The organism is Duganella sp. S19_KUP01_CR8 (genome assembly GCF_036688705.1).
Classification (GTDB): Bacteria; Pseudomonadota; Gammaproteobacteria; order Burkholderiales; family Burkholderiaceae_D; genus Rugamonas.
On the sequence record NZ_JAQQPR010000010.1, the window covers coordinates 56,806 to 112,296 of the forward strand.

56 protein-coding genes and 1 tRNA gene (2 of these 57 cut by a window edge) are annotated in these 55,491 nt (G+C 62.7%); 28 read left to right on the top strand and 29 right to left on the bottom strand.

What is annotated here, in order from left to right; genetic code table 11:
* Positions 1–708, bottom strand: the 5' portion of a protein-coding gene (locus V6M89_RS12150; RefSeq protein WP_332853412.1) for a LysR family transcriptional regulator. The gene continues 195 nt to the left of window position 1, outside the view; 708 of the gene's 903 nt are visible here — the first part of the coding sequence; its start codon is at positions 706–708; its stop codon lies beyond the left edge, outside the window.
* Positions 709–880: 172 nt separating this feature from the next.
* Between V6M89_RS12150 and V6M89_RS12155 the strand changes: the two genes are divergently transcribed.
* Positions 881–1,744, top strand: a complete 864-nt coding sequence (locus tag V6M89_RS12155) for an alpha/beta fold hydrolase (protein WP_332853413.1) — start codon at positions 881–883, stop codon at positions 1,742–1,744.
* A 44-nt stretch (positions 1,745–1,788) separates the two neighbouring features.
* Here V6M89_RS12155 and V6M89_RS12160 read toward each other — a convergent pair whose 3' ends face one another.
* A complete protein-coding gene (locus tag V6M89_RS12160; protein ID WP_332853414.1) occupies positions 1,789–1,920 on the bottom strand; it encodes a hypothetical protein in 132 nt (43 codons plus the stop codon).
* Positions 1,921–1,974: 54 nt separating this feature from the next.
* Positions 1,975–2,241: a hypothetical protein gene (locus V6M89_RS12165; RefSeq protein ID WP_332853415.1), complete on the bottom strand. Its 267-nt coding sequence runs from the start codon at positions 2,239–2,241 to the stop codon at positions 1,975–1,977.
* 73 nt (positions 2,242–2,314) lie between these two features.
* Between V6M89_RS12165 and V6M89_RS12170 the strand changes: the two genes are divergently transcribed.
* Positions 2,315–3,058 carry a substrate-binding periplasmic protein gene (locus V6M89_RS12170; protein ID WP_332853416.1) on the top strand — a complete coding sequence of 248 codons (744 nt, stop codon included), beginning with the start codon at positions 2,315–2,317 and terminating at the stop codon, positions 3,056–3,058.
* Positions 3,059–3,067: 9 nt separating this feature from the next.
* On the opposite strand, the gene V6M89_RS12175 is transcribed toward V6M89_RS12170, so the two are convergent.
* Together V6M89_RS12175 and V6M89_RS12180 are read right to left on the bottom strand one after the other, a co-directional pair.
* Complete coding sequence (locus V6M89_RS12175; protein ID WP_332853417.1) at positions 3,068–3,952, bottom strand: dienelactone hydrolase family protein; 885 nt, start codon at positions 3,950–3,952, stop codon at positions 3,068–3,070.
* A 124-nt stretch (positions 3,953–4,076) separates the two neighbouring features.
* Positions 4,077–4,715 carry a TetR/AcrR family transcriptional regulator gene (locus tag V6M89_RS12180; protein WP_332853418.1) on the bottom strand — a complete coding sequence of 213 codons (639 nt, stop codon included), beginning with the start codon at positions 4,713–4,715 and terminating at the stop codon, positions 4,077–4,079.
* A gap of 54 nt (positions 4,716–4,769) precedes the next feature.
* On the opposite strand from V6M89_RS12180, the gene V6M89_RS12185 reads away from it, so the two are divergent.
* The 4 genes from V6M89_RS12185 (at position 4,770) to V6M89_RS12200 (ending at position 11,578) form a co-directional block, all read left to right on the top strand.
* Positions 4,770–6,254: an FAD-dependent monooxygenase gene (locus V6M89_RS12185; protein ID WP_332853419.1), complete on the top strand. Its 1,485-nt coding sequence runs from the start codon at positions 4,770–4,772 to the stop codon at positions 6,252–6,254.
* A 137-nt stretch (positions 6,255–6,391) separates the two neighbouring features.
* A complete protein-coding gene (locus V6M89_RS12190) occupies positions 6,392–8,278 on the top strand; it encodes a serine hydrolase domain-containing protein (RefSeq protein ID WP_332853420.1) in 1,887 nt (628 codons plus the stop codon).
* 476 nt (positions 8,279–8,754) lie between these two features.
* Entirely contained in the window at positions 8,755–10,548 is a 1,794-nt protein-coding gene (locus V6M89_RS12195) for an ATP-dependent nuclease (RefSeq protein ID WP_332853421.1), read from the top strand.
* 10 nt (positions 10,549–10,558) lie between these two features.
* Entirely contained in the window at positions 10,559–11,578 is a 1,020-nt protein-coding gene (locus tag V6M89_RS12200) for a DNA cytosine methyltransferase (RefSeq protein WP_332853422.1), read from the top strand.
* 140 nt (positions 11,579–11,718) lie between these two features.
* Here V6M89_RS12200 and V6M89_RS12205 read toward each other — a convergent pair whose 3' ends face one another.
* The 7 genes from V6M89_RS12205 to petA all read right to left on the bottom strand — a co-directional run bounded on the left by V6M89_RS12205 (position 11,719) and on the right by petA (position 16,834).
* On the bottom strand, positions 11,719–12,378 hold the full coding sequence (locus V6M89_RS12205) for a hypothetical protein (RefSeq protein ID WP_332853423.1): 660 nt from the start codon (positions 12,376–12,378) through the stop codon (positions 11,719–11,721).
* Between the two features lie 233 nt (positions 12,379–12,611).
* Positions 12,612–12,687 (bottom strand) — tRNA-Thr (locus tag V6M89_RS12210).
* 26 nt (positions 12,688–12,713) lie between these two features.
* Positions 12,714–13,193 carry a ClpXP protease specificity-enhancing factor gene (locus V6M89_RS12215; protein ID WP_116993701.1) on the bottom strand — a complete coding sequence of 160 codons (480 nt, stop codon included), beginning with the start codon at positions 13,191–13,193 and terminating at the stop codon, positions 12,714–12,716.
* Positions 13,194–13,284: 91 nt separating this feature from the next.
* A complete protein-coding gene (locus tag V6M89_RS12220) occupies positions 13,285–13,896 on the bottom strand; it encodes a glutathione S-transferase N-terminal domain-containing protein (RefSeq protein WP_008443913.1) in 612 nt (203 codons plus the stop codon).
* Positions 13,897–14,008: 112 nt separating this feature from the next.
* Positions 14,009–14,773 carry a cytochrome c1 gene (locus V6M89_RS12225; RefSeq protein ID WP_332853424.1) on the bottom strand — a complete coding sequence of 255 codons (765 nt, stop codon included), beginning with the start codon at positions 14,771–14,773 and terminating at the stop codon, positions 14,009–14,011.
* A gap of 36 nt (positions 14,774–14,809) precedes the next feature.
* Entirely contained in the window at positions 14,810–16,222 is a 1,413-nt protein-coding gene (locus V6M89_RS12230) for a cytochrome b (protein ID WP_332853425.1), read from the bottom strand.
* Positions 16,223–16,225: 3 nt separating this feature from the next.
* A complete protein-coding gene (gene petA / locus V6M89_RS12235) occupies positions 16,226–16,834 on the bottom strand; it encodes a ubiquinol-cytochrome c reductase iron-sulfur subunit (protein WP_332853426.1) in 609 nt (202 codons plus the stop codon).
* 360 nt (positions 16,835–17,194) lie between these two features.
* On the opposite strand from petA, the gene mscL reads away from it, so the two are divergent.
* Genes mscL through V6M89_RS12250 form a run of 3 tightly spaced genes read left to right on the top strand, consistent with a single transcriptional unit; the run spans position 17,195 to position 19,536 of the window.
* Positions 17,195–17,629 carry a large conductance mechanosensitive channel protein MscL gene (gene mscL / locus V6M89_RS12240; protein WP_332853427.1) on the top strand — a complete coding sequence of 145 codons (435 nt, stop codon included), beginning with the start codon at positions 17,195–17,197 and terminating at the stop codon, positions 17,627–17,629.
* 32 nt (positions 17,630–17,661) lie between these two features.
* Positions 17,662–18,837: a Do family serine endopeptidase gene (locus tag V6M89_RS12245; protein ID WP_332853428.1), complete on the top strand. Its 1,176-nt coding sequence runs from the start codon at positions 17,662–17,664 to the stop codon at positions 18,835–18,837.
* Positions 18,838–18,846: 9 nt separating this feature from the next.
* Positions 18,847–19,536 carry a DUF2461 domain-containing protein gene (locus V6M89_RS12250; protein WP_332853429.1) on the top strand — a complete coding sequence of 230 codons (690 nt, stop codon included), beginning with the start codon at positions 18,847–18,849 and terminating at the stop codon, positions 19,534–19,536.
* 106 nt (positions 19,537–19,642) lie between these two features.
* On the opposite strand, the gene V6M89_RS12255 is transcribed toward V6M89_RS12250, so the two are convergent.
* From V6M89_RS12255 to V6M89_RS12275, 5 genes are all read right to left on the bottom strand, one after another.
* Positions 19,643–20,683, bottom strand: coding sequence for an NAD(P)H-dependent glycerol-3-phosphate dehydrogenase (locus V6M89_RS12255; protein ID WP_332853430.1), 1,041 nt, complete (start codon positions 20,681–20,683; stop codon positions 19,643–19,645).
* A 39-nt stretch (positions 20,684–20,722) separates the two neighbouring features.
* Positions 20,723–21,166 (bottom strand): SH3 domain-containing protein, encoded by a 444-nt coding sequence (locus V6M89_RS12260; protein ID WP_332853431.1) that lies wholly within the window; start codon positions 21,164–21,166, stop codon positions 20,723–20,725.
* Between the two features lie 97 nt (positions 21,167–21,263).
* The gene (secB, locus tag V6M89_RS12265; RefSeq protein WP_332853432.1) at positions 21,264–21,749 is read right to left on the bottom strand and encodes a protein-export chaperone SecB; all 486 of its coding nucleotides are present in this window, start codon (positions 21,747–21,749) and stop codon (positions 21,264–21,266) included.
* A 152-nt stretch (positions 21,750–21,901) separates the two neighbouring features.
* Positions 21,902–22,162, bottom strand: coding sequence for a glutaredoxin 3 (gene grxC / locus V6M89_RS12270; protein ID WP_008443950.1), 261 nt, complete (start codon positions 22,160–22,162; stop codon positions 21,902–21,904).
* Positions 22,163–22,172: 10 nt separating this feature from the next.
* Positions 22,173–22,574 carry a rhodanese-like domain-containing protein gene (locus V6M89_RS12275; protein WP_332853433.1) on the bottom strand — a complete coding sequence of 134 codons (402 nt, stop codon included), beginning with the start codon at positions 22,572–22,574 and terminating at the stop codon, positions 22,173–22,175.
* A 107-nt stretch (positions 22,575–22,681) separates the two neighbouring features.
* On the opposite strand from V6M89_RS12275, the gene gpmA reads away from it, so the two are divergent.
* The 18 genes from gpmA (at position 22,682) to V6M89_RS12365 (ending at position 42,981) form a co-directional block, all read left to right on the top strand.
* The gene (gpmA, locus tag V6M89_RS12280) at positions 22,682–23,428 is read left to right on the top strand and encodes a 2,3-diphosphoglycerate-dependent phosphoglycerate mutase (RefSeq protein WP_332853434.1); all 747 of its coding nucleotides are present in this window, start codon (positions 22,682–22,684) and stop codon (positions 23,426–23,428) included.
* 61 nt (positions 23,429–23,489) lie between these two features.
* Positions 23,490–24,959 carry a murein hydrolase activator EnvC family protein gene (locus V6M89_RS12285; RefSeq protein WP_332853511.1) on the top strand — a complete coding sequence of 490 codons (1,470 nt, stop codon included), beginning with the start codon at positions 23,490–23,492 and terminating at the stop codon, positions 24,957–24,959.
* Positions 24,960–24,973: 14 nt separating this feature from the next.
* Positions 24,974–26,545 carry a S41 family peptidase gene (locus V6M89_RS12290; RefSeq protein ID WP_332853435.1) on the top strand — a complete coding sequence of 524 codons (1,572 nt, stop codon included), beginning with the start codon at positions 24,974–24,976 and terminating at the stop codon, positions 26,543–26,545.
* A 27-nt stretch (positions 26,546–26,572) separates the two neighbouring features.
* Complete coding sequence (locus tag V6M89_RS12295; RefSeq protein WP_332853436.1) at positions 26,573–27,322, top strand: HesA/MoeB/ThiF family protein; 750 nt, start codon at positions 26,573–26,575, stop codon at positions 27,320–27,322.
* 28 nt (positions 27,323–27,350) lie between these two features.
* Positions 27,351–29,465: an amidohydrolase family protein gene (locus V6M89_RS12300; RefSeq protein ID WP_332853437.1), complete on the top strand. Its 2,115-nt coding sequence runs from the start codon at positions 27,351–27,353 to the stop codon at positions 29,463–29,465.
* Between the two features lie 217 nt (positions 29,466–29,682).
* Positions 29,683–30,129 carry a type II secretion system major pseudopilin GspG gene (gspG, locus tag V6M89_RS12305; protein WP_332853438.1) on the top strand — a complete coding sequence of 149 codons (447 nt, stop codon included), beginning with the start codon at positions 29,683–29,685 and terminating at the stop codon, positions 30,127–30,129.
* Positions 30,130–30,149: 20 nt separating this feature from the next.
* Positions 30,150–30,617: a GspH/FimT family pseudopilin gene (locus V6M89_RS12310; RefSeq protein ID WP_332853439.1), complete on the top strand. Its 468-nt coding sequence runs from the start codon at positions 30,150–30,152 to the stop codon at positions 30,615–30,617.
* A complete protein-coding gene (gspI, locus tag V6M89_RS12315; protein WP_332853440.1) occupies positions 30,618–30,989 on the top strand; it encodes a type II secretion system minor pseudopilin GspI in 372 nt (123 codons plus the stop codon).
* Positions 30,986–31,600, top strand: coding sequence for a PulJ/GspJ family protein (locus V6M89_RS12320; RefSeq protein ID WP_332853441.1), 615 nt, complete (start codon positions 30,986–30,988; stop codon positions 31,598–31,600). The genes gspI and V6M89_RS12320 overlap by 4 nt, the downstream gene beginning before the upstream one ends.
* Positions 31,597–32,571, top strand: coding sequence for a type II secretion system minor pseudopilin GspK (gspK, locus tag V6M89_RS12325; RefSeq protein WP_332853442.1), 975 nt, complete (start codon positions 31,597–31,599; stop codon positions 32,569–32,571). Before V6M89_RS12320 ends, gspK begins: the two co-directional genes overlap by 4 nt.
* A 39-nt stretch (positions 32,572–32,610) precedes the next feature.
* Positions 32,611–33,885 (top strand): type II secretion system protein GspL, encoded by a 1,275-nt coding sequence (gene gspL / locus V6M89_RS12330; RefSeq protein WP_332853443.1) that lies wholly within the window; start codon positions 32,611–32,613, stop codon positions 33,883–33,885.
* Entirely contained in the window at positions 33,882–34,400 is a 519-nt protein-coding gene (gspM, locus tag V6M89_RS12335) for a type II secretion system protein GspM (protein ID WP_332853444.1), read from the top strand. The genes gspL and gspM overlap by 4 nt, the downstream gene beginning before the upstream one ends.
* A 16-nt stretch (positions 34,401–34,416) precedes the next feature.
* On the top strand, positions 34,417–35,190 hold the full coding sequence (locus tag V6M89_RS12340; RefSeq protein WP_332853445.1) for a type II secretion system protein N: 774 nt from the start codon (positions 34,417–34,419) through the stop codon (positions 35,188–35,190).
* A 21-nt stretch (positions 35,191–35,211) separates the two neighbouring features.
* Entirely contained in the window at positions 35,212–37,458 is a 2,247-nt protein-coding gene (gene gspD, locus V6M89_RS12345; protein WP_332853446.1) for a type II secretion system secretin GspD, read from the top strand.
* A gap of 1 nt (position 37,459) precedes the next feature.
* The gene (gspE, locus tag V6M89_RS12350) at positions 37,460–38,881 is read left to right on the top strand and encodes a type II secretion system ATPase GspE (RefSeq protein ID WP_332853447.1); all 1,422 of its coding nucleotides are present in this window, start codon (positions 37,460–37,462) and stop codon (positions 38,879–38,881) included.
* 10 nt (positions 38,882–38,891) lie between these two features.
* Positions 38,892–40,112 carry a type II secretion system inner membrane protein GspF gene (gspF, locus tag V6M89_RS12355; RefSeq protein WP_332853448.1) on the top strand — a complete coding sequence of 407 codons (1,221 nt, stop codon included), beginning with the start codon at positions 38,892–38,894 and terminating at the stop codon, positions 40,110–40,112.
* 16 nt (positions 40,113–40,128) lie between these two features.
* Complete coding sequence (locus V6M89_RS12360) at positions 40,129–40,722, top strand: type II secretion system protein N (RefSeq protein ID WP_332853449.1); 594 nt, start codon at positions 40,129–40,131, stop codon at positions 40,720–40,722.
* Between the two features lie 9 nt (positions 40,723–40,731).
* A complete protein-coding gene (locus tag V6M89_RS12365; RefSeq protein WP_332853450.1) occupies positions 40,732–42,981 on the top strand; it encodes a patatin-like phospholipase family protein in 2,250 nt (749 codons plus the stop codon).
* Here V6M89_RS12365 and V6M89_RS12370 read toward each other — a convergent pair.
* The 10 genes from V6M89_RS12370 to V6M89_RS12415 form a co-directional block, all read right to left on the bottom strand.
* Entirely contained in the window at positions 42,954–43,730 is a 777-nt protein-coding gene (locus V6M89_RS12370; protein WP_332853451.1) for a helix-turn-helix domain-containing protein, read from the bottom strand. The two genes, V6M89_RS12365 and V6M89_RS12370, sit on opposite strands and share 28 nt — an antisense overlap.
* A 185-nt stretch (positions 43,731–43,915) precedes the next feature.
* The gene (locus tag V6M89_RS12375; RefSeq protein WP_116993728.1) at positions 43,916–44,122 is read right to left on the bottom strand and encodes a hypothetical protein; all 207 of its coding nucleotides are present in this window, start codon (positions 44,120–44,122) and stop codon (positions 43,916–43,918) included.
* Between the two features lie 25 nt (positions 44,123–44,147).
* Entirely contained in the window at positions 44,148–45,488 is a 1,341-nt protein-coding gene (gene hslU, locus V6M89_RS12380) for an ATP-dependent protease ATPase subunit HslU (RefSeq protein WP_332853452.1), read from the bottom strand.
* Positions 45,485–46,027 carry an ATP-dependent protease subunit HslV gene (gene hslV / locus V6M89_RS12385; RefSeq protein ID WP_332853453.1) on the bottom strand — a complete coding sequence of 181 codons (543 nt, stop codon included), beginning with the start codon at positions 46,025–46,027 and terminating at the stop codon, positions 45,485–45,487. Before hslV ends, hslU begins: the two co-directional genes overlap by 4 nt.
* Before the next feature lie 123 nt (positions 46,028–46,150).
* Positions 46,151–47,473, bottom strand: coding sequence for an STAS domain-containing protein (locus V6M89_RS12390; RefSeq protein WP_332853454.1), 1,323 nt, complete (start codon positions 47,471–47,473; stop codon positions 46,151–46,153).
* Positions 47,474–47,539: 66 nt separating this feature from the next.
* Positions 47,540–47,989 carry an RNA polymerase-binding protein DksA gene (gene dksA / locus V6M89_RS12395; RefSeq protein WP_217943515.1) on the bottom strand — a complete coding sequence of 150 codons (450 nt, stop codon included), beginning with the start codon at positions 47,987–47,989 and terminating at the stop codon, positions 47,540–47,542.
* An 89-nt stretch (positions 47,990–48,078) separates the two neighbouring features.
* Positions 48,079–49,158 (bottom strand): CobW family GTP-binding protein, encoded by a 1,080-nt coding sequence (locus V6M89_RS12400; RefSeq protein ID WP_332853455.1) that lies wholly within the window; start codon positions 49,156–49,158, stop codon positions 48,079–48,081.
* A 132-nt stretch (positions 49,159–49,290) separates the two neighbouring features.
* On the bottom strand, positions 49,291–50,226 hold the full coding sequence (locus V6M89_RS12405) for a tyrosine recombinase XerC (protein WP_332853456.1): 936 nt from the start codon (positions 50,224–50,226) through the stop codon (positions 49,291–49,293).
* An 8-nt stretch (positions 50,227–50,234) separates the two neighbouring features.
* Complete coding sequence (locus V6M89_RS12410; protein ID WP_332853457.1) at positions 50,235–50,903, bottom strand: DUF484 family protein; 669 nt, start codon at positions 50,901–50,903, stop codon at positions 50,235–50,237.
* Between the two features lie 121 nt (positions 50,904–51,024).
* Entirely contained in the window at positions 51,025–52,080 is a 1,056-nt protein-coding gene (locus V6M89_RS12415; protein ID WP_332853458.1) for a porin, read from the bottom strand.
* 413 nt (positions 52,081–52,493) lie between these two features.
* Here V6M89_RS12415 and V6M89_RS12420 point away from each other — a divergent pair, with 413 nt between their 5' ends.
* Positions 52,494–54,059, top strand: coding sequence for a tetratricopeptide repeat protein (locus V6M89_RS12420; RefSeq protein ID WP_332853459.1), 1,566 nt, complete (start codon positions 52,494–52,496; stop codon positions 54,057–54,059).
* Between the two features lie 10 nt (positions 54,060–54,069).
* On the opposite strand, the gene dapF is transcribed toward V6M89_RS12420, so the two are convergent.
* A complete protein-coding gene (gene dapF / locus V6M89_RS12425; protein WP_332853460.1) occupies positions 54,070–54,933 on the bottom strand; it encodes a diaminopimelate epimerase in 864 nt (287 codons plus the stop codon).
* 16 nt (positions 54,934–54,949) lie between these two features.
* Positions 54,950–55,491, bottom strand: partial view of an LpxL/LpxP family acyltransferase gene (locus V6M89_RS12430; protein WP_332853461.1) — the 3' portion only. 337 nt of this gene lie beyond the right edge of the window; only the last 542 of its 879 coding nucleotides appear in the window; the start codon falls outside the window, past its right edge — the gene reads right to left on this strand; its stop codon occupies positions 54,950–54,952.

Below are 55,491 nucleotides of genomic sequence, written 5' to 3' on the forward strand. Positions count from 1 at the left end.
CGCCATGCCGACGCCGGCGCGGCAGGCGCGCACCATCGTGCTCAGGCTGTTCACCTTGAGCGCGATGCGCGGCTGCGGCTCCATCTGCGCCAGCCAGCGCATCTCGCCGGTGCCGGCCAGCGCGTCGTCGTAGGCGATCCACGGCTGGGTGCCCCAGCAGGCGCGTGGCGTGTCGGCGAAACGGGCGTGGCCGTAGACGGCGAAGCCCAGGTCGCCCAGCTTGCGCATCACCAGCGCCGCATCCTCGCCCGGCTTGCCCATGCGCAGGGCGAAATCGGCCTCGCGGCGGGTGAAGGACAGGTTCTGGTTTTCCGCCTGCAGCGTTAGTTGCAGTTGCGGATGCTCGGCGTGCAGCGCGGGAACGTGTTCCAGCAGCCAGTAGTCGAACAGGAAGTCGATGGAGGTGATGTTGACCGGACCGGCGGTGGCGTCGGCCTCCTGCGACGAGGCTTGCAACATGCTCTGGACGTTGCCGTACACCGCTTCGCCGTGCTGGACGAAGACCTGGCCGGCGTCGGTCAGCTGGTAGCCGGTGTTATCGCGGATGAACAGGCGCAGCTTCAGCGACTTTTCGGCGGCGGCGATGCGGCGGCTGATGGTCGAGGCGTCCACGCCCAGCTGGCGGCCGGTGGCGCTCATGCTGCCGCTGCGGGCCAGCGCCAGGATCAGCGGGATGTCGTTCCAGTCGAAGTCGGTACTTGAGGGCATGGGTGGTGTCGGGTCGGGGTGGGCGCCTGCGTTTTTGCAAAGTGACCTTGCAAGCTTGTCTGTTCCGCAAACGTTCTGGCAGGCCTAAGATTCATCCCATCGCAAGGCCAAACTTGCCGGGAACTGTAGCACAACACTTGTTATCCACACATCGACTAAAAGGAAGAAGATCATGACCAACGCTATTCAAACCACCAGCACCAGTACCAGCACCATCACCACCCGCGACGGCGTCGAGATCTACTACAAGGATTGGGGCCCACGCACTGGCCAGCCGGTGGTGCTGAGCCATGGCTGGCCGCTGAATGCGGATAGCTGGGAGTCGGCGGCCTTCCATCTGGCCAACAACGGTTTCCGCGTCATCACCCACGACCGCCGCGGCCACGGACGTTCGAGCCAGCCTTGGGACGGCAATGACATGGACCACTACGCCGATGACCTGGCGCAGCTGATCGAAGCGCTGGATTTGAAGAACATCATCCTGGCCGGCTTCTCCACCGGCGGCGGCGAAGTGGCGCGCTACGTGGGCCGCCACGGCACCCAGCGCATCGCCAAACTGGGCCTGATCTCGGCGGTGCCGCCGCTGATGCTGAAAACCGAGACCAATCCGGGCGGCCTGCCGATGGAAGTGTTCGACGGCCTCCGCGCCGGCTCGGTCGCCAACCGTGCGCAGCTGTACCTGGATATCGCCTCGGGTCCGTTCTACGGCTACAACCGTCCGGGCGCCAAGCCCTCGCAGGGCATCATCCAGGCCTGGTATGCGCAAGGCATGCAGGCCGGCCACAAGAACACCTATGACTCGATCAAGGCCTTCTCGGAAACCGACTTCCGCGACGATCTGAAGAAATTCGACAAGCCGACGCTGATCATCCACGGCGACGACGACCAGATCGTGCCGATAGACGCCGCCGGCAAGGCCTCGGCCGCCATCGTCCAGCATGCCAAGCTGATCGTCTACGCCGGCGCGCCGCACGGCCTGACCGATACCCACAAGGATCAGTTCAACGCCGACTTCCTGGCGTTCGCGAAGTCCTAAAACAAAGAAAGGGCCCCGCAGGGCCCTTTCTTATGGTCTAGCGCTTAGAAGCAGCAGGCCAGCATCTTGACGCAGCATTCCAGGCCGCCGCAGCAATCCATGGTGCTGGCGTAGGCGCCGGCGGATGCCAGCAGGACGGCGGTAACGGCGGATGCTTTGATGATGATCGATTTCATGGTGTTTCCTTATAAAAGTAAAAGTGGTGTATTTGATTTAAAACACTTTTACCGTCAGTCGGGAGGGCACCATACTTTGGTCGGTGGGGTAGGCAGGATGGCCGGGGCCGGGCATTGCGCCGCCACGCTGGCGGGCGGCGCGGCCGGCTGCACGATATCGCCCAAGGCGGCCGGCATCGCCGACGGCAGGCAATCGGCCGCCACGCACTGGGTGACCGGGCAATCGGCGTCCTTGCAGCAGGCATGCGTAGGCGCGGCCGCCAGCAGGGAGCTGTACAGCACGAAAACCAGGGCAACAAAGAGGGCCAGGACATTACGCATCCAACCATTGTAGCAAGCGAACGGCTTGCAAGGTTAGGATGGGCTTAAATCAGTGACATGCTATATTTCAAGTATGAAAAAGTTCCTGACGGCACTGGCGATGCTGTGCTTGGGCGTGCTCCATGGAGCGGCGCAGGGCGAGGTCGTCAACGTCTACACCAGCGCCCGTGTCGCGCCTCTGATGATAGGCGACCGCGGCGGCATCTATCCCGACCTGGTGGATTACCTGAACCGCAAAAAACTCGGCCAGCTGAGTTTCAAGTTGATTTATCTGCCGCGCAAGCGCTTGCAGCTGCAAGTCGAGCGGGGCGAGCTGGACGGCATCGTCATCGGCATGATGCCGCACTGGTTCAACGACGTCGGCCAGAAAAAATACCTGTGGACAGTGCCGTTCGATATCGACCGCTACGTGATCGTGCTGCCTGCCGGGCGGGCTTTCAGCGTGTCCAAGCCTGGCGCGCTGAGCGGCCACACGGTCGGCATGGTGCTCGGCTACAGCTATCCCGACCTGGAAGCATGGATGAACCAGCAGGGACTGGTTCGCAGCGACGCCATCAGCGACGACAACAACCTGGAGAAACTGCGCTTTGGACGGGTGGACAGCGTGACCGCCGCCGAGTCGGTCGTGCGCTACTACCTGAAGGTGCACGCGGTGGAGGCGGACAAATTCCAGCTGCACGAGCTGCCATCGCACCCCACCGAGCGACGCTTTCTGGTGCCGCGCGCCAAGGGGGCGATCTATGAAAAGATCGCCCCGGTGATCCGCCAGCTCAAGGATGATCCCGAGTGGCAGCGGCTGGCGGCCAAGTACCAATAACTGAGGGCGTCAGGCTAGCCGTGCGCGGAAGAAGTCGGTCGTGCGCTGCCAGGCCAGCTTGGCGGCGGCGGCGTCGTAGCGCGGCGTGGTGTCGTTGTTGAAGCCGTGTTCCACGCCGGGGTAGACGTGGTACTGGTAGGCCGCGCCGGCATCCTTCAACGCCTGCTCGTAGGCGGGCCAGCCGGCACGGATGCGCTCGTCATTGCCGGCGTCGTGGATCAGCAAGTGGGCCTTGATGCGCGCCGCGTCCGCCGCCCCCGGTTGCCCGCCGTAGAAAGGCACGGCCGCCGCCAGTTCCGGCAACTGCGTGGCCAGATAGTTGGCGATGCCGCCGCCGAAGCAGAAGCCGACCACGCCGAGCTTGCCGTTGCCTTCCGGCTGTTGTTGCAGCCAGCGGGCGGCGGCGACGAAGTCGGCGCGGGTCTTGGGCTGGTCCAGCTTGCTGAACAGGGCGCGCGCCTTGTCCTCGTCGCCTGGGTAGCCGCCCAAAGTGAACAAGGCATCCGGCGCGAAGGCGATGAAGCCGTCCAGCGCCAGGCGGCGGGCGATGTCTTCGATATGCGGGTTCAGGCCGCGGTTCTCGTGCACCACCAGCACCAGTGGCAGCTTGCCCTTGGCGTCGGCCGGCGAGACCAGGTAGCCGCGCACCGTGCCGTTGCCTTGTGGCGAAGGTAGTTCGAGGTAGCGGGCCTTGATGCGGCGGTCGTCCGCGTTGACGACCGGGGCGGCGAAGCTGGGGCTGAGCGTGGCGAGCAGGCCGGCGGCCGTGGTGCCGCCCACGGCGTAGCGTGTCGCCGAGGACAGGAAATCACGTCGCGTGATGCCGCCGTGTACATACTGGTCGAACAGCTTCAATACTTCCGGGTCAAAATCGGCAGCGGTTTTGCGTGTCATGTCTCGATTCCTCAGGCAGGTGGGCGAGCGGCTAGTGTAGCGCAGCGCCGTTCCGCTGGCGTTTCGCGCAGGCGGAATATTTCTGCATATCCAAGTGCGGGTTTTGGCCTACAGAGTTGCTCGCTCAGATGTAAGGCGTGCCTGCCATGGCGGCACGCAGGCCTGTGCTTCCTTTGTCTACGACGGCGAGAAAGACGGCTTTCGCTTGCTCGGTATCGCGCCCTTGCCGGAAGGTCTGGTGAGCCTGGATGAGGGCGACGGTCCATGTCGCCAGCAGCAGGCCGGCCGCCAGATGAGCGTCGGGATCGCCTGACTCCCGTCCCGCGCTTTCGGACAGCGCCACCGCCACCACTTGCGCGATTTCGTCGCGGATCGCCCTGGCCCGCGCCTTGAGGGTGGCGCTGCCTTCGATCGTCTCGATGAAGCCCTGGCTTGCTGCGGAAAACCTGGTGTAAGGGCTTTGTTCCTCAGCCAGCCGATGGGCGAGCAGGCGCAATGCCTCGATCGGAGCGACATGCGGGTCACGCTCTTGCAGGGCCAAGCGCAGCATTTCGCGGCCTTCCTCGTCACGATCAAAGAACATGTCCTCCTTGCGGGGGAAGTGGTTGAACACCGTCATCCGCCCGACGTCGGCCGCTGCCGCAATGTCGTCCACGGTCACATCATCGAAGCCTCGCTCAAGGAACAGGCGCGTGGCGGCATTGGATATGCCTTGTCGCGTGGCGAGGCGCTTGCGGGATCGGAGATCGGCTGGGATTGACATGCGGTGAACTATAGCATAGTTTACATATACTGAGTACATATTGGGATTGAGTATATGATTGAGAAAGTTGATGTTGTCGTTGTGGGCGCGGGACCGGTAGGGCTGCTGACCGCTATTGAATTGACCCTGGGTGGCGCGCGCGTCCTCGTGCTGGAGCGCCTGGCCGCCCCGAGCACGGCGATGAAGGCATTTGGCATCGGACCGCTCGGCATCGAGGCGTTAATGCGACGCGGCATGGCCGAGGCGATTGCCGCAGCGGAGGCGCGCAGCTTCGCGGAGATTGAACAGGCTGGAGCGGTATTGCGAGGCCGGACATCCAAGTTCAGCGGACACTTCGCCGGCCTGTCCTTGATACGCAAGGACGCGCAGAAAGAGCCGGAACGGCGTCCCCGTCCAGTGGATCAGCAGGCGCTTGAAGCCATGCTGGACGAGCGCGCGCAAGCACTGGGCATCGAGGTGCGCCGCGAGTGCGACGTCGCCGAATTCGTCCAACAGCCGGATGGCGTCGAAGTTAAATGGACAGCATCGGGCGACGCCGGCCGCACCCGCTGCGCCTACCTCGTGGGTTGCGACGGCGGGCGCAGCCTCATCCGCAAGATGGCTGGCTTTGATTTCCCCGGCACGCCGCCGACGCTGACCTTTTATCAGGCCGTCGCCGAGATCGACCAGCCGGAACGCCTGTTGCCGCTCGGCTGGCACCGCACATCGGGCGGCATGTTTTCCTTTGGCCCGGCGCCGGGCCGGTTGCTCATGCTGGATTTCAGTGGACCGCCTGAAGACCGGCAGGCGCCGGTTACGAGGGAGGAGGTCGAAGCCGTACTCCGCCGCGTCAGCGGTGCCGACGTCCGGGTGAGGGCGCTCGAAAGCGGCAGCCGATGGACCGACCATACCCGGCTGGTCGACACCTACCGTAGAGGCCGGGTGCTGCTTGCCGGCGATGCTGCGCATGTCCATACGCCGTTCGGCGGGCAGGGCCTGGGCCTTGGCTTGGTGGACGCGGCCAGCCTCGGCTGGAAGCTTGGAGCAGTGATTCGCGGCGAGATGCCCGACAGTCTGCTCGATACCTACACAGCCGAACGGCGGCCCGTGGCCCAAGCGGTGCTGGCCAACACTTTGGCCCAGGTCGCCATCATGCGGCCCGATCCGCAAGCAGGAGCGATGCGGCAGCTGATGGCGGATCTGCTGCAATTCGATGATGTCAACCGGCTCATCGGCGCGATGACGAGCGGGCTGGCCACGCGATACGATCTTGGGTCGGAACTGGATGAGGTGGGACGGTTAGTGGGCGACCGGCCAGTCGCTGGCGCCTCGCTCTACGAACTCATGCAGGATGGTGCGGGCGTCCTGCTCGACGCGTCGGTCGACGGCAGCGCATCCAAACTGGTGGGCGCCATGACGCAAAGAGTACGCTGCGTCGGCGTCGATACCGGACCATCGATGTTGATCCGCCCGGATGCCTGCGTGGCCTGGATCGGCGAAGAAAACAGCGTCAAAGGATTGGAGGAGGCGCTCGGGAATTGGTTCGTATGGGCACGATAAGTTGTCGGTTTGACGCTTAGTGCGGATGCTAAAATGTTAATTTCCGCAGTTCTATAAGTGATTGGAGTCATCGGTTGGGCAGGCTAATAAATGGCGGTAACCGCGCTTGCGCGTACGTATTTCGAGCAGTGTTCAGCGTGGTGATCGGCTTAAGCTGCTGCGGGCTTGCCTCTGCTCAAAGCGCAGCGATGACTGCGGAAGATCTCAGCACGTTTTTCGATCAGCATGCTTCGCGCGAGATGACGAAGTCGGATGTCGCTGGCGCCGCGATCGTGGTTGTCAAAGATGGCAAGGTGTTGTTTGCGCGCGGTTACGGTCATGCGGACGTTGGAATTGGAACGCCAGTCTCGCCAAACGATACGCTGTTCCGCGTGGCATCGCTATCCAGGCTGGTGACTTACACCGCAGTCATGCAACTAGTGGAACAGGGCAAGATCGATCTGGATTCCGACCTCTCGCGCTATCTGGATTTCCCCATTCCCACAACCTTCGCTCAACCGATCACGATGCGCCATCTCATGACGCATACGGCCGGCTTCGAAGATACAGTGGAAAACAGGTGGGTCAAGTCTGAAAAACTGACTTCGTTGCGGGACTACGTCGTGCGGCAAATGCCTAAGCGCCGGTTTGCTCCTGGCACGGTACCGGCTTATTCGAGCTACGGTACGACGCTGGCGGGTTACGTCGTTGAGCGAGTGTCGGGGGAGTCGTTCGAAACCTATACCGAGCGCCATATTTTTGCGCCACTTGGCATGCGCCACTCGAGCTTTGCGCAACCTTTGCCGCCGGGCCTCGCGCCGCTGCTGTCGAAAGGGTATGCCATCAGGACCGGGCCTACCCGCCCGTTCGATACGGCGCAAATAACGCCAGCCGCAGCTTTGTCGAGTACTGCGATGGATATGGCGCGGTTCATGCTGGCTCACCTTGGCGATCAGACCGCACCTGGGCCAGCATTGCTCAAGCCGGCGACGTTGGCGCAGATGCATACCGTCCAATTCCGCCACCATCCCGCAGGGCCGGGGATCGCGCTGGGCTTTTACGAAATGGATGAAGTGGCGCAACGACTGATCGGACATACGGGTGATATTCCAGGGAGTTTTCACTCGGTCATCTATCTGCTGCCCGAGCAGCGTCTTGGCTTGTTCATCGTGCAGAACACTGAAGCCGATCCGGGAATGCGCGAGGTCCTGTTGAAGTCTTTTGCCGAGCGCTATCTTTCGCCGCCGTCACCATCGCTCGCGATGCCGCGTCAGGCCGTGACAGACGAGTCTGAGCAGATGCAGGGAAGCTACCGCACCACTCGGCGGTTTGAATCGAGTCCGCTGTCATTGCCATTCCTGCTCGATCAAAACGTGGTGCGCATGGTGAAGCCTGGAACACTTGTGATCGATACAGTGCGTGGATCGAACGGTAAGCCTGTCGAGTGGCATGAAGTGGAGCCAGGCGTGTGGCAAAGCGCGGCTAACCCGCTTCGTCGTCGCTACTTTCTCAAGAATGCGCAGGGTGGCTGGGAGATGAGCAGAAACGGAGACCCAATGCAGATCATGCAAAAGGTCTCTTGGCATCAGCACAAGCTGGTAATGCTTTCCGTCTTGGTCTTGTCGATTGCGACTGTGTTGCTCAGCGTACTGGCGTGGCCCTTGTCGGTTGTGTGGCGCATGCGCTCCGGCCCACAAGCCGTTCTGTCGCCGGTACTGCTTCAGGTCAGGAACCACGTGCGCTTGGCAGGGCTGCTGGCATTGCTTCCATGGGTTTTGTATGGCGGCATTTTGCTAGCCTACTTGAATGACGCCCTGTTCGTTGCCTCGCCCACCTGCGCCATACTCTTGCGCGTGGTTCAGGCTTTGGCATGGCTTGCGCTGGGCGGCACGCTAGTCGCGGTCCGGGCTGCATGGATAAGTTGGCGCAATCGGGAAGTATCGCTGGTCGGCCGGGTTCACTACATGGCGCTTGCCTTGGCGTGTGTAGGCGCCACAGCGATGGCCTGGCAGGGTAGTTTTCTTATTTGGAGTGGGCGCTATTAACGGGCGGTTGAAAATAAAAAAGGGTTACAAACCGAAGCCTGTAACCCTTTGATGTCCCTGCGTATTGCTTGCGCCGACTGCTAGCCTCCATAGATTTTGAAAATCAGGCATCTAAATGGCAAATTGGTAGATCCTTGCCATTCGTAGTTGTCTTGAGTCTGAAAAACGCGTACACGGCGTTTTATATCATTACTAACAATACCTAGGCTGCTGAGTAGGCATCGCTTTACGGTGACTATTGTGACCGAAACTGACGTCCCAAGACCATAGCTGGCCGGCTAGGTCGACTCTTCGATGTCGCCTAAAGTTCTGTTTGGACGGTAGTGTTGATTTTTATGAAACACAATATTTATCCTGCAAAGCTTTGGATTTATGAGAGAAAGCAATGTTATGCTTTGGGGCAAGGTATGTAACTCTGGTGTCCTACTCCGCTGCGGACACATGGCTGCGGCACAAAAAGAAGATTATTAGAAACCATGACACAAATACAAAACACGCTATCGAGTTTGCTTGCTGCTGGCCAATTGGAACCTTTCATAACTCATATACGGTTTCCGAAATACAAGAATCTGGCGCCGAACACAAGAATAGAGTTTTCTCATCCTATTACGGTTCTGGTAGGGGCAAATGGTACAAATAAAAGCTCAGTACTGAGAGCACTGTACGGTGTTCCTGGGCAGTACAATCTTGGTAGTTTGTGGTTTTCTACTTCTACCGACCCAATTGAAGAAGGAGATGGCGAACGAAATTGTTTTATTTATGGATACAACAATCCAGAAGCCAAGAAAGTTACTGAAGTTCTGAAAATTCGAATTAAAAAAGATGAAGATCCTGATTATTGGGAACCATCTCGTCCTTATGCAAAATATGATATGGAAGGTGTGCCAAAAATTGGGCCGATTCCAGCTGGAGCGACCAGAACCAGGTGGAAGACAATTAAAAAGGAAGTCATATATATAGATTTCCGTGCTGCCCTAAGCGCATTTGATAAATTCTTCTATTATGGTGAACTGAAAAAGAAAAATCTGCAGAAGGAGAAAAAGGACTTTATAAGGTCTAGGGCAAATCATCTAAAGAAAGCGCTTGACAGTGGTTTGACTAGTTTGAATTTTAGAAAAAGTGAAAGAATTATAAATTCTGAAAATAGAATTTTAGATAAAGATGAGCTTGATGCTATTTCATTTATCCTTGGTAGGAAGTATTCTGAAATAAAGCTTATACGTCATAGATTTTATAATAGCGATGGCTATACAGCTCAACTGAAAACTAAAGACTTTAGCTATACAGAAGCTTTTGCGGGAAGTGGTGAGTTTTCCGTAATAAAACTTGTTACGTCTATTGTTTCATGTGACCCCAAGACGTTGATTTTGCTCGATGAGCCCGAGGTTTCTATTCACCCGGGAGCGCAAGAGCGACTAATGTATTTTCTGTCGGAACAAGTAAAAAAACATAAACACCAGATAGTTATTTCGACTCATTCTCCAGCAATCATTAGGATACTTCCCCCGTCGGCTATCAAAGTATTGGCAATGGATGGGCTAAATGGAAAAATAAGTGTTTTAAAGCAAGAATCCCTTCCTGAGGAAGCCTTCTTTCACTTGGGCGAGCCTGTCCCTGGAAAAATCACGGTTGTTGTTGAAGACCGGTTAGCCAAGGCAGTTGTCGAAAAGAGCCTTCGTGTTGCCGGCGAAGCAATCTTCAACATGTTCGAAATCGTACACTTTCCTGGCGGATCTGATACACTTTGGACTCATTATCTGCCTATATTTGCGGCAGAAAATCGTGAGGATATAGTTGTATACATGGATGGTGATCAACAGGCCGTTGAAGAAAATAGGTTTATTGATCCTAATACTGTGCCGATTGCAGAAAATTATAGATTATCGGAAATAATAAAAGCTGCTACTGGATCCGATGTGAGCTTTCCTGTTGATAGTTTGAATGGAAAGGGAAATGAGGAGCAACTTTTTGCAGCGCGACGGCAATACATTAGATGGTGTAAAACTTACGTAGATTATTTACCTTCAAATATTCCAGAAGAATTTGTTTGGCGCAAGGCGCCATCTGATGTTACTTCTGCGTTTTCTGGAAGTGACTATAAGAATTTATTTTTTGAATTAACCAAGCATGAGCTCAAGGTTCAGCCGTTTGAAAAGGTATCTTCGGATGATATTCTTCAAACGCAAAAGCGATTACTTGCACAGCTAGATGACAATGATCAAGATTTGGTTAATATTCGTGAAGCGCTCGTGAGTTTCTTGAAACATTAGGGAAAATATTGTGGTAAGAGTTTTTGATTTCTTTTCTGGCTGCGGTGGTACCAGTTGTGGGTTTCAGCAGGCTGGCATGGAAATTGTCATGGGCCTAGATATAGACGTTGATTCGGCCCAGTCGTTTCAGAGAAACTTTCCTAAAGCAAATTTTATTGTTGGTGATATTCGCGATATTGATACTGAGTCTCTACGTCCATTGATTGGGAACCGCACCGATCCGTTATTATTTTGCGGTTGTGCACCATGTCAGCCATTTTCAAAACAAAATAGACATCAAAGTCAAAAAGATCCTCGGCGCGATCTTTTAGCTGAGTTCAGTCGGTTTGTCAGCGCATGGTTACCAGATTACGTTTTCATTGAAAATGTCCCAGGCATGCAAAAAATAAAAGGTAAGAATGGTCCTTTTAATAAGTTTAAAGCTTTGCTTCGTGAACTGGGGTATTCGTACAGCTCAGATGTTGTCTCCGCGATGTCATATGGGGTGCCTCAAACAAGAAAGCGTTTGATTTTAGTTGCTCAGCGCTCGGGATTTATCTCATTGCCGCCTGCATCTCATGGCCCTGACAAACTACCATTCTCTACCGTCCGGGACTTTATATCGCATTTGCCACCGATTGCAGCTGGCGAGGTGCATCCTGATGATCCAGATCACCAAGCAGCGGCGTTGTCGCCAATAAATTTGCAGAGAATTGCGGCGACACCCGAAGGAGGAGGGAGAGAATGTTGGCCCGAACATTTCCAGCTTGACTGTCACAAGGATCATTCTGGACACTCGGATGTTTACGGCAGATTGGCATGGGATCGCCTAGCGTCAGGGTTGACTACCCGCTGTATTAGCTACTCAAATGGGCGCTTTGGGCATCCCGAGCAGAATCGTGCGCTAAGTGTCAGAGAAACGGCGTTGATACAGACATTCCCTGAAAATTACTCATTTGCGGGAAATTTAGCATCGCGGGCGCGGCAGATCGGCAATGCTGTCCCCCCAGCAATGGCTCGAGCAATTGGAGCGCACTTGCTGCAGATATAGATAAAGATTTGCACTATTGAGGGGCGCGCTAAAGTAACGCAACCACTGAGGGATCAAGGACCGGTGACTGTCAGATCAGGTCGCGATCATTACACATCAAACGAACATCTGGTCTGACAGCCATAGCTGTCTTAGCTTCTTTATCCCCGGTCCGGGTTGAGTATTTCTGGAAGAAATGAAAATTCAAGGTAACATATGGCTTCGATCTGTTGTCGTAGCGCGTCATGAGTTGCGGAGTCATGTGTAGCCAAGGCTAAGTAGTAGTTCTTTTCTTCGTGCTTCGCGAAGACTAGCCATTCACCGGTCAATGCCTCGTTTTCAGCAAGGCGGTTATAGTTGCCGCTTACTACATCGTTAACCAACATCGGGATGTCGGCAGCGGACATGAACCTCTCTTCACCGGCCTGCTGAGCTTCCATGATTTTTTGTTCAAAGAATGGGATTTTGTAACGGTTAAGCCCTTTCTCGATGTTCATGGCCAGAGAACTCATACCGTCCATGAGGTGGTGCTTGTGCCACAATCCTTTTAGCGGTGGGTGCTTGTTCTGGATGGGGGGCTTCAGTTGGCTTGGAGGACCAATGCCTTCCAGGGCGAGTATTTCTTGTACGACCTTGTGCGGGTTCAGCCTTCCCGATTTAGCCCCCCCGAGCAAACTAAGCAGTAATAACAAGCTGTAACGGCCTGGTGCGGCTTGTTCGATCCCGATCATTTCGGCAAAGCCTTTTAATTCCGCCGTCATGTCATCGCCGGATTCGGTCGTGAGGGAAAATTTAAAGCCCGGACTGGGTGGTGTATTCATTGCTTGCGCTATCCTTGTAGCCTGTTGGTGGCAGGTATTTTGATCAGTGAAGTAAGAATAGCATATGATGAAACTTTGGCAACTAGTGCCATGAGCGCAGTCTGCGGCTCCGAGGCCACGCTTTTCTGCCTACGCTAAGTCCTCGCAGTTTCCTGAAAATTAGGCGCGTTGACATTCGGTTGACACCTGACCAAAACAAAAGGGCTTACATTACTGTAAGCCCTTGATATTACTGGTGCCGACTGCCGGTTTCGAACTGGCCACCTGATGATTACAAATCAACTGCTCTACCAAATGAGCTAAGTCGGCGAAACTTGTACGGGGCGAATTATACGCTATTTAATTCGCGTAAGAGTAGGCCGGCCGCCCTTTTTTGGCGGCTCGTTATCGTCGTCCGGAGCGCTTGGGGCCTCGCTCTTGGCCTCTTGCAAAGGCGCTGGAACAGCCGCCAACACCGGCGCCGGCGCGCTGGTTTCTTCTTCCGCCACCGGCTCGGCAAAGCCCGCTTGCGGCTCGAACGCCATCCCCTGGCCGTTCTCGTTGGCATAGATCGCCATGACGTTGTTGACCGGGACGTAGATCTCGCGCGACACGCCGCCGAAGCGCGCGTGGAAGCGTATGCTGTCGTTGTCCATCTTCAGGCCCGAGGTGGCGCCGAAGCTGATGTTGAGGACGATTTCGCCTTTTTTCACATATTCCATCGGCACCGTGGTCGAGGCGTCGACCTTGACGGCGAGGTAGGGCGTATAGCCGCTATCCGTGCACCACTCATAAATGGCGCGCAGCATGTAGGGCTTGGTTGAGATTTCAGACATGGTATTCCAGACTGCAGTAAAACCCGGCGCGCCGCCGACTAAGGCCGGCAAACGCGCCGATAGACTTCAAGTAAAACGGTCTGCGTCCGAATTAACGGCGCATGACCTTTTCCGACGGCGTCAGCGCTTCGATGTAGGCAGGGCGCGAGAAGATGCGCTCGGCGTACTTCATCAGCGGGGCCGCGGTCTTCGACAGTTCGATGCCGTAGTGATCCAGACGCCACAGCAGCGGCGCTACCGCCACGTCCAGCATCGAGAACTCATCGCCGAGCATGTACTTGTTCTTCAGGAACAGCGGCGCGAGCGTGGTCAGGCGGTCGCGGATTTCTGCGCGGGCCTTGTCGTGGCTCTTGTCGTTGCTCTTGGCGCGTTCGCTTTCCAGCACGTGCACGTGAACGAACAATTCCTTCTCGAAATTGAACAGCATCAGGCGCGCACGCGCGCGCATCAGCGGATCGGCCGGCATCAGTTGCGGATGCGGGAAGCGTTCGTCGATGTACTCATTGATGATGTTCGATTCGTACAGGATCAATTCACGTTCGACCAGAATAGGCACCTGACCATAAGGATTCATGGTCGAGATATCTTCCGGCTTGTTGAACAAGTCGACGTCGCGCACTTCGAAGTCCATGCCTTTTTCAAACAGGACCAGACGGCAGCGTTGCGAAAATGGGCAGGTTGTACCCGAGTAGAGAACCATCATTTTTATAGTTCCTTAGAAACAAAGGGGGTGAAGCCGCGAACGGATCACCCCGGATCGATCGCCCGCCAACGCGGGCATCGCAAAACAAGCGCCGGCCAGCCGGCGCTCTCGATTATTTAACTTCTTTCCAGAACGACGCGTTCAGACGCCATGCCAGGAAGGCGAACAGGGACATGAACAGCACCACTGCCACACCCAGTTTTTTGCGGGTCTGCGCTGCAGGCTCCGCCATCCACTCCATGTAACCGACCAGGTCGGCCATCGCAGTGTCATATTCCAGCTTGTTCAGTTTGCCCGGCGTGACGACTTCGAAGCCGTCAAACTGATGCGTCATCTTACCTTCTTCGTGCGGATCGGCCACTTCCTTCATCTTGACCTTCTGCACGCCCTGCAGTTCCCACAGCACATGCGGCATCGCCACATTGTTGACCACCAGGTTGTTCCAGCCGGTCGGGCGGGTGTCGTCCTTGTAGAAGGTGCGCAGATAGGTGTACAGGTAGTCGCCGCCGCTGCCGGCGCCCGACGCTTTCGCGCGCGAAATGACGGACAGGTCCGGCGGCACCACGCCGAACCATGCTTTCGCATCTTTCGGATTCATCGTGGTGGTCATCATTTCGCCCACTTTATCGCCGGTGAACAGCAAGTTGGCCTTGATTTGCTCTTCCGTCAGGCCGAGGTCGCGCAGACGGTTGTAGCGCATCGAGGACGCATTATGGCAGTTCAGGCAGTAATTGACGAACAGCTTGGCGCCATGTTGCAGTGCTGCCATGTTATTCGAGCGGTCCGGCGCCTTGTCGAGCGCGATGCCGCCTTCGTTAGCCAGTGCCAGACCTGGCAGCAATGCCAGGATGGCGAGCAGTTTTTTAGGAAAATTCATGTAATGTCCTTTGTGTACTTTAGCCGAGGTGGTCGATCAGTGCGCGTGGAACACTACGCGGTCCGGGACCTTCTTGAACGTGCCCATGGCGCTCCACCAAGGCATGAACAGGAAGAAGCTAAAGTAAAGCAGGGTGCATACTTGCGAGAACAGCGTGCGGCCTTCGGTCGGCGGCAGGGTACCCAGGTAGCCCAGCGACAGGAAGCAGAAGAAGAACACGCCGTACACGTATTTGTGCCAGCTTGGACGGTAACGGATCGACTTGACCGGCGACTTGTCCAGCCAAGGCAGGAAGGCCAGGATCACCACCGAACCACCGAAGAACACCACGCCCCAGAACTTGGCGTCCAGCACCTGCGGCAGCATGCCGATGATGGCCACCAGCGCGATCACCGCGATGGCGGTTTTCACGATGCTCGACAGGCGCGATTTCAGCCACACGAACACGACGTAGGCGGCGACGAAGAACATCAGCACCCACATGAAGTCGGCGGTGGTGGCGCGCAGCACCGAGTAGAACGCGGTGAAGTACCAGGTCGGCGCGATGTGCAGCGGGGTCTTCAGCGAATCGCCCGGCAGGAAGTTGTTATATTCCAGGAAGTAGCCGCCCATTTCCGGGGCGAAGAACACCACGGTGCTGAAGATCAGCAGGAACACCGACACGCCGAACAGGTCGTGCACGGTGTAGTAAGGGTGCGAAGGAATCGAATCGACCGGGTGGCCGTCGGCGCCCAGGTTGTCTTTCACTTCGATGCCGTCCGGGTTGCTCGAACCGACTTCGTGCAGCGCGATCAGGTGGGCAGCCACCAGACCCAGCAGAACCAGTGGGATCGCGATCACGTGGAAGGCGAAGAAGCGGTTCAGGGTGGCGTCGGACACCACGTAGTCGCCGCGGATCCACAGCGACAGGTCAGGGCCGATCAGCGGAATCGCGCCGAACAGGTTGACGATCACTTGTGCGCCCCAGTACGACATCTGGCCCCATGGCAGCAGGTAGCCGAAGAACGCCTCGGCCATCAGGCACAGGAAGATGGCGAAACCGAACAGCCAGATCAGTTCACGTGGCTTGCGGTACGAGCCGTACAGCAGGCCGCGCGTCATGTGCAGGTAGACGATGATGAAGAAGGCCGAGGCGCCGGTCGAGTGCATATAACGCACCAGCCAGCCCCACGGTACTTCGCGCATGATGTATTCGACCGAACCGAAGGCCAGGTTGGCGTCCGGTTTGTAGTGCATGGTCAGGAAGATGCCGGTGACGATCTGCAGCACCAGCACCAGCATGGCCAGCGAGCCGAAGATGTACCAGAAGTTGAAGTTTTTCGGAGCGTAGTACTTGCCCCATTGGTCATTCCACAGCTTGGTGAGCGGGAAGCGGTCGTCGACCCAGCCCAGCGCTTTTTGTGCGGCCGGAGCATCGGCCGGGAATTTTGTCTCTTTGAAAGCCGCCATGATTTACGCCTCGCCTTTCTCGTCTTTACCAATGACCAGCTTGGTGTCGCTCAGGAACATATGACGTGGGACTTGCAGATTGTCCGGCGCCGGCTTGTTCTTGAACACGCGGCCGGCCATATCGAAGGTCGAGCCGTGGCATGGGCACAGGAAGCCGCCCTCCCAGTCGTCCGGCAGCGATGGCTGCGGGCCTGGGGTGAATTTGGACGAAGGCGAGCAGCCCAGGTGGGTACAGATACCGACCGCGATCAGCAGCTCGGGTTTGCGCGAGCGCCATTCGTTGCGGGCGTATTCCGGGGTGAACTCGTCCGGGTTGCGCTTGGAGTCGGCGTCGGCCACTTTACCGTCGGTCTTTTTCAGCGAGGCCACCATTTCAGGGGTACGCTTGATGATCCAGACCGGTTTGCCGCGCCATTCGACGGTTTTCATTTCGCCGGGATTGAGGCTGGAAATATCCACTTCCACCGGTGCGCCGGCCGCTTTAGCGCGCTCGGACGGTTGGAACGTGCTAACCAGTGCCCCGGCGGTTGCCAGACCCACTACACCACCCGCCGCGCCTGTTGCGACGAGCAATCCGCGACGGCCTGAATCGACCTGCTTTTCGATACTCATACAAACCCCAATCAGTCAAAGTGCGAACAAAATCCGAGAACCGAGAACAAAACCTGAAACTTGATGAAGCACGAATATAGCTTCTAGCAACCTTAAATTATAAGGTAAGCGTGATACGAATTAAAGCAAAAACGTTGCCGTAACCCCAATTGGAGCGATTTGCGCACCGTTTTGGACTTGAAATCTGCCGGGCTATCCCCTACTGGCGGGGCACAAGCCATAGATATTGATACAAGACAAATTTATAGCGTAATTCGGACCCCAAATGCGCACGGGGCTAGCGCGTTTGGAATCTAATTGGAAAAATAGTATGATCCAGACGCAGTTTTGTTCACAAATGACCACAGCGAGGATAAAAAAATGACAATGATGCAGGAATTCAAAGAATTCGCGATGAAGGGCAATGTGGTCGACCTGGCTGTGGGTGTGATCATCGGCGGCGCCTTCGGCAAGATTGTCGACTCGCTGGTGGCCGACATCATCATGCCGCCGATCGGCAAACTGTTCGGTGGCCTGGACTTCGCCAATTACTACATCGGCCTCAACGGCCAGGATCCGCACCTGAGCCTGATCGAAGCGAAAAAGCTGGGCGCGGTGTGGGCCTACGGCAATTTCGCCACCATCCTGCTGAACTTTGTCATCCTGGCCTTCGTGATCTTCCAGATGGTGCGCCTGATGAACAAGGCGCGTACCCTGAGCACCAAGGAAGCGGCGGCTGAAGCGGCCGCGGCGCCGGCGCCGACGCCGGAAGATATCGTGCTGCTGCGCGAGATCCGCGACTCACTCAAGAAATAACAAGGACGCCGTCCGGCGGACGGCAGGATGCTATGCGACGACTCTGGTTATTGTTTGCGCAAACGGTGACCGTCGTACTGGCACTGTACTTCGTCTACACGGCCGTGGGGCCGGAGCGGCGCGCGCCGGTGCGCATCCAGCAGATGGGCAGCGCCGACCACCCGGCCGCAATGCTGGAGGCGGCGCCGGGCAAGGCGCCCGGCGTGGCGGTCGGCTCCTACCGGGCGGCGGCCGGGCGGGCCATGCCGGCCGTGGTCAACATCATCACCAGCAAGAAACCCAAGCGCGGCAAGCATCCGCTGCTGCGCGATCCCTTCTTTAAAAAATTCTTCGGCGACCGCGACCGCGATCGCGACGGCGAGAACGACGACGAGGAGTCCAGCCTGGGCTCGGGCGTCATCGTCTCCGGCGAAGGCTACATCCTGACCAACAACCACGTGGTGGAAGCGGCCGACGAAATCGAGGTCATGCTGGCCGACGGCCGCAAGGCCGCCGCCAAGGTGGTCGGCACCGATCCCGAGACCGACCTGGCCGTCATCAAGATCGCGCTCGACAAGCTGCCGGTGATCGTGCTGGGCCAGGCCGAGCAGGCGCAGGTGGGCGACGTGGTGCTGGCCATCGGCAATCCCTTCGGCGTCGGCCAGACGGTGACGATGGGCATCATCTCCGCGCTGGGCCGCAACAACCTGCACATCAACCATTTCGAGAACTTCATCCAGACCGACGCCGCGATCAACTTCGGCAATTCCGGCGGCGCGCTGGTGGACGCCAACGGCAACCTGCTGGGGATTAATTCGGCGATTTATTCGCAGACGGGCGGCTCGGTCGGCATCGGCTTCGCGATTCCGGTCTCGACCGCCAAGTCGGTGATGGAAGCCATCATCAAGTCCGGCCACGTGGTGCGCGGCTGGATAGGCGTGGAAACCCAGGAGATCACGCCGGAGCTGGCGACCAGCTTCGGGTTGAAGCGGCAGAGCGGCGCCATCATCGCCGGCGTGGTGCGCAACGGTCCGGCCGACAAGGGCGGCATGAAGCCGGGCGACATCCTGCTGTCGGTGGACGACAAGCCGGTGGCGGACACCAACGAGATGCTCAATCTCATCGCCCAACTCGTTCCTGGCGGAAAAGCTAAAATGACGGTCTTGCGCAAGAGTCGCGAGACCACGCTGGACATCACGGTCGGCAAGCGTCCGGCCGGCGCCAAATAAGGAACCCTAATGCATCTGCGCGACCTGACTCAATTCCTCAAAGAACTGGCGGACAACAACAACCGTCCCTGGTTCATCATGAACAAACCGCGCTACGACATCCTGCGCGAAGAATTCCTGCAAGTGGTGACGGAGATGATTATCGAGCTGGGCAAGTTCGATGCAGCCGTCAAGTTCTGCAACCCGAAGAAGGCGATGTTCCGCATCAACCGCGACGTGCGTTTCGCGCATGACAAGAGCCCGTACAAGACGCGCTTCTCGGCCGCCGTGGCGCCGAACGATTTGCGCCGTCCCAGCAAGGCGGGCGGGCCGACCTACTATATGCAGATCGATGGCAGCGGCAAGCTGCTGTTCGGCGCCGGCGAATACATGCCGCCGCCGTCGCGCCTGAAAGCGCTGCGCCAGCACATGGTCGACGACGCGGCCGGCTTCAGCAAGGTGCTGAAGAACAAGAAGTTGAAAGCCACCTTCGGCGATATTCAGAACGAAGGCAAGCTGATGCGCCCGCCCAAGGGTTTCGACCCCGAGCACGAGCATATCGAATACATCAAGCTGAAGAGTTTCTTTGTCTGGACCGAGCTCGACCTGCCGATGAACAAGCCGGAACTGCTGGTGGCGATGATCGCCAGCGGGCTGAAGGATGCATACCCGCTGGTCGAATGGATGCGTGCTGCGAAGGAAGACGAGCCACAGGAGTAAGCACGTCATTTCCCCCACTGGGGGAAATGACTTCCCGCGCAGGCGGGAATCCATGCACCGTCTGCCAGCTCGCGTTCTATGGATTCCCGCCTACGCGGGAATGACGTTAACGCTTCACTTTTTCATCGCGCGGGTCGCGCGCCAGCAGGCGCGAGACCATGGCCTGTGGCTGGTCGCCGTCGAACAGCACGCCGGCCACCGCGTTGGTGATCGGCATGTCGACACCCATCCGGGCCGCCAGTTCGCGCACCGCTTTCGAGCACGGCACGCCTTCGGCCACATGGCCCAGCTCCTGCACGATGACGTCCAGCGGCTTGCCCTGCGCCAGCCCGAGGCCGACGCGGCGGTTGCGCGACAGGTCGCCGGTGCAGGTCAAAATCAGGTCGCCCATGCCGGTCAGGCCCATGAAGGTCTCGGTATGGCCGCCCAGCGTGGTGCCGAGCCGGGTGATTTCCGCCAGGCCGCGCGTGATCAGCGCGGCGCGCGCGTTCAAGCCCAGGCCCAGGCCGTCGGCCACGCCGGTGGCGATGGCCAGCACGTTTTTCACCGCGCCGCCCACTTCAACACCGACCAGGTCTTCGCTGGAATACACGCGGATATTGCCGCCGTGGACGGTCGCCACCACGCAGTCGCGCAAGGCCGCCGAGTCGGAGGCGATGGTCAGCGCGCACGGCAGGCCCTTGGCCACCTCCTGCGCAAACGACGGTCCGGACAAGGCGCCGCCAGCCACTCCGTCACCCAGCACTTCGCGCACGATCTGGTGTGGCAGCAAGCCGGTGCCGTATTCGAAGCCCTTGCACAGCCACACGACATTCGGTATCGCCCGCGATTTCAGCTGCTCCAGCAGCGGACGCAAGCCAGCCACCGGACAGGCGGCGATCAGCAGGCTGTCCGGCCCGGCCACATGGGCCAGCGCGGCGTCGAAATCGGCGGCGACCCGGAGGCCGTCGGGGAAGGGGTAACCAGGCAGGTAGCCGGTGTTTTCTCGGGTGCGCGCCATGTCTTGCAGGGCGTCGCTGTTGCGGCCCCACAGCATCACGTTGTGACGCTGGGCCAGCGCCATGGCGACAGCGGTGCCCCAGGCGCCTGAGCCGAGCACAGCCACCTTGCGGACCGCAGCCGCTGGTTTGTTTGGATTATCTTGCATGGGACCTCATTCGGCGACCGGATGTCGCCGCTACGGCAATTATATGCCCCAGACTTCGGAATTCTTGACGTAACCGACCAGGCCGTCGCGATGACGCACCTTGAGCCAGCCGCCGGTGGCCGATTCGGTCACCTCCAGCAGCACGCCCTTGTCGGCGGTGAAGACCGGCGCGGCGGTATCTTCCGGCGTGGCGCGGATTTTCAGGTTGGGGGTGCGGATGATGACGTTGCGCTTGCCGCTCAGGCCCTTGGCCTCGGTCCAGGCCAGTTCGCCGTTGACGTCGCGCACCTTCAGCCATTCGCCATAGGCCAGCACCACTTCCAGCGGCGCGCCGCGCGGCACGACAAACAGCTTGCCGCCCTTGGTCGATGGCGCGTCGTAGAGGATGACGGGTGCGGCGCCCACCGTTTTGAAGTCGAACGCGTGACTGGCACTCATGGCCAACAACATGGTCAGACTGGCGATTAAACGGGGAAATGTCATGGCTTACCTTGCAGATGGACAGCGCGCAAAGGCGCGGCATGTCGGGGTGATACCGCTGCCGGACGTGGCGCCCGGCAGCGAAGTACTTCAGTACGACTTAGTGCGTGGTGGCAGCGCCGTCGGTTGCTGCTGGTGCTGCGGCGGCCGCGTCGGCGATCGCTTGCATGCGCTGCTGGTAGAACACTTCGAAGTTGATCTCAGCCAGGTGCACTGGTGGGAAACCGGCACGGGTGATCACGTCGGCGATGTTGGCGCGCAGGTAAGGATAAACGATGTTCGGGCAACCGATGCCCAGCAGCGGATCCAGCTGCTCTGCAGGAATGTTGCGCGCTTCGAAGATACCGGCTTGCTTGCCTTCAACCAGGAAAGCGACTTTGTCTTTGACTTTGGCGGTCACGGTGATGGTGACGGTCGACTCGAACACGCCATCGGCCAGTGGCTCGGCGCCAACGTCCAGCGCTACTTCGATCGATGGAGCTTCCTGTTCCAGGAAGATCGATGGGGAGTTTGGTTGCTCCAGCGACATGTCTTTCAGGTAGACGCGTTGGATTTGGAATACTGGTTGCAGGTTTTCGTCAGACATGGAACGCTTTCGTTATAGTGAAAACGAGCGGCACGGGCCGCTCAGAATAAGTTTGCTTGGTATGGAGCTCAAATCAAACGCGAGGGCAATTGTATCAAAACCATTATGGTTTCAAACTATTTCTGCGGCCCTCACGTTGTATTTGAGGGTGATTAGCCATTTAACAAGGGGGACAGGCCGCCAGCTTGATCCAACGCATACAAATCGTCGAAACCGCCGACATGGGTGTCGCCGATGTAGATCTGCGGCACGGTGCGGCGGCCGGTCTTCTGCATCATCAGCACGCGCTGCTCCGGGTCCAGGTCGACGCGGATCTTTTCCAGGCCGGTCACGCCCTTGGCTTCCAGCAGGCGCTCGGCGCGCACGCAGTAGGGGCAAACGGCGGTGGTGTACATGATTACACGGGCAGTCATCTGGAGCTCCTTATTTGGCCAGTGGCAGGCCGGCTTTTTGCCATGCAGCAACGCCGCCGTCCAGGTTGACCACGTCGGTAAAGCCGGCTTTGGCCAGTTTGGCGGCTGCCGACGAGGCGCGCGCGCCCGTCTTGCACACTACGATCACGCTCTTGGTCTTGAACTTTTCCAGCTCGCCGAGGCGGTTGGACAGCTCGCCCAGCGGAATATTCTTGGCTTCTGGCAAGTGACCAGCAGCAAATTCCGTTGCGTCGCGTACGTCTACAATGGTGGCTTTGCTACGGTTGATCAACAGCGTCACCTCTTGCGCGGAGGCGCGTTTGCCGCGCTGCGTCAGTACCGGCCAGAGCAGGGCGCCGCCCGAAAGGAGCACGATGGCGATGATGAAAATATTGTCAATGAAGAATTTCACAGGGTTCCAATGGTTTAAGTCAATCCGCGCATTATAAAATAGAAGCTGGAAGAGTTCTCGCAGTACCGGTTTTCCGTCCCGTTCAATCCTTTTTGAAGATAGTTCAAATGTATAAAATCGTATTCATGCGCCACGGCGAGTCCACCTGGAACCTCTCGAACCGTTTCACCGGCTGGACCGATGTGGACCTGACCGAGAAGGGCATCGCGGAAGCCAAGGCGGCCGGCAAGGTACTGAAAGAGTCCGGCTACACCTTCGACCTGGCCTACACCTCGGTGCTCAAGCGCGCGATCCGCACGCTGTGGCTGACCATGGACGAGATGGACATGATGTACCTGCCGGTCAAGAACGACTGGCGCCTGAACGAGCGCCACTACGGCGCCCTGCAAGGCCTGGACAAGGGCGAAACCGCCGCCAAGTACGGCGACGACCAGGTGCTGGTATGGCGCCGCAGCTACGACACGCCGCCGCCGCCGCTGGAAGCAGGCGACGACCGCGCCTCCTTCAACGACCCGCGCTACGCCGGCCTGGACAAGTCGCAGATCCCGCTGACCGAATGCCTGAAGGACACCGTGGCGCGCGTGATGCCGGTGTGGGACGAGGAAATCGCCCCGGCCATCCGCGCCGGCAAGAAGATCATCATCTCGGCCCACGGCAACAGCCTGCGCGCCCTGATTAAGATGCTCGACGGCATCAGCGACAACGACATCGTCGGCCTCAACATCCCGAACGGCCAGCCGCTGGTCTACGAGCTGGACGAGAACCTGAAGCCGATCCGCCACTACTACCTGGGTGACGCCGACGCCATCGCCGCGGCCCAGGCAGCCGTCGCCAACCAGGGCAAGGCCAAGTAATTTGTCGCATTCTTCCTTCCGAGGCTGGCGCGGCGCCGCCACCAGTGCGGCGCTGCTGCTGATTCTGTTGAACGGGGCGCACGCCGCGCCTTTCAGCAAGACCACCGAGCGCAGCAAGCAGAAAGCGGCGGCCGAGGTCGAGCGCGCCGGCTTGCAGCAAAAGCTCAGCGCGCTCAAAAAAGACATCGGCAAGACCGAAAGCGCCAAGGACGACGCGGCCGACACGCTGGCCGAGTCCGAACAGGCGATCTCGGACGCCAACCGCTCGCTGCGCGACCTGGCGCAGGAGCAGGGCGACACCAACACCAAGCTGCAACAACTGGCCGTCGAGCACGACAAGCTGGCGGCCACGGTCGCCCAGCAAAAGCAGCAGCTGGCCAAGTTGCTGCGCGACCAGTACGTCGCCGGCAATGAAGACCGCATCAAGTTGCTGCTGTCCGGCGACAACCCCAACCGCATCAATCGCGACCTGCAAATGATGTCCTACGTGTCGCAGGCCCAGGCCCGCCTGCTGGACTCGCTGCGCGCCAACCTGAAGGCGGTCGAGGTCAACCAGGCCGAGGCGCAGAACGCCAAGGACGAGCTGCAGGAAATCGCCGCCGAGGAAATGGAACAGAAGGCCAAGCTGGAGCAGGAAAAGACCCGCCGCGCCAACTTGCTGGCCTCGCTGTCGAAAAAGCTGGTGGCCCAGCGCAAGGAGGCCGGCAACGTCGAGCGCGACGAACAGCGGCTGACCGGCCTGGTCGACAAGCTGGGCAAGCTGATCCAGGAGCAGGCGATCGCCGCCGCCGCCGAGAAAAAACGCCAGGAACAACTGGCCGCCGCCCGCGCCAAGGAAGCTGAAGCCAAAGCCAAGGCGGAAGCCGAAGCGCGCGCACTGGCCAAGGCCAAGGCCGCCGTTGAAGCCGAGCGCCAGCGCCTGGCCAAGGCCAATGCCGGCAAATCGGGCACCATCAAGCCGGCGCCGACGCCGTCCAAACCCGACACCATCGACGCCGACCAGCCGAAAGTGGCGCAGCAAACGCCGCCGCCGAAACCGCCGGAACCGCTCAAACCGGCGCCGCGCGAGGAAGAACCGGCCAAGCCGGCAGCCAAGGCGGCCGATATCGCTTTGGCCCCGGCGGTGCCATCCGGCGCGCCCTTCGTCAGTCTGAAAGGCCAGTTGCGCCCGCCCGTCAGCGGCAAGATCGCCGCCAAGTTCGGCACCAAGCGCGGCGACGGCCCAAGCTGGAAGGGCGTGTTCATCCGCACCGGCGAAGGCGCCGAGATCCGCTCCGTCGCCAGCGGCAAGGTCATCTTCTCGGACTGGCTGCGCGGCTTCGGCAACATGATCATCGTCGACCACGGCGGCCAGTACTGGAGCATCTACGGCAATTGCGAGTCGCTGCTAAAACGGGTCGGCGACGTCGTCAAGCCTGGCGACTCGATCGCCAGCGCAGGTAACAGCGGCGGCAACGAGGAATCGGGGCTATACTTTGAGCTTCGCCATCAGGGCACAGCATTCGATCCGGCTGGCTGGGTCAAGTTTTAAGGTTTGCGGAAAAAATGGGCAACAAAGTCAAGAGCATCGGCCTGATCGGCCTGGGTATGGTGGCTGGTGTCGCCGTCTCCTTGCAGTTTTCCGCCATCGCGCAAAAAGTCACCGGTTCGCCGCTGCCGCTCGAAGAGCTGCGCCAGTTGTCCGACGTATTCGGCCTGATTAAAACCGACTACGTCGAAAACGTCGACGACAAGAAGCTGCTTACCGAAGCCATCTCCGGCATGGTGGCCTCGCTCGATCCGCATTCGGTCTACCTCGATAAAAAAGCCTTCCGCGAAATGCGCGAGACCGTGGCCGGCAAATTCGTCGGCATCGGCGTCGAAGTCGGCATGGAAGACGGCTACATCAAAGTCGTCTCGCCGATCGAGGATTCGCCCGCCTTCAAGGCCGGCGTCAAGACCGGCGACCTGATCACCCGCATCGACGGCACGCCGATCAAGGGCATGTCGCTGGACGAAAGCGTCAAGAAGATGCGCGGCGAGCCGCATTCCAAGGTCACCGTCACCATCAGCCGCAAGGACGAGGACAAGCCCATCGTCCTGACCATCTCGCGCGAGGAGATCCGCGTGCAGAGCGTCAAGGCCAAGATGATCGAGCCGGGTTACGCCTGGCTGCGCATCTCGCAGTTCCAGGAGCCGACCGTCGAGGACATGGCCAGGAAGATCACCGCGCTGTACGCGCAAGACCCGCACATCAAGGGCCTGGTGCTGGACCTGCGCAACGATCCGGGCGGCGTGGTGCCGGGCGCGATCGGCGTGTCGGCCGCCTTCCTGCCCAAGGATGCGGTGATCGTCTCGACCAACGGCCAGCTGCTCGATTCCAAGCAAACCTTCTACGGCCGCAGCGAGTTCTATTCCGCGCGCCCCAAGAACGATCCGCTGGCCAAGCTGCCGGCCGCGCTCAAGGATGTGCCGATGGTGGTGCTGGTTAATGCCGGTTCGGCGTCGGCCTCCGAGATCGTCGCCGGCGCGCTGCAGGACTACAAACGCGCCACCATCATGGGCACGCAAACGTTCGGCAAGGGCTCGGTGCAGACGCTGCGCCAGCTGACCGCCGACACCGCCGTCAAGCTGACCACGGCGCGCTACTACACGCCGCACAACCGTTCGATCCAGGCGCGCGGCATCGTGCCGGACCTGATGGTCGACGAAACCGCCGACGGCGACGGCTTGAACAGCCTGCGCGTACGCGAAGCCGACCTGCAAAAACACCTGAACAACGACAAGGACCCGGAAGGCGATGGCGCCGCGAAGAAAGCCCTGAGCGCGCAGCGCGACGAGCTGGAGGAGGGGCAGGGCGCGGTCGCGCTGGCGAAGAAAGCCAAGCCGGTGGAATTCGGCTCCAAGGACGACTTCCAGCTGGCGCAGGCGATCAACCACTTCAAGGGCTTGCCGGTCAAGCTGTCGAAAGTGGAAGCGGCGCCCGCCGCCGGCGGTGAAGTCGGCGAGATCAAGTCGGACAGCAAGTCCGAGGCCAAGCCAGCCGCCAAGCCGGCCGTCAAGTCCGAAACCAAGCCCAAGGCCAGCGAAAAAAAGCCGGCCTTGAAACAGCCAGGCACTTTACCCATTACCCAATAACGACGGGCGCGCTGCCGGTCTGAGACGATGAACGACTCGCAACTGCTGCGCTATTCGCGCCATATCCTGCTCGACGAAATCGGCATCGAAGGCCAGCAAAAGCTGCTGGCCGCGCATGCGCTGGTGATCGGCGCCGGCGGCCTCGGTTCGCCGGCCGCCATGTACCTGGCCTCGGCCGGCGTCGGCCACATCACGCTGGTCGACAACGACACCGTCGACCTCACCAACCTGCAACGCCAGATCGCCCACACCACGGAGCGGGTCGGCCAGTCCAAGGCCGAATCGGCGCGCATCACGCTGGCGCAGATCAATCCGGAAATCACCATCACCGCGCTGAACGAACGCGTCGACGACGCCCGCCTGACCGAGCTGGTGGCGCAGGCCGACGTGGTGCTCGACTGCACCGATAACTTCGCCACCCGCCACGCCGTCAACCGCGCCTGCGTCGCGCTGGACAAGCCGCTGGTGTCGGGCGCGGTGATACGCTTCGACGGCCAGGTCAGCGTGTTCGATCCGCGCGGTGGCGCGCAGCCCTGCTATTCCTGCCTGTTCCCGCAGGACCAGCAGTTTGAGGATGTAGCCTGTTCCACCATGGGCGTGTTCGCGCCGCTGGTGGGCGTGGTCGGCGCCATGCAGGCGGCGGAAGCGCTCAAGCTGGTGATGGGCGTGGGCGCCTCGCTGGCCGGGCGCCTGTTGATGTTGGACGGTCTGCACATGGAGTGGACCAGCATAGGTGTGGGGCGCAACGGCGATTGCCCGGTCTGCGCAAAAAAATAACACTAACCGAAGGAGACTTACCTTGTTGATGAAACGACTCGCTGTATTGCCGCTGGCGTTGGCCGCGGCCTTCGCCGCACAGGCAGCCACCAGCACCAAGTACCTGATCATCTCGGAAAGCGGCAAGCAAATCGGCGAACAAGCCGTCGAGCGCCAGGACGACGGCCTGACCAAAGTACGTTTCATCTTCAAGAACAACGGCCGCGGCCCGGAACTGGCGGAACAATTCCGCATGGGCGCCGACGGCGTGATGACCGAATACAGCGTCAAGGGCAACTCCACCTTCGGCGCGGTGGTCGACGAGCGCTTCGAGCGCAAGGGCGACCAGGCCGAGTGGAAGTCCACCTCGGAACAGGGCAAGAAGGCCGTCAGCGGCCCGGCCGGCTACCTGCCGCTGAACGGCTCCTTCGAAACCGTCTCGGCCTACATCACCGCGCTGGACGCCGCGCCCGGACATAAAATGGCCCTGCTGCCATCGGGTACGCTGTCGCAGACCGTGCTCGATACGCTGGAAGTCAACAGCGACAACGGCCAGAAACAAACCGTGCAGCTGCTGGCGCAAACCGGCGTCGGCCTGTCGCCGTCGTTTTACTGGGCCACCACTGGCGCCAAGCCACGTTTGTTCGGCGTGATCATCCCCGGCTTCGCCAACATGCTGGAAGAGGGCTGGCAGGGCGCCGCGCCAGCGCTGGCCGCGCGCCAGAAGCAGGCCGAGAGCAAGATGCTGGAAGACCTGGCCGCCAAGCTGCAACACCCGCTGACCGGCCTGACCCTGGTGCGCAACGCCCGCGTGTTCGACAGCGACAAAGCCACCGTCGGCGCGCCATCCGACATCTATGTGCTGCGCGGCCGCATCACCGCCGTGCTGCCGGCCGGCTCGCCGGTGCGCGGCGCCGACAACACCATCGACGCCGGCGGCCGCATCGTGCTGCCCGGCCTGTTCGACATGCACGGCCACGTCGACCGCTGGTCCGGCGCGCTCAATATGTCCACCGGCGTGACCAGCGTGCGCGACATGGGCAACGACAACAAGCAGCTGCAGGCGATGCTGGACGAAACCGCCGCCGGCAAGTTGCTGGCGCCGCAGGTGGTGCCGGCCGGCTTCCTGGAAGGCGAGAGCCCGTTCAGCGCCATGAACGGCTTCACCATCAAGGACCTGCCGGGCGCGAAGGACGCGATCGACTGGTACGCGGAGCACGGCTACCCGCAGCTGAAGATCTACAACTCCTTCCCGAAAGCCATCCTGAAGGACACCGTGGCCTACGCCCACAGCCGCGGCATGCGCGTCTCCGGCCACATCCCGGCCGGCCTGCGCGCGCAGGAAGCGCTGGACGCCGGCTACGACGAGATCCAGCACATCAACCAGGTGCTGCTGAACTTCCTGGTCAAGCCGGACACCGAAACCCGCAACCTGAACCGCTTCCTGCTGCCGGCCGAGAAAGTCGCCGGCATGGATTTCAACAGCAAGCCGTTCAAGGACTTCGTCGCCGGCCTGGTGAAGAAGCAGATTTCGATCGACCCGACCCTGTCGGCGTTCGCCTTCATCCAGCAGAAGGATGGCGACGTCAATGAACCGTACCGCGCCTTCGCCGCCAACATGCCGCCGGACGTGGCGCGCGGCTTCGCGGTCGGCGCCATGAAGATCGAGGGCGACGCCGCCCTCAAGCGCTACCAGCAGTCCTACGCCAAGATGGTGGAATTCGTCGGCATCATGTACAAGGCCGGCGTGCCCATCGTCGCCGGCACCGACGACATTCCCGGCTTCACGCTGCATTCGGAGCTGGCGCTGCTGGTCAAGGCCGGCCTGACGCCGGCCCAGGCCTTGCAGGTGGCCACCCGCAACGGCGCCCGCTACACCCGCACCAGCAACGACCGTGGCAGCATCGCCGCCGGCAAGCTGGCCGACCTGGTGCTGGTGGACGGCGATCCGACCAAGGATATCGCCGACATCCGCAAGGTGGCGGCGGTGATCACGCGCGGCTATGTCATCTATCCGCAGGAGATCGACGCTGCGCTGGGCGTCGCGCCGTTCGTCAAGGAGGCACCGCAGCTTGCGAAAAGCGCCGCCGTGGCCGATGCCACCGGCGGCGGCAACGACGGCGCGCGCCGCCGCATCGACGCCACCGCTCACAAGCATGACTAGGTAAATTACGGTAAATCCGCCCGCCGTCGTTCCCGCGTAAGCGGGAACCCATAGGTAGCAGCCGCGGCCGCTCAGCATGGATTCCCGCCTTCGCGGGAATGACGGCACGGGTTGTCGTTAAGCCCCAATTAAGCCTGCCGGCGCAAAACTCGTTTTAGGGTGCCGCTGGCGCCGATTCAGCCTTATACTCTGCAATCATTTTAATTTGTCATCGAATATGAAAAAACTCTCCATGCCACGTCGTGCCGCCTCGCGCGGTTTTACGCTGATCGAAATCATGGTGGTGGTGGTCATCATGGGCGTGCTGGCGGCGCTGGTCGTGCCCAAGCTGCTGAGCCGCACCGGCGAGTCCAAAGTGGCCGCCGCCAAGGTCGATATCGCCACCGTCATGCAGGCGCTCAAGCTGTACAAGCTGGACAACCAGCGCTATCCGAGCACCGAGCAAGGCCTGCAGGCGCTGCTGACCAAGCCGACCGCCGGCCCGGCCGCCAACGGCTGGAAAGCCGGCGGCTACCTGGAAAAAATGCCGAAAGACCCGTGGGGCAACCCATACCAGTTCCTGTCGCCGGGCATCAAGGGCGAGGTCGACGTGTTCTCCTACGGCGCCGACGGCGCGCCGGGCGGCACCGGCGACGATGCCGACATCGGCTCCTGGGATAACTGATCGCAGGGGGATCACGGCTTATGCGCGCCGCCCGCCAGCGTGGTTTCACGCTGATCGAACTGCTGGTGGTGATGGTCATCCTGGGCGTCACGCTGGGACTGGTGTCGCTCAATGCGCTGCCGGGCCAGAAGCAATCGCTGCGTGAAGACGCGCAGCGCGTGGCGCTGCTGCTGCAACTGGCGCGCGACGAGGCCATCGTGCGCAACCGCCAGATCGCCTTTGAGGCGGGATCGGACGGCTACCGCTTCCTGATCCGCAACGACAAGCAATGGACCGTGGCGGTGCAGGACGACCTGCTGCGCGAGCGCGAATTCAAGCACGCCCCGATTACGCTGATGCTCGACCCGCCGCCCAGCGTCGCCGACGCCAGCCTGCGCATCGTCTTCGGCCGCGAGCCGGTCGACAAACCCTTCGTGCTGACCCTCAGCGCCGGCGATGCCAGCATCGCCGTCCGCGCCGACGGCATCGGCCATTTCACGGTGGACTAGATGCGCCTTCCTCGACAACGCGGCTTTACCCTGCTGGAAGTGCTGGTGGCGCTGGTGATCGTCGGCACCGCGCTGGGCGCCTCGCTGCGCGCGGTCGGCAGCCTGACCGCCAACAGCGACGGCCTGCGCAGCGCCATGATGGCCACCTGGTCGGCCGAGAACCGGCTGGTGCAGCTGCGCCTGACGCGCCAGTTCCCGGCGGTCGGCAAACAGACCTTTGAATGCCCGCAGGGCGACATGAAGCTGATGTGCCAGGAGGAAGTGATCGCCAGCCCGAATCCGCGCTTCCGCCGGGTCGAGGTCAGCGTCTACGACCAGGCCGCGCCGGACCGGCGCATCATCAAGCTGGTCCAACTGGTATTGAACCAATGACGCCGCCACTGCGCCGCGCGCGCGGCTTCACGCTGATCGAACTGCTGGTGGCGATTTCGATCCTCGCCATCGTCGCGGTGCTGGGCTGGCGCGGGCTGGACGGCATCATCCGCTCGCGCAGCGCGCTGACCGCGCAGATGGAGCAGACGCGCGGCCTGCAACTGACCTTCGCCCAGCTGCAAAGCGATTGCGCCAACCTGGCGCCGCAGTCGCTGATCGGCACGCGCCCCGTCCTGAGCGCGCAAGACGGCCGCATCACGCTGGTGCGGCTGGCGCTGGCCGAGAACGAGGCCACGCGGGTGGAAGTGGTGTCCTATCGTGTACGCGACGGCATGCTGACGCGGCGCGAATCGGCCGGCACGCGCGACCTGGCGCAGCTGGACGCATTGTGGCAGGCGGCCAACAGCGACATCGACCCGGCCACCAGCGTGGCGCTGAAATCGGGCGTGCAGCGCATGGCGATGCGCTTCTGGGCCACGCAGGGCTGGGTGCAGGCGGCGGGAGCGATGCCGACGCCGGCCGCCGGCGCGCCGAGCGGCCTGGAAGTGTCGATGGTGCTGGACGACCAGGAAGTGCCGTTGACCAAATCCTTCCTGCTGGGGGCGCTGTGAAGCTGCGGCGCCAGCGCGGCGTGGCCGTCATCACGGCGTTGTTGTTGACGACGCTGGCGGTGACCATCGTCGCCAGCCTGTTCTGGCAGCAGCAGGTGCAGGTGCGTTCGATGGAGAACCAGCGCTTGCAACTGCAAACGCGCTGGATCGTGCGCGGCGCGCTGGACCTGAGCCGGCTGGTGCTGTACCAGGATTTCCTGGATTCGCAATTGGTCACGCAGGCGGGCGGCATCTGGGCCACGCCGCTGGAAGAGACGCGGCTGGACGACTACATCGAACGTGAGCGCGCCGAGGCGGAAAATTTCAACGCCACCCTGTCCGGCAAGATGATCGACGCGCAGTCGCGTTACAATCTTGCTAATTTGGCCCAGAACCGTCAGCCTCAGGGCGATCAGATGGATGTGTTCGCGCGCCTGCTGACCAATCTGAAGCTTGATCCGTCGCTGGCGAAGGCGGTGGCCACCCAGGTGGCAAGCGCGCAGACGGCGGCGCCGCAGTTGGGACAGCAAGGACAGGGACAAGGATCGTCGAGCCAGCAATCGACACAGGCCACTGGCCCACAGCCGATTGACTTGCTGCGGGTGGAGGATTTACTGGCGGTGAGCGGTTTTACGCCGCAGACAATAGAGCGTCTGCGCGACTTCGTCGTCATCCTGCCGGTGCGGAATACTGAGTTGAACGTCAACACCGTGTCTGCCGAACTGTTGTCGGCGATGTACGAGCAGTTGTCGCTGTCGGAGGCTGCGGCCATGGTGAATGCGCGGCAACGCAGCTATTATCGCGACAAGCAGACTTTCGATGCAGTGTCGCAGGTGGCAGGCAAGAAACCCAAGGTGCCGTACGACGTCAAGAGCAGCTACTTCCTGGCCTACAGCCGGGTGAGGCTGGACCGGGCGGCGCTGGATACGCAGGCGCTGATGGTGCGGGCGCCGAACGGCATCACGACAGTGGCATGGATACGGGAAAACTAGAACAGCTATGAACGACAGCGTGAACGAAAGCGAGACCCTTTGACTACACTACTTATCCGCTATCCGGCCAAGGCCAGCGTCGACAGCGGCGCGGCCCAGACCTGCCCGTTCGCGCTGGTGGGCGACGGCGGCAATCTGTTGCAACAGGGCGCTTCGCCGCTGGGCAACCTGTCGGACCTGGTGGCGTCGGCGCGCCGCGTGGTGCTGCTGCTGGCCGCCACCGACGTCACGCTGCTGCGCGTGGTGGCGCCCCCCCTGTCCGCCGCGCGCCTGAAGGCCGCGCTGCCGGCGCTGGTGGAAGAACAGGTGCTGGGCGATCCGGCCGACTGCGTGCTGGCGGCCGGCGCCGCCGACGCCGAGGGCGGCCGCACGGTGGCCGTGGTCCAGCGCAGCTGGATCGAAGTACTGGTCAAGGCGCTGATGGCGCAGGGCGCGCACAACGTCTCGGTGTTGCCGGCGCAACTGTGCCTGCCGTTCCAGCCGGGCTCCGTCTCGGCCGCGCTGAGCACCGGCGACGCCGGTTTCGAACTGATACTGCGCCAGTCGCAGACCATGGGCATGGGCCTGACCTTGCCGGCGCAGCCGCAAGCCGCGCTGCAAACCTTGCGCGCGATGGCGGGCGACGAGCCGGTCACGCTGTACCTGTCGGCGGCGCAGATGGCGCAGTTCGCGCCGCTGGTGGCCAGCGACGACGCCGGCCACGGTGTTGGCCATGGTCTTGGTCACGGCGTCACGCTGCTGGAAGACCACTGGGCGCACTGGGTGGCCGCCTCCCGCTCGGCGGGGCTGGACCTGGCGCCGGCGCTGGGCGCCAGCGGCACGTCGGCGCGCCAGTGGCAGCGCTGGCGCTGGCCGCTGCGCATCGCCGCGCTGGCGCTGCTGGTCAACGTGGTGGGCCTGAACGTCGAATGGCTGCGCCTCAAGCGCGAGGCCGAAGCCGTCAGCCTGTCTATGCTGCAAACCTTCAAGGCCGCCTATCCGAAAGAGCTGGTGATACTCGACCCGGCAGCGCAGATGCGCAAGAACATCGCGCTGGCCAAGGCCGACGGCGGCCAGCCGGCCGCCGATGAATTCACCGCGCTGAGCGCAGCCCTGGGCGAAGCGCTGGGCGCGTTGCCGCGCAAGGACATCATCGCCACGCTGGAATACCGCGAGCGCGCCCTGCAAATGAAGGTGAAACCCAACACCGTCGATACCGGCACGCTGGCGCAGCTGCGCTCCGCGCTGGCGGCGCGCAAGCTGGAGCTGTCGGAAGACCGTCCGGGCACCTGGCAAATACGTCCGCTGAGCGGCACGGGCGGAGGAAAATCATGAGCAAGCTGACACTGACGATACAAGAGTACCGCGGCCGCGCGTCGGCCTTCTGGAGCGAACGCACCGAGCAGGAACGCAAGTTCCTCGGCATCGGCGGCGCCGTGCTGGGACTGGCGCTGTTTTATTCGCTGCTGGTCGCGCCCGCGCTGGAGGGCGGCGCCAAGTTGCGCAAGGCGCTGCCCGAGCTGCGCCAGCAGGCCGCCGAGCTGCAGGCGCTGGCGCTGGAAGCGGCCGCGCTGCGCGGCCAGAACACCATCGCCCCGGCGCCGATGACGCGCGAGATGCTCAACACCGGACTCGCGGCGCGCGGCCTGGCCACGCAATCGGTGTCCGTCACCGGCGAATACGCCAAGGTCCAGATGAGCGGCGTGTCCTTCCCGGCCTTGATCGCCTGGCTGGACGCGATCCGCACCGAAAGCCGCATCGCCGTCTCGGAGGCGAACATCAGCGCGCAGGACACCGCCGGCATGGTCAACGCCACGCTGACGCTGCGCCAGAATGCGGGCGGGCGATGATGCAAAAAGGTTGTCCATGAAGCGCGCCGTGCTATGGTTGCTGACCATCGCGCTGAGCGTGGCGGCGACGCTGGCGGTGTTCTTCCCGGCCGCCTGGCTGGGCTCCCTGGTGGAGTCGCGCACGGGAGGCCGTTTGACGCTGGGGGACGCGCAGGGTACGCTGTGGCGCGGTTCGGCCTTTATCGGCGGCGCGGCCAGCGGCAACAGCCCGGTCACGCCGCTGCTGCCGGGCCGCTTCAGCTGGAAGATTTCGCCGCTGGCGCTGGTCGGCATGGTCGACCTGCAATTGGAAAACAGCGAGGCGCTGGCGCAGCCGCTGACCTTCAAGGGCAGCTGGTCGCACTGGCAGCTCAGTCCATCGGCGCTGCTGCTGCCGGCCGAAGGCCTGGCCGGCCTGGGCGCGCCGCTGAACACCGTGGCGCCCAGCGGCACCATGCGGCTGTCGTGGACCGCGCTGGAGCTGGCGCTGGCCGAGCGCCAGGTCTCGATCAACGGCCGCACCACGCTGGAGATGACGGACATGGCCTCGCGGCTGTCGTCGGTGCGCCCGCTGGGCAGCTACGCGCTGGCGCTGGACTGGCATGGGCAGTCGGCGGGATTGACGCTCAATTCCGTCAAGGGGCCGCTGTTGTTGAGCGGTTCCGGCAACCTGAATAACGGCCGCCTGCAGTTTTCCGGGCAGGCCGAGGCAGCAAAAGGATTTGAAGAGCAGTTGGCCAATCTGTTGAATCTGCTGGGCCAGCGCAAACCGAATAGTGACCGCAACATCATCGCTTTAGAGTTCCACTAAGTTCAGATAAAAGTTCAGACAATGAAAAAACAGTCCGTGAGCAAATCCAATCTTCCCGCGCTGCGCCGCCTGAGCGCGGGCGCGATGCTGTGCTGTGCGACCAGCGTCGCGCCGGTCGTGACGCCGTTGCTGGCGCTGCTGCCGCTGGCCGCGCACGCCGCGGCCGACGACGCCGCGCTGAACTTTGTCGGCGCCGACATCGAGTCGGTGATCAAGGCGGTCGGCCACTACACCAACATCACCTTCGTGATCGACCCGCGCGTCAAGGGCACGCTGACGGTGGTGTCGGAAAAGCCGGTCACCAAGTCGCAGGCCTTCGGTTTGCTCACTTCCGCGCTGCGCCTGCAAGGCTATGCGGTGGTCAGCGGCGACGGCTACGCCAAGGTGGTGCCGGAGGCGGACGCCAAGCTGCAGGCGGGTCCGACCCAGGTCGGCGCCGGCCAGGCCACGGCCAAGGGCGACCAGGTGGTCAGCCAGATCTTCCATCTGAATTACGAGTCGGCGGCCAACGTGGTGACGGTGCTGCGTCCGCTGATCTCGCCGAACAACACCATCAACGCCAACCCGGGTAACAACACCGTGGTGGTGACCGACTACGCCGACAACGTCAAGCGCCTGGCCAAGATCGTCGCCGCGCTGGACGCGCCGGCCGTCGCCGACCTCGATGTGATCCCGGTGCGCTACGCCATCGCCAGCGACCTGGCGGCCATGGTCAACAAACTGATGGACAGCGGCTCCGGCGCCGGCGACGCGGGCAAGGTCAGCGTGCTGGCCGATCCGCGCACCAATTCGCTGATCCTGCGCGCGCCGTCGGCGGCCCGCTCCAACCTGGCCAAGTCGCTGATCGCCAAGCTCGATCAGCCTACCCAGGAACTGGGCAACGTCCACGTGGTCTACCTGAAGAACGCCGAAGCGGCCAAGCTGGCGCAAACCTTGCGCTCGGTGGTGTCGGGCGACACCTCGGCGGCCAACGCCACCGGCGTCGGCGGCACCGGCCAGACCGGCCAGGGCCAGGGCCAAAACCAGGGCGGCCAAAGCAGCAACACCGGTGGCGGCATCGGCGGCAGCAGCACCGGCAACAGCGGCGGCCCGTCCAATCCACTGCTGACCGGCTCCGGCCAGCAGCAGCAGGGCGGCGGCGGCACGGCCGGCTACATCCAGGCCGATTCCACCACCAACACCCTGATCATCACCGCGCCGGAATCGGTGTACCGCAACCTGCGCGCCGTGATCGACCAGCTGGACGTGCGCCGCGCGCAGGTCTACATCGAATCGCTGATCGTCGAAGTCTCGTCCGACAAGGCCTCCGAATTCGGCGTGCAGTGGGTCGGCGCGACCGGCAACGAGAACAGCACCTACCGTGTCGGCGGACTGCAGTCGTATTCGACCGGCGGCAACAACATCGGCACGCTGGCCACTTCGCTGCTCAACAAGGGCACCAGCACCACGACCACCGCGCCGACGCTGCCGGGCGCCGGCCTGACCATCGGCGTGTTCAAGCAGGTCGCCGGCGGCCTTGGCCTGGGCGCGCTGGCGCGCTCGCTGGAATCGGACGGCAACGCCAACGTGCTGTCGACGCCTAACATGATCACGCTCGACAACGAGCTGGCCACCATCTCGGTCGGCCAGAACGTGCCGGTGCTGACCGGCCAGTTCACCACCACTTCCGGCACCAACAACAATCCGTTCCAGACCATCGACCGCAAGGAAGTGGGCCTGACGCTGAAAGTGCGTCCGCAGATTTCCGAAGGCGGCACGGTCAAGCTGGCGATTTATCACGAGACCTCCAGCGTCGACAAGACCACGCTGACGGCGGCCGCCGGCATCACCATCAACAAGCGCGTGATCGAGAACAACGTCATCGCCGACGACGGCCAGATCATCGTGCTGGGCGGCCTGATCGAAGACACCGAAGGCGATGGCGTGGACAAGGTGCGCGGCCTGGGCGATATTCCGGTGCTGGGCAATCTGTTCAAGTTCCAGACCCGCACCCGCAAGAAGACCAACCTGATGGTGTTCCTGCGCCCCGTGGTGATCCGCAACAAGGAGCAGAGCACCTCGTTGGCGACCGACCGCTACGACTACATGCGCGGCCAGCAGGAAGCGATCCAGCCGCCGGAGAGCATCCTGGTCAAGGACCTGGGCCAGCCTATGCTGCCTGCCCTGAAAGACGGCGCGCCGCTGGGCGGCACGTTGGTGCGTCCGCTGCCTTCCGCGCCGACACCGGTGCGCGAACCTGGCGCCGGCGAACCAAACAAGCAGAAGTAATATGAGCAATCTCCTACCCTACGCTTTCGCCCGCGATTTCGTGGTGCTGGCGCAGCAGAGCGACCAAGCCGAACATACGGTGGACGTGCTGGTCTGCGGCGCCACCGCGCCGGCGGCCATCGCCGAAGTGTCGCGCCGTTTCGGCCGCATCCAGCTGAAAAGCATGCCGCGCGCCGACCTGGAAATCGCCATCGCCGCGGCCTACGCCAGCTCGGGCGGCAACGCCTCGATGGTGGCCGAGGAATTCGACGCCGACCTCGACCTGACCAAGCTGCTGCAGGACGTGCCGGCCATCGAAGACCTGCTGGAATCGTCCGACGACGCGCCGGTGATCCGCATGATCAACGCGCTGCTGACGCAGGCGCTGCGCGACAGCGCGTCGGACATCCACATCGAGCCGTTCGAGCAGACCTCGGTGGTGCGCTTCCGCGTCGACGGTTCGCTGCGCGACGTGGTCCGTCCGCGCAAGGCCATCCACGGCTCGCTGATCTCGCGCATCAAGATCATGGCGCAGCTGGACATCGCCGAAAAACGCCTGCCGCAGGACGGCCGCATCACGCTGCGCATCGGCGGCAAGCCGGTCGACGTGCGCGTCTCGACGCTGCCGACCGGCCACGGCGAGCGCGCGGTGCTGCGTTTGCTGGACAAGGAGGCGGGCCGGCTGGACCTGAACCACCTGGGCATGAGCGAGACCATGCTGCCGGAGTTCGACGCGCTGATCAACCAGCCGCACGGCATCGTGCTGGTGACCGGGCCTACCGGCTCGGGCAAGACCACCACCTTGTACGCCGCGCTGTCGCTGCTGAACGCGGCCACCACCAACATCATGACGGTGGAAGACCCGATCGAGTACGACTTGAACGGCGTCGGCCAGACCCAGGTCAACCCGCGCATCGACATGACCTTCGCCAAGGCGCTGCGCGCCATCCTGCGCCAGGATCCGGACGTGATCATGATCGGCGAGATCCGCGACCTGGAAACGGCGCAGATCGCGGTGCAGGCTTCGCTGACCGGCCACCTGGTGCTGGCGACCCTGCACACCAACGACGCGGCCGCGGCCGTTACGCGACTGCTGGACATGGGCATCGAGCCGTTCCTGCTGTCGTCGTCGCTGCTGGGCGTGCTGGCGCAGCGGCTGGTGCGCAAACTGTGCGGCAGCTGCAAGACCTACGACGGCCAGCAGTGGCACGCGGTCGGCTGCGAGCATTGCGGCCATACCGGCTACCAGGGCCGGGTCGGCGTGTACGAATTCCTGCAGACGACGGAGCAGATCCGCGCGCAGATCCACAACCGCGCTTCCGAGGCAGAGGTCAAGGCGGCGGCGGTGGCGGGCGGCATGCAGACCATGCGCGAGGACGGCGAGCGTTGGCTGGCCGCCGGCGTGACCACGCAGGCCGAATTGCTGCGCGTGACCAAAGACTAGGCGACCGAAGATGCCCGCATTCCGTTATGAAGCCGTCGATGCCGGCGGCGCCACCAAGAAGGGCGTGCTCAATGCCGACAGCGCGCGTTCGGCCCGTTCCGAGCTGCGCACGCAAGGCCTGGTGCCGCTGAAGGTGGACGCCATCGCCGCGCAGGTCGACGCCGCCGGCGTGACCAAGAACCGCGGCTTCGGCGAGCGTTTGTCGGCCACCGAGCTGGCGCTGTTCACGCGCCAGCTGGCCAGCCTGCTGGAAGCGGGGCTGCCGCTGGAGCAGGCCTTCACCGCCTTGCTGGAGCAGGCCGAACGTCCCTACATGCGCGACCTGATCGCCTCGATCCGCTCCGAAGTGATCGGCGGCGCCTCGCTGTCCGATGTGCTGGGACGGCATCCGCGCGACTTCGCCGAGATCTACCGCGCGCTGGTCGCCTCCGGTGAGCAGATCGGCCAGCTGTCGCGCGTGCTGTCGCGCCTTGCCGACTACATCGAGCGCCGCAATGCGCTGATCCAGAAGGTGAAGCTGGCCTTCACCTATCCGGCCATCGTGACGGTGGTGGCGTTTTCCATCGTGATCTTCCTGCTGACCTACGTGGTGCCGCAGATCGTCTCGGTGTTCGCCAACACCAAGCAGAAGCTGCCCATCCTGACCGTCATCATGCTGGCGGTGTCGGACTTCGTGCGCAGCTACGGCATCGTGGTGGCGATCCTGCTGGTGGGCGCCTGGTTCATGTGGCGCCGGGCCTTGCAGAATCCCGCGCTGAAGCGGCGCTGGCACACCTGGCTGCTGACCGCGCCGCTGTACGGCAAGTTCGAACGCAGCCTGAACACGGCGCGCTTCGCCAGCACGCTGGCGATCACCACCGGTTCCGGCGTGCCCATCCTGCGCGCGCTGGAGACCAGCCGCGATACGCTGTCCAACGTCGCCATGCAGGAGCTGGTGGACGAGGCCAGCGACGCCGTGCGCGAGGGCGTGAGCCTGGCGCGTTCGCTGTCGGCGCAAAAGCATTTTCCGCCGATGCTGATCCACATGATACGCGCCGGCGAAATCACCGGCGAGCTGCCGGCCATGCTGGACCGCGCCGCCGCCGCGCAGGAAGCCGACCTGGAACGCCGCACGCTGACCATCGCCGGCCTGCTGGAACCGGCGCTGATCCTGGCGATGGGCGTGGTGGTGCTGCTGATCGTGCTGGCGGTCCTGATGCCTATCATCGAAATTAATCAGCTGGTACGCTGAGGAAGCAAAGAGAACCATGAAGCGTTTGCCATTATTCGTTACCGTCCTTGCCGTGGTGCTGTTGTCGGCGTCGCTGGCCTACTGGGGCCTGCAGTTGTTCAAGCCGCAGCAGCGCGCCATCGCCGCGCCGCCGCAGCAGGTCGCCGCGCCCTTGAACATCGAAGCCGCCAAGGGCCTGTTCGGCGGCCAGATCACCGTCGCCGCCGTCAGCAACTACCAGCTCAAGGGCGTGATCGCCGCGCGCAATGGTGGCAGCGACAGCGCCGCCATCATCGTGGTCGACGGCCAGCCGCCGCTGGCGCTGGGCGTGGGCCGCGAAGTGGTACCCGGCGTGACGGTCAAGGAAGTCCATCCGAAATACGTGATGCTGTCCGAAGGCGGCGCCCTCAAGCGCCTGGAGCTGGCCACCGATGCCGGCGCCGGTGCGGCCGGCGGCCAGCCGCCGCCGTCGCTGCTGCCCGGCCCGGGCCAGCAACCGTTGCCGCAGATCGCGCCGCCGACACCGCAAGCGCCGCCGCCGCAACAGCCGCCGCAGCCGCAGCCACCGCAGCGCTCCAGCGTTTCCGGCACCACTATCGGCCCCGTTCCCGGTTTCGACCGCACCCAATAGGCTATTCCCATGGTGATCTCCCGTGCCCTGGCCGCAGCTTTTTGCTGCGGCTTTTTCTTGGCGGCCGCCATAGTCGCGCCTGCCGCCGCGCAAACCGCGACCGGCGCCACCTCGGTCGCTCCCGACGCCTCCATCAAGCCGCGGCCGAAAGTCGCGCTGGTGCTGTCCGGCGGCGGCGCGCGCGGCTTCGCCCACATCGGCGTGCTGCGCGCCTTGCAGGAACTGCGGGTACCGGTGGACTTCGTGGTCGGCACCAGCATGGGCAGCGTGGTCGGCGGCGCCTACGCTGCCGGCAGCTCGGTCGAGCAGCTGGAGCAGCTGGTGCGCCGCACCGACTGGAACGCCGTGGTGGCCGACCGTCCGCCGCGCGACGAGTTGACATTCCGCCGCCGCGAGGAAGACTTGCTGCTGCCGTCGCGCATCGAGTTCGGCGCCAAGCTGGATGGGGTCTCGCTGCCGCCGGCCGCCGCCGGCAACGAGGCGCTGGAACTGGCGCTGACCCGCGTGCTGCCGCACGGCGCGCGCGACAAGCCGGTCAACCTGCTGCAACTGCCATTCCGCTCGGTCGCTTCCGACCTGGTGACGGGCGAGCTGGTGGAGCTGAACGACACGCCGCTGTTCCTGGCGATGCGCGCCTCGCTGGCGGTGCCGGGCGTGTTCGCGCCGGTGCGGGTCAACCAGCGGCTGCTGGTCGACGGTGGCCTGGTGCGCAACCTGCCGGTGGACGTGGCGCGCGACATGGGCGCCGACATCATCATCGCGGTCAACGTCGGCACGCCGCTGGCGCAGGAAAAGGAATTGATCAGCGCGGTCAGCGTGGCGCAGCAGATGCTGCAAATCCTGACCGAGCAGAATGTCCAGCGCTCGCTCAAGGAGCTGCGGCCCAACGACGTGCTGCTGGCGCCGGACCTGGGTGGCATCGGCTTCCTCGATTTCGCCCGCCACGACCGCGCCATGAAGGCCGGCGAGGCGGCGGTGCGGGCCATGAGCGCGCAGCTGGTCAAGCTGTCCCTGCCCGAGGCGCTGTACGCGTCGTATGAACTCAAGCGCCTGTCGGCGCCGGTGGGCATCGACCAGCCGGTGCGGCTGACCAAGCTGGAGGTGGCGCCGAGCGGGCGCATCAACCCGAAGGAGCTGGAAGTGCAGTCCGGCCTGCAGGTGGGGCAGATGGTCACCAGCGAGCAGGCGCAGGCGGCCGGCAACCAGCTGTTCGGGCGCGGCGACCTGGCGCGGGTGGAAACCGAAATCCACGACGACAAGGATGGCCGCAGCGTGCTGATCAAGCCGACCGAGGCCGACTGGGCGCGCAGCCGCCTGCGCGTGGGCCTGGAGCTGAGCAGCGATTTCTCGGAGAACAATGCGTTCGAGCTGAAGGTGATGCATGTGCTGTCGTCGCTGAACGACTGGGGCGCCGAGCTGCGCACCATCGGCCGGGTCGGCACCCAGCGCGCGCTGGGCGTGCAGTTCTGGCAGCCGCTGGGCGCGGGATCGCAATGGTATGTGGCGCCGGAGTTGCACTACAACTCGTCGGCCGTCGATATCTTCAGCCCGAGCGGATTCCGCCAGGCGCGCTATGCCTACAACAACCAGGGCGGCAGCTTGTCGCTGGGACGCCAGCTGGGCCATTGGGGCGATGTGCGCTACAGCGTGTCGCGCGAGAAGCAGGTGTATCACCAAAGCATACCGGAAGACCTGACCGAGGGCAGCGATATGCAGACCGTGCAGCAGCTGTCCTTCAATGTCGACAGCCTCGACACGGTGGCCTTTCCGACCCGCGGCACGCTGTTCTCGCTGGGCTGGCAGCGCCTGATGCACAGCGGCAGCGCCGGCGCCGTGCCGACCACCCAGGCGGTGCAGGGCTTGCAGGCCTTCCACGTGGACCGCTGGGCCGGCCATGTGTATGCGGAATGGTCGCGCAGCCAGGGTGGCGCTTCGTCGAACAACCTGGGCGGCTTCCTGCGCCTGTCCGGCTCGACGCCGCAATCCATCGTCGGCGACCGCACCTTGCTGGGGCGGGTGGTGATGGCGCGCAGCATAGGCGCGATGCCGGCCGCGCTGGGCGGCGACGTGCGGCTGGGCTTTTCGCTGGAGGCGGGCGGCGCGTATAGCCCGACCAGCCCGCTGCGCTGGGGCGCGCTGCACCAGGCCGCCAGCGGCTTCATCGCGGTCGATACGCGCTTCGGCCCGCTGTACCTGGGCGCCGGCACCACCAAGGGCGGCAACTCCAGCGCCTATTTGTTCCTCGGTCCTATCTGGTAGCCAGTTGTTGTTGACGGCGCGCGCCGCAGCGCGGTGAAGGCGGCGAATTCCCACGAGCGGAAGCCGACCAGCAGGGTGAAGCCGTCGCGCTCCTGCGGCGCCAGCTTGCGGTCGCCCTGGTGCAGCCGCGCCAGGTCGCCGGCCAGCTGCTGGATGCGGCCCACCAGTTCCTCGGCGCTGGGCAGCGACAGCCGCGCGGGCAAACACAGCAGCGTCTCGCCGGCGCCGTCGAAGCTGCCGCCGAAATAATCGGCCACCGCGTGCTCGCGGAAAAATTGCTGCACCGGCCCGTCCGGCAGCCAGCGGAAGGCGTTCGACACCCGCAGGCGGTAGCGGTTCAGCGGCTTCAGTTCAATCACGCCCAGCCGGTCCAGCTCGGCCAGCAGCAGGATGCATTCGGGTTCGGTCAGGTTGTAGGTTTCCAGCACCTGCTCCAGGGTCCAGTGGCCCAGGCAGCAGATCGCCATCAGCAGCAGGTGCGGCTGCGCCAGCAGCGATTTCTCCTGCGTCAGGGTCAGCGCGTCGGCCTGCGGCGTGGCGTCGGCCGCGCCGCGCAGCACGTCCTCCATCGCCACGCCCGCCGCCTTGCAGATTTGCGCCAGCCGCGACAGCGACATGTCCTGCTGGCCGAACATGCGCTTGACGCTGGACTCGCTCATGGCGATCCGTTCGGCCAGCATTTTGTAGGTGACGCCGGCGGCCCGCATCTGGGTCCGCAAGACTTGCAGCAGCAATTCCGGTGAGCTCATACCCTGCCTTGGTAAAAAAACAAAAGGTATCGTAACACGGTACTCGCCGGCGTGAAAAGCAGGGCTTGGAATAATCGGGTGGTACATCGTGCGGAAGTGGGGGACACTGCGGCACGCTGTCCCTCGCAGCAGGGATGGCACCGGATAACCCGAGAGCGGACGCCACTACCGGCGTCCGCTAACGGTTACTTTTCCTCCGGGTCCGGCTTCAGGCTGATCTTGGCCAGCAGGCGCTTGGCGGCCTGGCGGTCGGTCGCCACCGGCTTGGCATGCGGACCGGCGCCGCCGGCGCGCGCCTTGGCCGCCAGCGCCACCGGATTGCGCGGCGGCTTCTGCGACGGCTCGACCCGTATCGTCATTTTCTGCCGCGTCGACAGCGCCTTGTTGGCCATGATCCCGCCCCCTTACAACACGAAGTTAAAGCACATACCGCGACAGGTCTTCGTTGACCGCCAGCGCATCCAGCCGCGTGTTGACATAGGCCGCATCGATCGTGATGACCTTGCCGCTGTCGTCGCTGGCCGTGAAGGACAGTTCTTCCAGCAGCTTTTCCATCACCGTGTACAGCCGGCGGGCGCCGATGTTCTCGGTGCGCTCGTTGACCGAGTAGGCGATTTCCGCCAGCCGCGTGATGCCTTCCGGCGCGAACTCGATGGTGACGTTCTCGGTGGCCAGCAGCGCCTCGTACTGCTTGGTCAGGCAGGCGTCGGTGCTGGTCAGGATGCGTTCGAAATCGGCGATCGACAGCGACTCCAGCTCGACCCGGATCGGGAAGCGGCCCTGCAGCTCGGGGATCAGGTCCGACGGCTTGGCCAGGTGGAAGGCGCCCGAGGCGATGAACAGGATGTGGTCGGTCTTGATCATGCCGTACTTGGTGTTGACGGTCGTGCCTTCCACCAGCGGCAGCAGGTCGCGCTGCACGCCGGCGCGCGACACGTCGGCGCCGCCCACTTCCGAGCGCGAGGCGATCTTGTCGATCTCGTCGAGGAACACGATGCCGTTCTGCTCGACGTTCTGGATGGCCTTCTGCTTCATCTCGTCGTCGTTGACCAGCTTGGCGGCTTCCTCGTCGATCAGCACCTTCATCGCTTCCTTGATCTTGACCTTGCGCGCCTTCTTGCGGCTGCCGCCGATGCCGGAGAACATGGACTTGATCTGCTCGGTCATTTCCTCCATGCCGGGCGGGGCCATGATCTCCATCTGCGGGCCGTTCTCGGCCAGCTCGATCTCGATTTCCTTGTCGTCCAGCTCGCCTTGGCGCAAACGCTTGCGGAAGGTCTGGCGGGTAGTGTCGACTTCCTTCGGCGCATCCGACGGCGTGGCCTGGTGGAAGCCGAAGTCGCGCGCCGGCGGCAGCAGGATGTCGAGCACGCGGTCTTCGGCGGCATCCTCGGCGCGGGTGCGCACCTTGGCCATCTCGGCCGAGCGGGTCTGCTTGACGCCGATGTCGATCAGGTCGCGGATGATGGTGTCGACGTCGCGGCCGACATAGCCGACCTCGGTGAATTTGGTGGCTTCGATCTTGATGAAGGGCGCGTCGGCCAGCTTGGCCAGGCGGCGCGCGATCTCGGTCTTGCCGACGCCGGTGGGGCCTATCATCAGGATGTTTTTCGGCGTGATCTCGTGGCGCAGCGGCTCTTCCACCTGCTGACGGCGCCAGCGGTTGCGCAGCGCGATCGCCACGGCCTTCTTGGCGTTGCCCTGGCCGACCACATGTTTGTCGAGTTCGCCGACGATTTCCTTCGGTGTCATGTTCATACGGGGTCCAGTGTCTCGATGATGTGGTTCAGATTGGTGTAGATGCACAATTCGCCGGCGATGGTCAGTGACTTTTTGACGACTTCCGACGGCGACAGTTCCGTATTTTCCACCAGCGCCTTGGCCGCCGATTGCGCGTAGGTGCCGCCGGAGCCGATGGCGCCGATGCCATCTTCGGGCTCGAGCACATCGCCGTTGCCGGTGATCACCAAGGTCGATTCGCTGTCGGCCACCAGCAGCATCGCCTCCAGGCGGCGCAGCACGCGGTCGGTGCGCCAGTCCTTGGCCAGCTCGACCGAGGCGCGCAGCAGATTGCCCTGGTGTTTTTCCAGCTTGCCCTCGAAACGGTCGAGCAGGGTGAAGGCGTCGGCGGTGCCGCCGGCGAAGCCGACCAGCACCTTGCCCTGGTAGACCTTGCGCACCTTGCGGGCCGTGCCCTTCATGACGATGTTGCCCAGCGTGACCTGGCCGTCGCCGCCCAGCGCGACTTGCTTGCCGCGCCGTACGCACAGGATGGTGGTGCCGTGAAATTGTTCCATAGTGACCTCAAAGTAATGACGCAAACTGCTTCAAGACTGAAAAATGGGGCTGGATGTTGCAATTACAAGCGCTTCACCCCGCACTGCGTTGCACCCGGGGTCTGACCCCATGCTTGCGGGGTACTAATACTTGTGCGGGTAGATCCTGGCGATGTCGGCATAGCCCAGCAGGCGCAGCAGCGCCGTCACCAGGTGGTTGACGTCGCGGAATTCGATCTTCTTGCCCAGCTGGGCAAGGCTGGCGTGCAGCTGGTTGGCGCAGGCGTAGTCGATGCGCGTCAGGCGCGAGCAGTCGAACACCAGGGTCTGGTATAGCCCGGCATAGTGCTGGATCTGGCCGAGTAAAGGCCCGAGCTGGCCTTCCAGCAGCGGCGGCAGCATGAAGCGGTCCGGCGACGCCGACACGTGCTGGGCCGTGGCTGTGGCCACCTTGTGCGGCGCCGTGAACGACGGCGGCGACACTTCGAAAGTGACGCAGTAATCCATGCTGATTTCCTCGAATTGTTTTTCGCGGTTCAGCAGTTGCAGCAGCTCCAGCAGCAGCAGCCAAGGCGCCTCGGTGTCGTCGCGGCGGCCGATGGCGATGCCCTCGCGGATCAGCGCCGCCAGGCCGTCGGCGCCCACCAGGATCAGCTCGCGCTGCTGGGCTTGCAGCTTGCGCAGCGTGTCCAGCAGCAGCGCGCAGCCGTCCGCCTCGACCGCCGTCACGCGGCTGAACTCCAGCCGCAGCACCGGGCTGGCGGCGGCCGATTGCCGCAGCCGTTCCAGCTGCTCGGCGATATGCGGGTCGAGCACGCCGGCGAAGGCTTCGGTCGGCGTCAGGCCGGCCCAGTCGGGCGAGGAGGCGGCCAGCGCGGCCGGCGCGTTCCACGACGGCGGCGAGGTTTCGAAGGTGCTGGCGTAGTCGATCGACAGATTGTCGAAACGGTCGCGCTGGCCGCTGACCTGGTACAGGTCGAACAGCATCCACCAGACGGTGCGGTCGCCTGCGGCCTCGGCCAGGCTGGCGTTGAGCAGCTGCTCGGCCACGGCGCCCTGACCGTTGGCGTACAGGATGGCGATTTCTTCCACCACCGGCGCGGTCTCGGCGGCCACGGCCACTTGCGGCAGGTCGTCGTCGCGCAGCAGCAGGGTGGTGGGGATGTCGGCCAAGGCCTGGGTGTCGGGGCCGCCGTCGGCGTGGGTCGCGGCCTTGGGCCTGGCCGGTCGGGCGGCGCGCTGGCTGCCCCAGGCCGGTTCCGGCTCGTTGAAGATGTCGAAGGTCATCGCCGATTCGATGGCGTCGATCTTCATCGCGGTGGCGCGGGCGATCTCGCGCTGGCGCGCCTGCTGCAGCTGGCGTTCGGTTTCGCTGTTGGCGGCCAGCCGCGCCGCCTCGTCATCGTCGTTGCTCGACTGCGGGGCGGGTGCGGCGTCGGTCTTCTTGAAGATGGAGAACAGTCCCACGCTGATCCTCGTGTTTGCCGTAAAAAAAAGCACGCGGCTGCGTGCTTTTTTTAAAGTCCCAGCGAATTAATCGCCGTACAGTTTCTGCTTCAGTTCGCGGCGCTGCTGGGCTTCCAGCGACAGCGTGGCGGTCGGACGGGCGATCAGGCGTGGAATGCCGATCGGTTCGCCGGTTTCTTCGCACCAGCCGTAATCGCCGCCGTCGATGGTGACGATCGATTGCTGGACCTTTTTCAGCAGCTTGCGCTCGCGGTCGCGGGTGCGCAGCTCCAGCGCGTGTTCTTCTTCGATGGTGGCGCGGTCGGCCGGGTCCGGCACCAGCACGGTTTCGCGCAGGTGTTCGGTGGTTTCGCCGGCATTCTTCAACAATTCTTTTTCAAGCGCTTGCAGCTTGGCTTTGAAGAAGGCCAATTGCGCCGGATTCATATAATCCTTTTCATCCATCTTCAGAATTTCTTCTTCGGTCAGGATGCGGTCGGCGGCGGCGGGGGTCGATTTATTAGTTTTGGTGGTCATAACTTCGCTTACCTTCGATACGACAGAGTTTTCAATTAATCAGCCCGGAGTTTGTGGCTATTTAGCCATCCCCACAAAACCCGGATAGTTTATACCAGACATTGTTCTAAACCGCTAATAAAGATATCTTTCGGCAGATTTTTACCGATAAACACCATTTTGCTGCCTCGAACGTCGTTTTCTCCCCATTTGGCGCCCAGATCGCTGCCCATGATCTGGTGCACGCCCTGGAACACCACCTTGCGGTCGGCGTCTTTCATGAACAATACGCCTTTGTAGCGCAGCATGCGAGGACCGTAGACATTTACCAGGCCGCCAAGGAACTCGTCGAGCTTGGCGGTGTCGAACGGGCGTGTACTTTTGAACACAAACGCCGCGATATCGTCGCTGTGGTGGCCATGGTGGTGGTTGTGGCCGTGTTCCTCGTGGTGGCCGTGCTGGTGGTCATGCTTGTGATCATGATTATGGCCGCAGTGCTCGTCATGCACGTGGTCGTCGTCGTGGGCCTGGTCGGTTTCCAGGAAGTCCGGGTCCAGTTCCAGCTTGTCGTTCAGGTTGAAACCCTTCAGGTCCAGCACCTCGGACAGCGGGGCGCGGCCGAAATCGGCCGTGCTGATCGGCGCGCGCGGGTTGATGCGTTTGAGGCGGGCGGTCAGCGTGGCCACGTCCTCGGCGCTGACCAGGTCGGTCTTGGACAGCAGCAGCTTGTCGGCGAAACCGACCTGGCGCTGGGCTTCCTCGTGCTGGTCCAACTGGTCCATGGCGTGCCGGGCGTCCACCACGGTGACCACGGCGTCCAGCATGTAGTGAGTGCCCACTTCCTCGTCGACGAAGAAGGTCTGCGCCACCGGGCCGGGATTGGCCAGGCCGGTGGTCTCGATGACGACGCGGTCGAAATGCAGCTCGCCGGCCTCGCGCTTCTGCGCCAGCCCGCTCAGGGCGACGATCAGGTCGCCGCGCACGGTGCAGCAGATGCAGCCGTTGTTCATTTCCACGATCTGTTCGCCGCTGTCCTGCACCAGGATTTCGTTGTCGATGTTTTCCTGGCCAAACTCGTTTTCGATGACGGCGATGCGCATGCCGTGCTGTTCCTGCAGGATGCGGTTCAGCAGGGTGGTCTTGCCGGCGCCAAGGAAGCCGGTGAGGATGGTGGTCGGTATCAGTGCCATGGTGCTTGCCAGTCTGGTCTAGGGGGAAACCCCAGATGGGGATCAAATGCGGAAATGCAAGCAGCCGATTATGCCGGAATTTGGCCTGGGCTAGCAATTCGTCCGATTGAGCAACGTCAGTACGGATGCCGGCTATTTCACTTTGGCGCGCGGATGGGCCTTGTCGTAGACCTCGGCCAGGTGCTGGAAATCCAGCGCGGTGTAGACCTGGGTCGAGCTGATGCTGGAGTGGCCCAGCATTTCCTGCACCGCCCGCAGGTCGCCCGACGATTGCAGCACGTGCGAGGCGAACGAGTGGCGCAGCATGTGCGGGTGCACATGCACCGGCGCGCCCTGGGCCACGCCATGGGCCTGCAAACGCTGCTGTATCACCCGCGGCGACACCCGCGTGCCGCGCGTGCTGAGGAACAGGGCGTTGCCGCCATCCGAGGGCGCCGGCCGCACCGCGATCCAGGCCGCCAGCGCCTCCAGCGCGGCCGTGCCCACCGGCACCACGCGCTGCTTGTTGCCCTTGCCGGTGACGATGACCTCGCGGTTGTCCAGCGCTACCCAGCCCAGCGCGTCCTTGCCGGCGGCCAGGTCCAGCCCGGCCAGCTCGGACACCCGCAGGCCGCTGGAATACAACAGTTCGAACATGGCGCGGTTGCACAGCTCGGCCGCTGCCGGGGCCACGCCGGCGTGTGGCCGGGACGGCGCCACCAGCTGCACCGCGTCGTCCACCGACAGCGCGCGCGGCAGCGTGCGGGCGCGCTTGGGGGCGCGCACGCCCTGCACCGGGTTGGCCGCCAGCGCGGTCTGGCCGCCCAGCCAGTCGAAAAAGCCGCGCCAGCTGGACAGCTTGCGGGCGATCGAACGCGGATCGAGCGCGCGCGCGTGCAGCTTGGCGGTCAGGCGGCGGATGGTGAAGTGGTCGAGCTGCTGCCAGTCCTGGCCGGCGGACAGCCCGGCCAATTCCTGGAGATCGCGCGCATAGGCGCTGACGGTGTGCGGCGACAGCCGGCGCTGGTCGCGCAGCTGGGCCAGGTAAGCGTCGATCCAGGCCAGCTTGCTGTCTGGTTCGGCGCTCATGGCGGCGCTCAGGCCAGCAGCCAGGCCAGCGCGGTGCTGGTGATTTCGCCGATGTGGACCAGGAAATCGGTGGCCATCAGCGAGGTGAAGCGCGCCGGATCGGCCGAGCCCAAGATCAGCAGGCCGAAGGCGTTCTTGTTGCCCGGCTTGCGCAGCGGAATGATGACGGTGGAGGTGATGCCGGTGGCGTCCGGCAGCCAGCGCACCGCTTCGAAATCCTTGTTGGTGCCGCAGTACGGCGCCATCAGGCTGTTGGCGAAGATGCGCGCATCTTCCGACACGCCGTTGACGAACCATTCGCCGAGATAGTCCGGCGCGGTGTCCCAGATGCGCAGCGTGGCCTGCGGTACATCAAAACCGGACTTCAGGCCGCTGATCACGGCGTGTGGCATGGAACCCACATCTTCGGCTTCCAGCAGCACCTTGGTCCAGCGGTGGAATTTGTTGGCGATCGCTTCGTTTTCCGACGCCAGGCGCATGAGGTTGCTCATGCGCAATTCCAGCGCCTTGTACTTGTCGCGCATTACTTCCATCTGGCGCTCTTGCAGCGACACGGCGCGTCCCGTCAGCGGGCTGGCCAGTTTGATTTCTCCCAGCAATTCAGCATGCTCTTCGAAGAAATTCGGGTGTTCGGTCAGGTATTGCGCGACGAGGGTGTGATCCAGTGGGACAGTCATTGAGGTACTTTATTTGCGAGGTTGGAAAGGCACTTCATTCTAAACGAAAAAAAACGGACATGGTTGCCCATGCCCGTCATTCCCCAACCCAAGCGCCGGCAGTTCTTGCCGACTGCGCGGCTTAGAAGTTGTGGTGGATACCGAGGCTGTAGAAATTCAGCGTGGTAGCTGCCTTCTTGTTCGAGGCATCAACATACAGATAGGTACGGGCCGACAGGTTGTAGTCGTAGCCGATCGACGCCTGCTTGGTCTTCACCAGCGCTGGGTTGTTCAGGCTGTTGTCCGGGGTCTTCTGGCCGTAGCCGAAGCGCACCATGCCGGCGCCGACGGTGTAGTTGGCGCCCAGGATCCAGGCCTTGGTCTTAGGATTGATCAGGGTGCTGCTGGCCTGATCCTGCTTCTGGTAGGAAGCCATCAGTTTCAGGTCGTTGACCGGTTTGAACGAGGCGCCGATCGACCACAGTTTGGTTTCGATGGCGTTTTTCTCGTAGGCGGCGTAAGCGGCGAACGGGCCGTTGGCGGCGGTGGCGCTCAGCGAGTAAGGCGTGGTCAGCGGGGCTGCGTTGGCCGCGAATTGCGGTGCGGCGGCGGTGCCTTTGCCGATGATGGCTGGGCTGTTGTTGGCTTCCTTGGCGGCGACGGTGATGTTCAGCTGGAACATGTCGGCGATCATCGGGGTGTTGTAGAACACCGCGTTCGAGAAGCGGTTGTTCGAGTTGCCAACTGGGCTCAGCGGATCGCTGGTGTAGCCGGCCACTTGCAGGTCGGTCTGGTAGCCGGCCACGGCAGGCAAGCCGCTCCATGGCTCGAAGGCGGTGCTGGTTTCCTGGAAGGCGGTCAGGCCACGGCCCAGGCGCACGGTACCGAAGTCGCCCTGCAGGCCGACGCGGCTCTGGCCCTGGAACAGCGGACGGCTGTTGGCGCCGGAGGTGTTTTCAATCGTGCCGGTGTCCGGCTCGTAGCGGATTTCCAGTTGGAACAGGGCTTTCAGGCCGCTGCCCAGGTCTTCGACGCCTTTGAAACCGAGTTTGTTGTTGTCGCGTTTGCCGACCTGGGTGGTGGTGCCGGTGCGCTTGGAAATCCCTGCATCTACAGTGCCATAGATGGTCACGGACGATTGCGCGTATGCGCCAGCAAATACGCCCATGAGAGCCAGAGCCACTAAAGATTTTTTCATTTGAGTTATTCCTTTATGAGTGAACGTGCATACATCCAAAGCTAGCGGGTCGCGTACTTCGACCCTCGGTTGGTAGGAACCTTAATATCCCGCCGGGTCAAAACCGCTGGAATGGTTGATTATGACGGCTAGTTTTGGTCGAAAGCCAAAGAAACCGGGCTTCTTGTTGTATTTTTGAAACGCTTGATTGGCAGGCTATATGAGCCTGTTTGGCTATTATTTCCTTTCATTCAGGCATCAAAACAGCTCTAGCGTACAGGGCGAAGCGGGGTAGGCCGCTTGTGCCAAATCAAAGCGTTCTGCATATTCTTTAGGGTGTGGCGCGGATCGCACGCTACACTCATAAGCAGCAACGGTCGTGCAGGCCGCATGGCTGTAGCGCCACTTCGATGAATCGGACTAATAGTGAGACGATGGCTAATCGAGAAGAGTTAGGGATCATCCGGGGCGCGCGCGCGGGAGACGCGGTCTGTCAGTTGGCGTTGGGCAAGCTCTATCTGTTCGGCGGCGCCAGCTTGCCGCTCAGCCTGCCTACCGCCCTGCACTGGCTCAACCGCGCCGCCTTGCAGGAGCAGGATGAAGCCTGGATGTTGATCGGCAGCTACGTTCCCTTCGAGCATGCCCAGCACTGCCTGCCGGCGGTGCTGTCCTGGTATGACCGCGCCTACGACGCCGGCGTTGAACAAGCCGGCCTGGTGCTGGCGCAACTGGTGTTGAACCAGGCCGCAGGGCAAGAAACGTCTCATTTACGCGACAAGGCCTTGCAGGCGCTGGAGACGGCCGCGCGCAGCGGCTCGGCCGAAGCGCAATGGTTGCTGGCGCATCAGTCCGGCGCGCAGCCGCCGTCGCCGGCATTGCCGGCGCCGCTGCCGTCCCGGCGCGGCCTGGGCCGGCCGTCCCCGCATCGGGCCAGCGCCCGCCAGCAATGGCTGGCGCGGGCGGCCGACAGCGGCCTGGCCGCCGCCCAGTACGCCGTGCTGGAGCAGGCCTGGCACGGCGACCGCGCGGCATTCCTGCAACGCGCCTTGCCCTTGGCGCGCAAGCTGCTTGCCGACGCCCCGGCCGACGCCGAAGCGGCCCGCGTCGCCGACTGGCCGCTGGAGCCGGCCCAGCTGACCTTGCTGGCGCGCTGCGCCGAGCTGTTCGACAGCGACACCGAAGACCGGGACGCGCTGCATCACTGCCGCGAACTGGCCGCCCACGGCGGCGACCGCCACGCCCAGCTGGCGCTGGGCCTGTGGTTCGCCCGCATGGACGGCGACGGCAAGCGGCAGCTCAACGGCATCGCCGCCGTCAACTTCAAGCGCGCGATCCGCTGGCTGACCCAGGCCGGCGACCAGGGCCTGGCCGAGGCCTGGTATGCGCTGTCGCGGATTTATCTGAAGCCGGAATTCTCCCAGCGCTGCGTGCCGGAAGCCCAGGCCTACCTGGAGCGGGCGGCCGACATGGGCCATTGCGCCGCGCAGCTGGAGTGCGGCATGTATGCGTGGCGCAACCGCCGCACCGACCAACACAGCGACGTGCGCGCCGCCTATTGGTTGCAGAAGGCGGCGGCCCAGGGCTGCGAGGAAGCGGAAACGGCGCTGGCGCGCATCGCGGCGGCGCCCAAGGCGTCGGACTGGGCCGATGAGATTTTGTGTGGCAAGACGCGCGAAGCGCTGGAAAGCCAGCCCTTGCTGGCGGCGCGGCTGGAGTTGGCCGAGCTGTTCGGCCTGAGCCGGGCGGAAGCGTTGCTGCTGGATGTGAAAGCGGCCGACCAGGGCCATTGCCTGGTGGTGGATATCCGCGCCAGTTACGGCCGCAGCAAGCGGCGCCTGGTGTTGCTGCGCACCGCGCGCGAGCGCCAGGCGCTGGACCGCATAGTCCGCCTGTTCGAGCATCTCGACAACGGTCCGGACGGGCTGGAGGGCAATTACCGCCAGCGCCTGTACCGGCTGAAGACCTGGCAGCCGGCCGACGACGACCGGCTGGCCGCCTGAGTTACTTCGCTTAAATCTCGATCTCGCCTTCGAACACCGTCACAGCCGGTCCGGTCAGCCAGACCGGCTGTCCCACGCCGGCCCAGCTGATCGACAGCTGGCCGCCGCGCGCATCGACCTGCACCGGGCTGTCCAGCAAGCCGCGGCGGATGCCGGCCACCACGGCCGCGCACGAGCCGGTGCCGCAAGCCAGCGTTTCGCCGACACCGCGCTCGAACACGCGCAGCTTGACGTGGTTGCGGCCGACGATCTGCATGAAGCCGGCGTTGACCCGGTTGGGGAAGCGCGCATGGTGCTCGATCAGCGGGCCGGTCAGTTCGACCGGGGCGGCGTCGACATCGTCGACGATCTGCACCGCGTGCGGATTGCCCATCGATACCACCGAAATCAGCACGCTCTCGCGCGCGCCGCCCAGTTCCAGCACCAGCGGCCACAGGGTGTCGTCGCCCTGGCGTTCGCCGTGCAGGCCGTCGGCGTCGAACGGCACGCGTTGCGGCTCCAGCACCGGCGCGCCCATGTCGACCGTGATGCTGCCGTCCGCTTCCAGGCGGGGCGCGATCACGCCGGCCTTGGTCTGCACCGTGATGCTGCGCTGCGCGGTCAGGCCTTTTTCCGCGACGAACTTGACGAAGGCGCGCGAGCCGTTGCCGCACTGCTCGACCTCGCCGCCGTCGGCGTTGAAGATGCGGTAGCGGAAATCGCAGCCGGCCTCGGTCGGTTTTTCCACCAGCAGGATCTGGTCGGCGCCCACGCCGAAGCGGCGGTCGCCCAGCAACTGCCATTGCGCGGCCGAAAAGTTGATGTCCTGGTTGATGCCGTCGATGACCACGAAGTCATTGCCGGCGCCATGCATTTTGGTGAATTTGAGTTTCATCTGCTGCCTGTGTTTTTTACTTGGAACGCTGGTACAGCGAAGCTTCGCCGTTCGGGCGCGTCTTGAACCGTTTGTGCGTCCAAAAATATTCAGCCGGGGCTTCGCGCACGCGCTCCTCGATGAACTCGTTCATGCGGCGGGTGGCGGCAACCATGTCGGGACCAGGGTAATTGTCCCACACTGGATAGAATTTCACACGCCAGCCCTGGTAGCCGGGCAGGAAGGTGGCGATCACCGGCATCACCTGGGCGCCGGTGGCGGCGGCGATGCGGGCGGTGGCGGTCAGGGTGGCCGCTTCGATGCCGAAGAAGGGCACGAACTCGGCATCCTTTTCGCCGAAGTCCATGTCCGGCAGCATGAAGTAGGGCAGCTTGTCGCGCAGCGCGCGCAGGATGGGCTTGATGCCGTCCTGGCGGGTGAACAGCTTGACCGGCTTGAAGCGAGCGCGGCCGGCGCGCAGCACCTGGTCGAAGGCGGCGTTCTTTTGCTGCACATACATGGACGAGGCGCTGGCCACCATCGCGATCGAGGCGCCGGCCACGTCCAGGCAGACGAAGT

Excerpts from the sequence above, each read along its gene's own strand:
- V6M89_RS12225 (WP_332853424.1), bottom strand. The coding sequence starts at position 14,773 with ATGAATTTTCCTAAAAAACTGCTCGCCATCCTGGCATTGCTGCCAGGT.
- gspD (WP_332853446.1), top strand. The coding sequence starts at position 35,212 with ATGAAAAAACAGTCCGTGAGCAAATCCAATCTTCCCGCGCTGCGCCGC.
- V6M89_RS12205 (WP_332853423.1), bottom strand. The coding sequence starts at position 12,378 with ATGAATACACCACCCAGTCCGGGCTTTAAATTTTCCCTCACGACCGAA.
- dapF (WP_332853460.1), bottom strand. The coding sequence starts at position 54,933 with ATGAAACTCAAATTCACCAAAATGCATGGCGCCGGCAATGACTTCGTG.
- V6M89_RS12220 (WP_008443913.1), bottom strand. The coding sequence starts at position 13,896 with ATGATGGTTCTCTACTCGGGTACAACCTGCCCATTTTCGCAACGCTGC.
- V6M89_RS12405 (WP_332853456.1), bottom strand. The coding sequence starts at position 50,226 with ATGAGCGCCGAACCAGACAGCAAGCTGGCCTGGATCGACGCTTACCTG.
- V6M89_RS12185 (WP_332853419.1), top strand. The coding sequence starts at position 4,770 with ATGATTGAGAAAGTTGATGTTGTCGTTGTGGGCGCGGGACCGGTAGGG.
- V6M89_RS12195 (WP_332853421.1), top strand. The coding sequence starts at position 8,755 with ATGACACAAATACAAAACACGCTATCGAGTTTGCTTGCTGCTGGCCAA.
- V6M89_RS12245 (WP_332853428.1), top strand. The coding sequence starts at position 17,662 with ATGCGACGACTCTGGTTATTGTTTGCGCAAACGGTGACCGTCGTACTG.
- petA (WP_332853426.1), bottom strand. The coding sequence starts at position 16,834 with ATGAGTATCGAAAAGCAGGTCGATTCAGGCCGTCGCGGATTGCTCGTC.
- V6M89_RS12215 (WP_116993701.1), bottom strand. The coding sequence starts at position 13,193 with ATGTCTGAAATCTCAACCAAGCCCTACATGCTGCGCGCCATTTATGAG.
- V6M89_RS12155 (WP_332853413.1), top strand. The coding sequence starts at position 881 with ATGACCAACGCTATTCAAACCACCAGCACCAGTACCAGCACCATCACC.
- V6M89_RS12370 (WP_332853451.1), bottom strand. The coding sequence starts at position 43,730 with ATGAGCTCACCGGAATTGCTGCTGCAAGTCTTGCGGACCCAGATGCGG.
- V6M89_RS12310 (WP_332853439.1), top strand. The coding sequence starts at position 30,150 with ATGCGCGCCGCCCGCCAGCGTGGTTTCACGCTGATCGAACTGCTGGTG.
- V6M89_RS12340 (WP_332853445.1), top strand. The coding sequence starts at position 34,417 with ATGAAGCGCGCCGTGCTATGGTTGCTGACCATCGCGCTGAGCGTGGCG.
- V6M89_RS12165 (WP_332853415.1), bottom strand. The coding sequence starts at position 2,241 with ATGCGTAATGTCCTGGCCCTCTTTGTTGCCCTGGTTTTCGTGCTGTAC.
- hslV (WP_332853453.1), bottom strand. The coding sequence starts at position 46,027 with ATGGAACAATTTCACGGCACCACCATCCTGTGCGTACGGCGCGGCAAG.
- V6M89_RS12295 (WP_332853436.1), top strand. The coding sequence starts at position 26,573 with ATGAACGACTCGCAACTGCTGCGCTATTCGCGCCATATCCTGCTCGAC.
- gspI (WP_332853440.1), top strand. The coding sequence starts at position 30,618 with ATGCGCCTTCCTCGACAACGCGGCTTTACCCTGCTGGAAGTGCTGGTG.
- gspE (WP_332853447.1), top strand. The coding sequence starts at position 37,460 with ATGAGCAATCTCCTACCCTACGCTTTCGCCCGCGATTTCGTGGTGCTG.
- gspG (WP_332853438.1), top strand. The coding sequence starts at position 29,683 with ATGAAAAAACTCTCCATGCCACGTCGTGCCGCCTCGCGCGGTTTTACG.
- V6M89_RS12250 (WP_332853429.1), top strand. The coding sequence starts at position 18,847 with ATGCATCTGCGCGACCTGACTCAATTCCTCAAAGAACTGGCGGACAAC.
- V6M89_RS12320 (WP_332853441.1), top strand. The coding sequence starts at position 30,986 with ATGACGCCGCCACTGCGCCGCGCGCGCGGCTTCACGCTGATCGAACTG.
- V6M89_RS12420 (WP_332853459.1), top strand. The coding sequence starts at position 52,494 with ATGGCTAATCGAGAAGAGTTAGGGATCATCCGGGGCGCGCGCGCGGGA.
- V6M89_RS12255 (WP_332853430.1), bottom strand. The coding sequence starts at position 20,683 with ATGCAAGATAATCCAAACAAACCAGCGGCTGCGGTCCGCAAGGTGGCT.
- V6M89_RS12410 (WP_332853457.1), bottom strand. The coding sequence starts at position 50,903 with ATGACTGTCCCACTGGATCACACCCTCGTCGCGCAATACCTGACCGAA.
- secB (WP_332853432.1), bottom strand. The coding sequence starts at position 21,749 with ATGTCTGACGAAAACCTGCAACCAGTATTCCAAATCCAACGCGTCTAC.
- V6M89_RS12290 (WP_332853435.1), top strand. The coding sequence starts at position 24,974 with ATGGGCAACAAAGTCAAGAGCATCGGCCTGATCGGCCTGGGTATGGTG.
- V6M89_RS12415 (WP_332853458.1), bottom strand. The coding sequence starts at position 52,080 with ATGAAAAAATCTTTAGTGGCTCTGGCTCTCATGGGCGTATTTGCTGGC.
- V6M89_RS12360 (WP_332853449.1), top strand. The coding sequence starts at position 40,129 with ATGAAGCGTTTGCCATTATTCGTTACCGTCCTTGCCGTGGTGCTGTTG.
- V6M89_RS12180 (WP_332853418.1), bottom strand. The coding sequence starts at position 4,715 with ATGTCAATCCCAGCCGATCTCCGATCCCGCAAGCGCCTCGCCACGCGA.
- mscL (WP_332853427.1), top strand. The coding sequence starts at position 17,195 with ATGACAATGATGCAGGAATTCAAAGAATTCGCGATGAAGGGCAATGTG.
- V6M89_RS12300 (WP_332853437.1), top strand. The coding sequence starts at position 27,351 with ATGAAACGACTCGCTGTATTGCCGCTGGCGTTGGCCGCGGCCTTCGCC.
- gspF (WP_332853448.1), top strand. The coding sequence starts at position 38,892 with ATGCCCGCATTCCGTTATGAAGCCGTCGATGCCGGCGGCGCCACCAAG.
- grxC (WP_008443950.1), bottom strand. The coding sequence starts at position 22,162 with ATGACTGCCCGTGTAATCATGTACACCACCGCCGTTTGCCCCTACTGC.
- V6M89_RS12160 (WP_332853414.1), bottom strand. The coding sequence starts at position 1,920 with ATGAAATCGATCATCATCAAAGCATCCGCCGTTACCGCCGTCCTGCTG.
- V6M89_RS12170 (WP_332853416.1), top strand. The coding sequence starts at position 2,315 with ATGAAAAAGTTCCTGACGGCACTGGCGATGCTGTGCTTGGGCGTGCTC.
- gpmA (WP_332853434.1), top strand. The coding sequence starts at position 22,682 with ATGTATAAAATCGTATTCATGCGCCACGGCGAGTCCACCTGGAACCTC.
- V6M89_RS12260 (WP_332853431.1), bottom strand. The coding sequence starts at position 21,166 with ATGACATTTCCCCGTTTAATCGCCAGTCTGACCATGTTGTTGGCCATG.
- V6M89_RS12375 (WP_116993728.1), bottom strand. The coding sequence starts at position 44,122 with ATGGCCAACAAGGCGCTGTCGACGCGGCAGAAAATGACGATACGGGTC.
- V6M89_RS12400 (WP_332853455.1), bottom strand. The coding sequence starts at position 49,158 with ATGGCACTGATACCGACCACCATCCTCACCGGCTTCCTTGGCGCCGGC.
- V6M89_RS12365 (WP_332853450.1), top strand. The coding sequence starts at position 40,732 with ATGGTGATCTCCCGTGCCCTGGCCGCAGCTTTTTGCTGCGGCTTTTTC.
- V6M89_RS12230 (WP_332853425.1), bottom strand. The coding sequence starts at position 16,222 with ATGGCGGCTTTCAAAGAGACAAAATTCCCGGCCGATGCTCCGGCCGCA.
- dksA (WP_217943515.1), bottom strand. The coding sequence starts at position 47,989 with ATGACCACCAAAACTAATAAATCGACCCCCGCCGCCGCCGACCGCATC.
- V6M89_RS12175 (WP_332853417.1), bottom strand. The coding sequence starts at position 3,952 with ATGACACGCAAAACCGCTGCCGATTTTGACCCGGAAGTATTGAAGCTG.
- gspM (WP_332853444.1), top strand. The coding sequence starts at position 33,882 with ATGAGCAAGCTGACACTGACGATACAAGAGTACCGCGGCCGCGCGTCG.
- hslU (WP_332853452.1), bottom strand. The coding sequence starts at position 45,488 with ATGAACATGACACCGAAGGAAATCGTCGGCGAACTCGACAAACATGTG.